The sequence below is a fragment of the Streptomyces sp. NBC_00083 genome (assembly GCF_026343295.1).
Lineage (GTDB): Bacteria > Actinomycetota > Actinomycetes > Streptomycetales > Streptomycetaceae > Streptomyces.
In genome coordinates this window covers 173,015-229,573 of the sequence record NZ_JAPELY010000004.1, presented here as the reverse complement: position 1 = coordinate 229,573, position 56,559 = coordinate 173,015, and the positions used below count along the sequence as shown (strand labels likewise).

The window sequence follows — 56,559 nt, the reverse complement described above, 5'->3', positions numbered from 1 at the left end:
GCGCACCCGGGTGTGGAGAAGGATCTGGCCGACCGCTCGATCCTGTACGCACCCGACTACGTGGTGAACGCGGGCGGCGTGATCCAGGTCGCCGACGAGCTCCACGGCTTCGACTTCGACCGGTGCAGGACCAAGGCGGCGAAGATCTTCGACACCACGTTGGCCATATTCGCTCGTGCGAAGGAAGATGGCATTCCGCCGGCCGCGGCGGCCGACCGGATCGCCGAGCAGCGCATGGCGGAGGCACGTCAACACTGAGCCTTCGAGGGGCCCGTCGGCCGCGCTGAGAGACATGACTCACGCCGGTCGGCGGGTCGGACCCCGAGAAGAGGTTAAAATCGCGGTTGACCAGCGAGGACAGGGCGCTTTGTTGGTTCTGCCAAGTGGCGCGTCATGCGGGCGGCGTACCGTATGGCCGCGGAAGCAGGTACCGTTGAAGCCCTACGGACGCGGTCTCTCCATGGAGAGACCGTTCCGGATCATGAACGCGTGTCAAGACTCTGGGGCCGTCGAGCCCCGTCACCGAGGGGGTCGAGCCATGGGGCGCGGCCGGGCAAAGGCCAAGCAGACGAAGGTCGCCCGCCAGCTGAAGTACAGCAGCGGCGGGACTGACCTGTCGCGTCTGGCCAACGAGCTGGGCGCATCTACTCCGAACCCGACAGTGAGCCAACCGCCGAACGCGGAGCCACTGGAGGACGAGGAGGAGGACGACCCGTACGCCCGCTATGCGGAGCTGTACGGGAATGACGACGAGGACGAGGACGAAGAGTCCGGCCCGTCGTCGCAGCGCCGCGGCGCTTGACTTCGCTGATCCCGCTTTCGCAGCACCTTTTGTTTTCGCTGCTCTGAGCACACCGACCCGGTCGGGGCTTTCGCCCCCGACCGGGTTTCGTGCTGCCTGCGGCGGCCTACTTGGCGTAGTCGCCGGTCAGCTCGGCGCCGTCGCGGTGCTCCCCGCGCTCCACGATCTCTCCGGCGACCCAGGCGTCGACGCCCCGGTCCGAGAGGGTCTGCAGGGCCGCGTCCACCGATGCCCCGGGGACGACCGCCATCATGCCGACGCCCATGTTGAGCGTCTTCTCCAGTTCGAGCCGCTCCACGTTGCCCGCCGTGCCGACGAGGTCGAAGACCGCGCCCGGCGTCCACGTCGAGCGGTCGACCGTGGCGTGCAGGTGGTCGGGGATGACCCGGGCCAGGTTGTTGGCAAGACCGCCGCCGGTGATGTGGCTGAAACCGTGCACCTCGGTGGTGCGGGTCAGCGCCAGGCAGTCCAGCGAGTAGATCTTGGTGGGCTCCAGGAGCTCCTCGCCGAGCGTGCGGCCGAACTCCTCGACGTGCTGCTCCAGGCTCATACCGGCCCGGTCGAAGACCACATGCCGGACGAGTGAGTACCCGTTCGAGTGAAGACCGGAGGACGCCATCGCGATGACGGCGTCGCCCTCGCGAATGCGGTCGGCGCCGAGGAGCCGGTCGTACTCGACCACACCGGTGCCGGCGCCGGCGACGTCGAAGTCGTCGGGGCCGAGCAGGCCCGGGTGCTCGGCGGTCTCGCCGCCGACCAGCGCGCAGCCCGCGAGGACACAGCCCTCGGCGATGCCCTTCACGATGGCCGCGACGCGCTCGGGGTGGACCTTGCCGACGCAGATGTAGTCGGTCATGAACAGCGGCTCGGCGCCGCACACGACCAGGTCGTCGACGACCATGCCGACGAGGTCGTGGCCGATGGTGTCGTACACGCCCATCTTGCGGGCGAGATCGACCTTCGTGCCCACGCCGTCGGTGGCGGAGGCGAGCAGGGGGCGCTCGTAGCGCTTGAGGGCCGAGGCGTCGAAGAGTCCGGCGAATCCGCCGAGGCCGCCGAGGACCTCGGGGCGCTTCGTCTTCTTCACCCACTCCTTCATCAGCTCGACGGCGCGGTCGCCCGCCTCGATGTCGACGCCCGCGGCCGCGTAGCTGGCACCAGTGGCCGGGTGCGAAGCACTCTCATTGGATTCAGCGGATGCCATGGCTCAGAGAACTTTCGTGTCGTACTGCAAGGGTTTTACGGGCGGCGCAGGGCGTCGGCGGCCGCGGTCGCGGCGGGGCCGGAAGCCAGCTCGGACTCCAGGAGCTGCTTGCCGAGCAGCTCGGGGTCGGGGAGCTCCATCGGGTACACGCCGTCGAAGCAGGCGCGGCAGAGGTTGTCCTTGGGGATCGTCGTCGCTTCGATCATCGCGTCGGTCGAGATGTACGAGAGCGAGTCGGCGCCCATGGACGTGGCGATCTCGTCGATGGTCATGCCGTTGGCGATCAGCTCCGCGCGGGTCGCGAAGTCGATGCCGAAGAAGCAGGGCCACTTCACGGGCGGCGACGAGATCCGGATGTGGACCTCGGCGGCGCCCGCCTCGCGGAGCATCTTCACGAGGGCGCGCTGGGTGTTGCCGCGGACGATCGAGTCGTCCACGACCACCAGGCGCTTGCCCCGGATGACTTCCTTCAGCGGGTTCAGCTTGAGCCGGATACCGAGCTGGCGGATGGTCTGCGAGGGCTGGATGAACGTACGGCCCACATAGGCGTTCTTGACCAGGCCGGAGCCGTACGGGATGCCGCTGGCTTCGGCGTATCCGATCGCGGCGGGGGTGCCGGACTCCGGAGTCGCTATCACCAGGTCGGCGTCGACCGGGGCTTCCTTGGCGAGTTTCCGTCCCATCTCCACGCGGGAGAGGTAGACGTTGCGGCCCGCGATGTCGGTGTCCGGGCGCGCCAGGTACACGTACTCGAAGACACAGCCCTTGGGCTTCGCTTCTGCGAATCGAGAGGTGCGCAGGCCGTTCTCGTCGATGGCGACGAGCTCGCCCGGCTCGATCTCGCGGACGAAGGCGGCGCCGCAGATGTCGAGAGCGGCGCTCTCCGACGCGACGACCCAGCCGCGCTCCAGGCGGCCGAGGACCAGCGGGCGGATGCCCTGCGGGTCACGGGCGCAGTAGAGCGTCTGCTCGTCCATGAAGACGAGCGAGAAGGCGCCCTGGACCTGGGGAAGGACCTTGGCGGCCGACTCCTCGATCGTGAGCGGCTTGCCGTCGTCGTCCGTCTGGCCCGCGAGCAGCGCGGTGACCAGGTCGGTGTCGTTGGTGGCCGCGACCTGGGTGGCCCGGCCGTTCTCCTTCGGCAGCTCGGCGACCATCTCCGCGAGCTGCGCGGTGTTCACCAGGTTGCCGTTGTGGCCGAGCGCGATCGAGCCGTGGGCGGTCGCCCTGAAGGTCGGCTGCGCGTTCTCCCACACGGAGGCACCCGTGGTCGAGTAGCGGGCGTGACCGACCGCGATATGACCTTGGAGTGAACCGAGAGAGGTCTCGTCGAAGACCTGGGAGACAAGTCCCATGTCCTTGAAGACGAGGATCTGGGAGCCGTTGCTGACCGCGATGCCCGCGGATTCCTGGCCCCGATGTTGGAGGGCGTAGAGCCCGAAGTAAGTGAGCTTCGCGACCTCTTCACCCGGAGCCCAGACACCGAAGACGCCGCAAGCGTCCTGGGGGCCCTTCTCACCGGGGAGCAGGTCGTGGTTGAGTCGTCCGTCACCACGTGGCACGCCACCGAGTGTAGGCGAGATCGACCACTGGTCCGAATTGGGGATACCGACAGGTGGGCGCGATAGCCCTTTTTGTAGGTTTCGCGCCTCGCCCGCCGCCGGCCCCCCTCCCCCGCCCGCGCCCGGCGTCCACGCAGGTCGGCGCGGGTGTGCGCCGGGCGTTCCCGCGGTTTGCGACTGCGTCGGGGGAGTGGGTGCGGGGCGGGGGAGTGTGACGGAGTTCGCTTCGCGGGGGCCGCTGACTCGACGCCGAGCCCCACGGGGCGGAGCCCCGGCTTCCAGGTACGGCCCGCACCCCCGTCCCGCGCAGTTCCCCGCGCCCCTGGCGGGATTGGCCTTGGCGGCATGCCCAGCATCGGCATCCCCAGCCCGTCCGACTCCTCGACCCCGGCCCCTGCGGGCCACCTCAGCCTGTCCGGCGTTTGAGGACGAGCGCCCTTCAGGCGCGATCGGGGTCTGGGGCGGAGCCCCAGCAACCCCGCTTTCGTCTGCGGACCGTGCTCGCTTCTCGCGCAGTTCCCCGCGCCCCTAGGGGGGTCGGCCTTGGCGGCATGCCCAGCAGAGGCCACCTCAGCCCGTCCGACTGCTCGACTCCGGCCCATGCGGGCCACCTCAGCCTGTCCGGCGATTGAGGACGAGCGCCTTTCGGGCGCGAACGGGGTCTGGGGCGGAGCCCCAGCAACCCCGCTTTCGTCTGCGGACCGTGCTCGCTTCTCGCGCAGTTCCCCGCGCCCCCAGGTGGGCTGAACTTCGCGGCATGCCCAGCATCGGCAACCTCAGCCCGTCCGGCGATTGAGGACGAGCGCCCTCAAGGCGCGAACCGGGGTCTGGGGCGGAGCCCCAGGGGAGCGCGCCTGGCCGGGGCTAGGTCAGGAGGGGGAGGGCGTGGGACACGTCCGCTCGGTCGCCGCTCGCCGCAACCCTCGCCGCATCGAGCGCCCCACCCCACCCCACCCGCCCCGTCGCGAGACGCACCCACGTCAGCGGATCCGTCTCGACCACGTTCGGCGGCGTCCCCCGCGTGTGCTTCGGACCGGCCACGCACTGCACCACCGCGTACGGCGGGATCCGCACCTCCACCGAGCCGCCCGGCGCCTTCAGGGCGAGCGCGTCGGCGAGCAGCCGGGTGCTCGCGGCGAGCGCCTGCCGGTCGTGGGGGACGGCGAGTTCGGGCAGCGCGTCGTTCAAGTCGTCGGTGTGGACGGTGAGTTCGACCAGCCGGGTCACCAGCACGTCACCGAAGGCCATCGCGCCGAACCGGGTCGGCACCAGCCGCTCGTCCGCGGTGGTGCGCAACAGCTCGGCGGCACGGGCCGAACGCTCCGCGTACAGCGCGTCCAGGTCGCCCACCCGGGCCGCCAACTCCCTTGTGTCGTCAGCGATTTGCCCCGCCGCCCCCGCCGTCGCCGAAGGCCAGTCCAGCAGCGCCAGCTCCTGCTTGAGCGGCTCGGGCTCGGCCAGGCGCCGCTCCAGCACGCCGAGCGCCATCGTGAGGTGGACGGCGAGCTCGCGCACCGTCCAGTCGCCGAGCCGGGTCGGCCGGCCCAGCTGCTCGGGCGTGAGCGTGCGCACGGCGTCGGCCACGTGGCCGAACTGGGCGAGGACGGCGGCCCGGGTCTTCGCCGGGTCGTATCTGCGGGTGCGCTTCTTGGCCGGGGGCATGAAAGCGAGCCTACGCCGGGCCGGGGTAGCCCCCGAGACCGTTCTCCACCTGCGCGAACGCCCGCTCGGCGCGCTCCGCCGCATCGGTGGCGACCCACCGCGCGGACTCCCCGCCGAGGATGCGGCGGTGGTGCTCGTTGATCAGCGCGTTACGGGCGCCGGTCAGCTGCGCGGCCGCGACCGCCGCGAGCATCGGGTCGCCGCCCTCCCCCGCGAGCAGCTCGGCCAGCTCCCGCTCCGCCTCGCCGAAGGCGAGCGCGGCGCGCTGGAGCAACACCGGTGTCTTCTGGATGAGTTGGCGTGCTTGGAGCGAGCGCGGGTCGTCGTTGAGGCCGACGGAGGGGTCGCGTACCTCGACCATCGCCAGGAACTGCCGCCGGACCGCGGCCACCGCCGACTCCCCCGGGGCCCGCTCGCGCACGGCCCGTACGACATCGCCGACGTGGTTCATCATCGGCGCGATGACCAGGTCTTCCTTCGTTCCGAAGTAATTGAAGACCGTCATCTTCGAGACGTCCGCGGCAGCCGCGATCTCCGCGACCGAGACATGGTCGAAGCCGCGCTCGGTGAACAGGTCCAGCGCCGTGCGCCAGATCCGCATCCCCGTCTCCCGCTTCTTGCGTTCGCGCAGGCCCTCACCAGCAGTCATACGCATCACTGTACCAGGATGAAATTTAAGCCGAGATGAAACATTGACTCGGTACATTTTCTGGTCCATGGTGGTGCCCATGACGACGACCGTGAACGCCAGGACCCCCGAAGCCGCCCCCTCCGTCACCCCCACCTCCTCCGCCCCCCTCATGACCAAGACCCAGAGCCTCGTCGCCCTCATCGTCTGCATCGCCACGATCCTGCTGGCCGTGCTCGACATGAACATCGTCTCGGCGGCCACCGTGCCCATCGCCCGCGATCTGGATCCCGCCCATGGCGTCGACAAGATCCCCTGGCTGATCAGCGCGTTCGCGCTCGCCTCGGCCGCGGCGCTGCCCCTGTACGGAAAGCTCTGCGACAGCCTCGGCGCGAAGAAGGTCTTCGTCGGCGCGGTCGCCTCGTTCCTGCTCGGCTCGGCGCTGTGCGGCGCCGCCCAGTCCATGACCGAACTCATCGCGGCCCGCGCCCTCCAGGGCCTCGGCGGCGGTGGACTCATGAGCGTCACCCTGGTCGTCCTCGCCCAGCTCAGCACCCCGGGCGGCAAGGGCGGCGGCAAGGCGAGCGGGGTCGGCGGCATCGTCGCCGGCACCGCCATGGCCGTCGGCCCCTGGATCGGCGGCACGCTCGCCGACCACGCCAACTGGCGCTGGATCTTCTACATCAACCTGCCGCTCGGCATCGCCGCCCTCATCGGCGCCCTGCTCGTCCTGAAGCTCCCCGTCTCCCCCGCCCGCCACCGCATCGACTACCTCGGCGCCGCGCTCGCCGCCGCGTTCACCAGCAGCCTGCTCCTCGCGACCAGCTGGGGCGGCAAGCAGTACGCCTGGGCCTCCCCCGAGATCATCGGCCTGCTCGTCGCCTGCGTCCTGTCGCTCGCCCTGTTCCTGCGCCGCCAGACCACCGCGGCCGAGCCGGTCCTGCCGCTGTCGATGTTCAAGGTGCCCCAGCTGCGGTACGGCTTCGCGATCCAGGGGCTGCTCGGCGCCGCGATGATGGGCGCGCTCGTCTACGTGATGATCTATCTCCAGGAAGTGCGCGGCATCGAACCCGCGGCGGCCGGGCTCTACCTCATCCCCATGGCGATCGGCATGACCGCCGTCGGCCTCGGCGCGAGCAGGCTCGCGGCGCGCGGCTGGCGGACGAAGAGCTTCACCGTGACCGGCACCGTGACCGCCGCGCTCGGCCTCGCCCTGCTCGCCACGCTCTCCACCACCACCTCGCTCTGGCTGATCCGCGCCGCGCTCCTGGTCATGGGCTGCGGGTTCGGCCTGCTCATGGGCCAGCTCATCCCGTACGTCCAGAACGCCGCGCCCGCCCACCAGTTGGGCATCGCCACCACCAGCATCCGGTTCTTCCAGACCCTGGGGAACGCGCTGGGCGCCGCCGTCTTCGGCACCCTGCTCAGCCGGGTGTACGAGGCGAAGGTGCCGGGCGGTTCGACCAGCGCCCTCATCCATCTGACCGGCGCCGCCCGCGACAGCGCGGTGCACGGCTTCGTCACCGCGATGGACGTGGTCTTCATGGTCGCGGCCGGCGTCATGGCCGTCGCCGCCGTGCTCGCGGTCCGGCTGCCCGCCGACACCGAGCCGGAGCCCACCCCGGCCGGAAGTGAACCGGTCTCCGCCTGAACGCACGTCGGCCCCGTACCCGGTCAACCGGGGTACGGGGCCGACGTGTTGGGGCCTTACTGGGCCAGGATCGCCGGGATCGTCGCCTCGTGGGCCGCGCGCAGCTCGCCGAGACCGAGGCTGAACTCGCCCTGGACGTCGACGGATTCACCGTCCACGACACCGATCCGGGTGGCCGGAAGAACGCGCGCACCGCACATGTCGGTGAAGCGCAGCTCCTCCGAGCGCGGCACGGACACGACCGCGCGGCCGGCCGACTCGCTGAACAGGAACGTGAACGCGTCGAGCCCGTCCGGCACCACCAGGCGGGCGCCCTTGCCGCCCTTGAGGCAGGACTCGGTCACCGCCTGGATCAGACCGCCGTCGGACAGGTCGTGCGCGGCGTCGATCATGCCGTCGCGCGAACCCGAGATCAGGATCTCGCCGAGCAGCTTCTCGCGGTCCAGGTCCACCCGGGGCGGCAGGCCGCCGAGGTGCTGGTGGACGACCTCGGACCACGCCGAGCCGCCGAACTCCTCACGGGTCTCACCGAGGAGGTAGAGCAGCTGGCCCTCCTCGGCGAACGCGATCGGGGTGCGCCGGTTCACGTCGTCGATCACGCCGAGCACCGCGACCACGGGGGTCGGGTGAATGGCGGTCTCGCCGGTCTGGTTGTAGAGCGAGACGTTGCCGCCGGTCACCGGGGTGCCGAGCTGGAGGCAGCCGTCCGCGAGACCACGGGTGGCCTCCGCGAACTGCCACATCACGTCCGGGTCCTCGGGGGAGCCGAAGTTGAGGCAGTCCGAGATGGCGAGCGGCTTCGCGCCGGAGGCCGCCACATTGCGGTAGGCCTCGGCGAGCGCCAGCTGGGCGCCGGTGTACGGGTCGAGCTTGGCGAACCGGCCGTTGCCGTCGGTCGCCATGGCCACGCCGAGGTTGGTCTCCTCGTCGATGCGGACCATGCCCGCGTCCTCGGGCATCGCGAGCACCGTGTTGCCCTGCACGAAACGGTCGTACTGGTCGGTGATCCACGCCTTGGAGGCCTGGTTCGGGGAGGCGACCAGCTTCAGGACCTGGTCCTTCAGCTCGTCACCCGACTGCGGGCGCGCCAGCTTGCCCGCGTCGTCGGCCTGGAGCGCGTCCTGCCAGGAGGGGCGCGCGAAGGGCCGGTGGTAGACCGGGCCCTCGTGCGCGACGGTGCGCGGCGGCACGTCCACGATCTGCTCGCCGTGCCAGAAGATCTCCAGCTGGGAACCCTCGGTCACCTCACCGATGACGGTGGCGATGACGTCCCACTTCTCGCAGATCTCCATGAAGCGCTCGACGTGCTGCGGCTCGACCACCGCGCACATCCGCTCCTGCGACTCGCTCATGAGGATCTCCTCGGGCGAGAGCGAGGAGTCGCGCAGCGGGACGGTGTCCAGCTCGACGCGCATGCCGCCCGAGCCGGCGCTGGCCAGCTCCGAGGTCGCGCAGGACAGGCCCGCGCCACCCAGGTCCTGGATGCCCGCGACGAGCTTCTCCTTGAAGATCTCCAGGGTGCACTCGATGAGGAGCTTCTCCTGGAACGGGTCGCCGACCTGGACGGCCGGGCGCTTGGCCGGTCCCGTCGACTCGAAGGTCTCCGAGGCGAGCACCGAGACGCCGCCGATGCCGTCGCCGCCGGTGCGGGCGCCGTACAGGATGACCTTGTTGCCGGGGCCGGACGCCTGCGCGAGGTGAATGTCCTCGTGCTTCATCACACCGATGCAGCCGGCGTTGACCAGCGGGTTGCCCTGGTAGCAGGCGTCGAAGACGACCTCGCCGCCGATGTTGGGCAGCCCCAGGCAGTTGCCGTAGCCGCCGATGCCGGCGACGACGCCGGGCAGCACGCGCTTGGTGTCGGGGTGGTCGGCCGCGCCGAAACGCAGCGGGTCCACGACCGCGACCGGACGGGCGCCCATGGCCAGGATGTCGCGGACGATGCCGCCGACGCCGGTGGCCGCGCCCTGGTAGGGCTCGATGTAGCTGGGGTGGTTGTGCGACTCGACCTTGAAGGTGACCGCGTACCCCTGGCCGACGTCGACGACGCCCGCGTTCTCACCGATGCCGACCAGCATGGCGTCGTTCTCGGGGACCTTCTCGCCGAACTGCTTCAGGTGGACCTTGCTGCTCTTGTACGAGCAGTGCTCGGACCACATGACGGAGTACATGGCGAGCTCGGCGCCGGTCGGGCGGCGGCCGAGGATCTCCCGGATGCGCGCGTACTCGTCCTCCTTGAGGCCGAGCTCCTTCCAGGGCTGCTCGACGTCCGGGGTCTCGGCGGCGTGCTTGACGGTGTCGAGGCTCATGCGTTGACCAGCTTCTTCAGGATCGAGGTGAAGAATCCGAGGCCATCGGTACGGCCCGTACCGATCAGCGGCTCCACGGCGTGCTCGGGGTGCGGCATCAGACCCACGACGTTGCCGGCGGCGTTGGTGATGCCGGCGATGTCACGGAGCGAGCCGTTCGGATTGCCGTCGAGGTAGCGGAACGCGACCCGGCCCTCGGCCTCCAGCTCGTCGAGGGTGTGCTCGTCGGCGACGTAGCGGCCGTCCATGTTCTTCAGCGGAACCTGGATCTCCTGGCCGGCCTCGTAGTCGGCGGTCCAGGCGGTCTCCGCGTTCTCCACCCGCAGCTTCTGCTCACGGCAGATGAAGTGCAGGTGGTTGTTGCGGAGCATGGCGCCCGGCAGCAGGTGCGACTCGGTGAGGATCTGGAAACCGTTGCAGATGCCGAGGACCGGGAGACCGGCCTTCGCCTGCTCGATGACGGTCTCCATCACCGGCGAGAACCGGGAGATGGCCCCGGCGCGCAGATAGTCCCCGTAACTGAACCCGCCGGCCAGGACGACCGCGTCGACCTGCTTGAGGTCCTTGTCGCGGTGCCAGAGCGAGACCGGCTCGGCGCCGGCGATGCGCACGGCCCGCAGGCTGTCCCGGTCGTCCAGCGTGCCGGGGAAGGTGACAACGCCGATACGTGCAGTCACTTGGACTGCTCCTCGACCTTGACGGTGAAGTCTTCGATGACGGTGTTGGCGAGGAAGGTCTCGGCCATCTCGTGGATGCGGGCGAGGGCGGCCTCGTCGACCGGTCCCTCGACCTCGAGCTCGAAACGCTTTCCCTGACGTACGTCGCCGATCCCCTCGAAGCCGAGACGGGGCAGTGCGCGCTGCACCGCCTGTCCCTGCGGGTCGAGGATTTCCGGCTTGAGCATGACGTCGACTACGACGCGTGCCACTGGCACTCCCGGTGTGGTGTGGTGCGAAGGCGGTTCCCTCAGAGTACCCGGCCAAAAAATCTACGCGGGTAGATATCCGAAGGGCCTGATCACGTTCCGGTTTCGGCGGCGACAACATGTGGGAAAAATCCCGAGAAAAAGTCGCCGAAGTCATTGCGTGGAGACACGCTGATGCAATTGGCTGGGCTTCACATTGCAATGGGTGCCGCTGTACAAAGGAATCCCAGCGAAAACGACATTGCTCCATAACAGCCGGAAGGCCGGTATCGCAGCACGTCAGGTACGTGCGAGTGGCGACACCGTAGGAAGGATCCGATATCCGTGGCTCAGCGCGTAGTGGTCACACTCTCCGATGACATCGACGGCGGAGAAGCGGCGGAAACGGTCACGTTCGGCCTGGACGGAAAGGTCTACGAGATCGACCTCAATCCCGCCAATGCAAAGAAACTGCGCAAGGCGCTCGCGCCTTACGTGACGGCGGGACGCAAGCAGTCGAAGTCCGGGAAGACCTACCGGCACACCGCCGTCGCCCCCGACCCGGCGGCCGTCCGCGCCTGGGCGCGCTCCAACAAGATGGACGTGCCGGCCCGCGGCCGGATCCCCAAGGCGGTCTACGAGGCCTTCGCGGAGGCGAGCTGACGACCCCCGTCCGGGGCGGCTCTGCGGCCGCCCCGGACACCGGAGTTGCACACCCCCCCTGCTGATCAGCTAGAGTCTGGAGCACGCCGAGGGGCAAGGCCGAAAAGCCAAGTCCACCGGAGCGTGCGGGTGTAGTTCAGTAGTAGAACACCCCCCTTCCAGGGGGGAGGCGCAGTGTGCAATTCCTGTCACCCGCTCTGCACTGCCTGACAGTGGTCCTTTTGGATCAGGTAGAGTAGTGCTCGCGCCGTCCAGTGAAAGCTGGCGGATGCATGCGGACGTGGCTCAGTTGGTAGAGCATCACCTTGCCAAGGTGAGGGTCGCGAGTTCGAATCTCGTCGTCCGCTCAGGAAGCACGTGAGGCCCCGGTTCATCGAACCGGGGCCTTCGTCATGTGCCCCGCCAAGTGCCGCTTCCCTCCTGACATTTGTCATGTGCGGCGATGACACCGCGCACTGCCCCGGCCCCGTCCACGGCGCGACGCTGAAGGCATGGCAGGAACAGGCACAGCAGATGTGATCGAGGTCGAGGAGCTGCGGCGGAGCTACGCCGGGGGCTTCGAGGCCGTCTCCGGAATCTCCTTCTCCGTGGCGCGCGGCGAACTCTTCGCGCTGCTCGGCACCAACGGCGCCGGCAAGACCTCCACCGTCGAACTCCTCGAAGGACTCGCCCCGCCCAGCGGCGGCCGCGTCCGGGTGCTCGGCCACGACCCGTACACCGAGCGGGCCGCCGTGCGTCACCGAACCGGCGTGATGCTCCAGGAGGGCGGCTTCCCCGCCGAACTGACCGTCGCCGAGACCGTACGGATGTGGGCGGGCTGCACCAGCGGGGCCCGGCCCGTGGGCGAGGCGCTCGAACTCGTCGACCTGGCCCGGCGCTCCACCGTGCGGGTCAAGCAGCTGTCCGGCGGCGAGAAGCGCCGGCTCGACCTGGCGCTCGCCCTGCTCGCCCGGCCCGAGGTGCTCTTCCTCGACGAGCCGACGACCGGCCTGGACGCCGAAGGGCGGCGCGACACCTGGGAGTTGGTGCGCGCGCTGCGCGACGGCGGCACCACCGTGCTCCTGACCACCCACTACCTGGAGGAGGCCGAGGCGCTCGCCGAGCGGCTCGCGATCCTGCACGAGGGGCGGATCGCGGCGAGCGGCCGGGTCGACGAGGTCGTCGCCGCGCAGCCCTCGCACATCTCCTTCGACCTGCCCGACGGCTACCACCTGGGCGACCTTCCGCCGCTCGACGGGCTCGGCGTCACCGGCCACGAGACGGCCGGCCGCACGGTGCGCCTGAGGACCGCGCGGCTCCAGCACACCGCCACCGGGCTGCTGTTGTGGGCCAGGGACAGCGACGTCGAGCTGCGGGGGCTCGACGTGCGCTCGGCCTCGCTGGAAGAGGCCTTCCTGAAGATCGCGCAGGAGCAGCGCACCGACCGCGGGGCCGGCACGAAGGAGACCGTTCGATGAGCACCACCGTGCACGCGGTACAGAGCCCGGCCCTGGCGCCCGCGCGGTCCCGCAGGACCGCAGCGGACCGCATGAAGGCGCTCGCGCGCGCCGAACTGACCCTGCTCGGCCGCAACAAGTCCACCCTGTTCACCGTGCTCGTCCTGCCGGGCCTGCTCACCGCCTCCATGTACGGGACGGTCGGCAGCATCGACCTCAAGAAGACCGGCCTGAACGCGGGGACCGTGCTGCTGCCCGGCTCGCTCGGCTTCGCCCTGCTCTTCGCCCTGTACTCGCCGCTGGTCGGCATCTACGTCGTACGCCGTGAGGAACTGGTCCTGAAGCGGCTGCGCACCGGCGAGCTGCGCGACCGGGAGATCCTGGCGGGCGCGGCGCTGCCCGCGGTCCTCATCGCGCTCGCCCAGTCCGTCCTGCTCGTCGCGGGCTGCTCGCTGTGGCTGCACGTGCCGCTGCCCGCATCGGGGTGGCTCGCGGCCCTCGCGCTCCTCCTCGGCATCGGCATGATCTGCGCGCTCGCCGCGGCGACCTCCGCCGTCACCAGGACCGCCGAGGGCGCCCAGATCACGGTGATGCCGCTGATGCTGCTCTCGACGGCGGGCTCCGGCATGGTCGTACCGCTCGACGTGCTGCCCGACAAGCTGGCCGCGGTGTGCGAGGCGCTGCCGCTGACCCCGCTGATCCAGCTGGTCCGGGGCGCCTGGACCGGTGGCGCCGGGGCCGGTGAGGTACTGCGGGAGCTGCTCGTCATGGTTGTCTGGACGTTCATCGCGGTCCTGGTCGTGCGCAAGCGCTTCCGCTGGGAGCCGCGGCGCTGAGACGGGGGGACGCGAGGTGTTCGGCCGGATACGGGAATGGCACCGACGCCACTGGCGGGACCGCAGCAGGGTCGAGAAGGTCGAGTTCCAGAGCCGGCTGATCTGGCGGTGCTCGACGTGGTTCTTCTTCCTCAGCTGGGAGGCGCCGTTCGTGCTGGCGAGCCTGCGCCACCAGCCCCTGCCGCTCGCCCTGGGCGTGGCGGCGCTCGCCCTCGGCGCGGCCCAGGCCCACCAGGGCATCCGGGCGCACCGCGGCGCGCTCGACCAGTACCTGGGGCGCGGGGACGCGCCGCGCGGCCCGCTCCTGGTCTCCCTCGCGCTGTGCCTGGTCTCGCTCGCCCTGGTCGCCGCGCTGTACGCGGCGCACGGCCTCCAGGACACCGACCTCGTCCTGGTCGTGGTCTACCTCGTGCTGCCGTTCGGGATGACGTACAGCACGCTCACCACACCGTGGCGGTTCCTCAACCGGTTCTCGCTGCTCGCGCTGCCCGCCGTGGCGGTGTTCGCGGCGGCCGGCGTGCCCGGCGGGCGGCTGCTGGCGCTGGCCATCGTGGTCGCCCTGTCCGGTACGTGGATCCTGCTGATGGCGCGCTGCGGGGCCTGGACGCTGTCGGTGATGTGGGAGTCCGACCGGGCCCGCGAGACCGAGGCGCGGCTCGCGGTCGCCGAGGAACGGCTGCGGTTCGGGCGGGACATGCACGACGTGCTGGGCCGCAACCTCGCCGTCATCGCGCTCAAGGCCGAACTGGCCGTGCAGCTCGCCGAGCGCGGCCGGCCCGAGGCGGTGGCCCAGATGGTGGAGGTGCAGCGCATCGCCCAGGAATCGCAGAAGGAGGTACGGGAAGTGGTGCGCGGCTATCGCGAGGCGGACCTCGGGGTCGAGATCGAGGGCGCCCGGGGCGTGCTGGAGGCGGCCGGGATCGGCTGTGCGTACAGCGGGCCCGCCGACGGGCTGACCGTCGAGGCGCAGTCGGCGCTCGGCTGGGTGGTGCGCGAGGCCACCACCAATGTGCTGCGGCACGGGGACGCGCGCACTGTGGCGATCAGGCTCGCCGTCACCGAGCACACCGCGACGCTGGTCGTCGAGAACGACGGCGTACCGGAGCGGCCGGGCGGCGCCCCCGGCTCGGGCCTCGCGGGTCTGCGCGAGCGCCTCTCCGCGCTCGGCGGCACCCTGGAGGCCGGCCCGGCGGGTGGCGGGATGTTCCGGCTGACGGCGGAGGTGCCGCGGTGAGCCCGGCCGAGGAGACGGGGACGAGCGGAGTGGACGCGGCGCGGGCCGGCCGGGTGCGGGTGCTGCTCGCCGACGACGAGCATCTGATCCGGGGTGCGCTCGCCGCGCTGCTCGGTCTCGAGGACGATCTGGAGGTCGTCGCGGAGGCCGCGTCGGGACCCGAGGCGCTCGCGATGGCACGGGCCCACCGGCCCGATGTGGCGGTGCTCGACCTGGAGATGCCCGGCGCGGACGGTGTGACGGTGGCCACAAGACTGCGGGCCGAACTGCCCTCCTGCCGGACCATGATCGTGACCAGTCACGGCCGCCCCGGCCATCTCAAGCGGGCCCTTTCGGCGGGGGTGCGCGGGTTCGTTCCGAAGACCGTCAGCGCCCGTCGGCTCGCCGAGATCATCCGCTCCGTGCACGCCGGAAACCGTTACGTGGACCCGGAGTTGGCGGCCGACGCGATCTCCGCCGGGGACTCGCCGCTGACCGTGCGCGAAGCCGAGGTGCTCGGGTTCGCGGCCGACGGGGCGCCCGTCGCGGAGATCGCCGAGCGGGCCGCGCTGTCGCAGGGAACGGTGCGCAACTACCTCTCCTCCGCCGCCGCCAAACTGGGTGCGGAGAACCGTCATACGGCCGTGCGTCTCGCGCGCGAGCGAGGTTGGGTATAGTGGTCTCCGCGCCACGGCGCATGCGAACGTAGCTCAGCTGGTAGAGCACCACCTTGCCAAGGTGGATGTCGCGAGTTCGAACCTCGTCGTTCGCTCCATGCAGGAGAAGCCCCCCGGCCATCGGCCGGGGGGCTTCTTCGTGTTCGTGCCCGGACCGCTCGGATCCGGGACCGCGCTACGCCCAGCTGACGCCGGTGAGCTGCTCGTACGCCTCGATGTACTTGGCGCGCGTCGCGTCCACGACGCGCTGCGGCAGCGCGGGCGGCGGCTGCTCGCTCGTGCGGTCCCAGCCGGACTCCGCGGAGGTCAGCCAGTCACGGACGTACTGCTTGTCGTAGGAGGGCTGGTCGCGGCCCGGCTGCCAGGTGTCGGCCGGCCAGAAGCGCGAGGAGTCCGGGGTGAGCACCTCGTCGGCGATGACGAGCTCCTCGCCCGCGAAGCCGAACTCGAACTTGGTGTCCGCCAGGATGATGCCGCGCTCACGCGCGATGTCGCGGGCCCGGCCGTAGACGGCGAGGGTGGTCTGGCGCAGCTGCGCGGCGGTCTCCGCGCCGACCTGGCGGGCCACCTCCTCGTAGCTCACGTTCTCGTCGTGGTCGCCGACGGCGGCCTTGGTGGCGGGCGTGAAGATCGGCGCGGGCAGCTCGGAGCCGTTGTCCAGCCCCTCGGGCAGCGCGAGGCCGCACACCGTACGGGACCGGTTGTACTCGACGAGGCCGGAGCCGGCGAGGTAGCCGCGGGCCACGCACTCCACCGGGACCATCGCGAGGGACTTGCACACCAGGGTGCGGCCCGCCCAGTCGGCCGGGGCGCCGGCCGGGACCTCGCTGGAGATCACGTGGTGCGGGACGAGATCGGCGAGCAGGTCGAACCACCACAGCGAGAGCCGGGTGAGCACGCGGCCCTTGTCCGGGATCTCGGTGGGCAGCACCCAGTCGTACGCGGACAGCCGGTCACTGGCGACCATGACGAGGTCGCCGGCCTCGTTCTGGTAGAGGTCACGCACCTTGCCCGTGTGCAGGTGGGTCAGGCCCGGAACCTCGATCGGCTCGGGCTTTTCTACGAATCCGGACACGGTTCCTCCGCGTAGGTTGATCCAGGGAGCGGTTCCGATTCTCTCCCATGCGCGGGGCTCCCCCGGTCGCGGGTCCGGCCGGGTCGCCCGGGGGCGTTCAGTCCCGCTTGCAGATGCGGTCGAGGAGGTTGGCCGTGGCGCGCTGGATCCGGGTGTCCACATGGCCGGGCCGGTCGAGCGCCGGGGACCACGCGAAGGTGCCCGCGGCGAAGACGAGCGCGCCCGACGGCGCCCGGTACAGCGACGTCTCCTGGTGCCGGGTGTGCTGCTCGCTGTCCTGGTACGGCGAGTGGGCGAGCAGGATGCGGTCGCGGTGCTCGGGGAGCGCGGTGCGCGGGTAGTAGCGGTCCGCCTCGCCCGCGACCATGCCGTCGATCTCGTCGCCGTCCCCGGCGCCGGTCGCCTCCCACAGCCAGTGGTCCGCGTTGCGTACGACCATGGGGGCGGGCTCGGGGACGCGGCCGGCGTACTGGATGCCGAGGAGCTGCTGCTCGGGCTTGGCGACCTCGCGCCACAGCGCCGGGCGGCCGGGACCGCGGCGCTTGCGGCAGGTCAGCAGCCGGTTGGGCACGCCCGACGGGGAGGGCCCCAACTCGACCTGCCAGTACATGGTGTTGGCGGAGAGGAAGACGAGCGAGGTGCCGCCGTCCCGGGCGAGTTCGACGGCGCGGCGCATCGGGGCCGACCAGTACTCGTCGTGGCCGGGGAAGACGAGGCCGCGGTAGCGGGTGGGGTCCACGCGGCCGGCGTGCAGATCGCGGGCGTCGGCGTAGGCCAGGTCGTAGCCGTAGCGCTCGGCCCAGCGGATGAAGTCGTAGGCGTGGCCGACGTGCAGGGGCAGGCCCGCGCCCGCGTAGGGGCGGTCGAAGGAGACGGTGGTCGCCGCGTCCTCCTCGCCGAGCAGCCCGCCCTCGTCGTCCCAGGCGTGGTAGAGGCTGGCGCCGGTGCGGCCGTCCTCCGGGTAGAGGTTGTAGGCCTGCCAGGTGATGTCGGGCAGCAGCAGGAGCAGATCGGCCGGGTGGTCGTCGCGGACCGTGAACGGGATGTGCGAGCGGTAGCCGTCGGCGGTGGTCAGGACGGCGACATGGGCGCCGACCGAGGCGTGCGCGGGGACCTGGTAGCGCCAGGACTGCCACCAGTGGTGGCAGGAGACCGTCCGGTCCGCGGTCAGCGGGGGCGGCTGGACGATCCCCGAGAGCCGGGGGCTGGTGGCGATCTTCGCGGCGCCGTCGCCACCGTAGTGGCCGATCCGGTAGACGTCGACGGTGAACTGCTGCGGCGGGTCCACGGTGATGTGGAAGTCGATGGCCTCGCCGGGCGCGACGGCCCCGCTGGAGGCGAACCCCTTGATCTGCTGGCGTACGTCGTCGGCGGTGCGCGGGCCGCTGACGTGGGTGCTGCCGCGCGCGGCGCTGCGCGAGGCGCCGCGCGAGGCGCCGCGCTGGACCGGGAGGTGATCGACGTGATCGACGTACCAGGGCACCACGTGGCCGGTGTCGTCGAAGTAGGTCTCGCTGCCGCGCAGCCAGGGCAGCGGGCCCTGCCCGAAGGGGTCCGAGACGGCGTGCGCGAGGGCACCCGACTCCCAGCGCCGGATGTGCTCCGACCGTTCCACCCCCATGCCACTTCCCTCCCTCGTTCCCCCGGAACAACACGGGCGCCGTCGCGGTGCCCGGCCTGTCAGCTACCGGTCCCCAGCACATCACATAACGCACGCACTCCGTCACCGTTCGTCGCGAATTGACGTGAAGGGGAAGTCGGCATTCCGGATGTGTCGGGGCGAACGCGACGCGTAGCCCGTGGCACGGCGCGGGGGCGAAGCCCCGGCACCCCGCGCCCCTGGCGGGGTTGGCCTTGGCGGCATGCCCAGCATCGGCATCCTCAGCCCGTCCGGCGTTTGAGGACGAGCGCCCTTCAGGCGCGAACGGGGTCTGGGGCGGAGCCCCAGGCAACCCCGCTTTCGTCTGCGGACCGTGCCCGCGTCTCGCGCAGTTCCCCGCGCCCCTGGCGGGGGTTGGCCTCGGCGGCATGCCCAGCATCGGCATACCCAGCCTGTCCGGCGATTGAGGACGAGCGGCCTTCAGGCGCGTCCGGGGTCTGGGGCGGAGCCCCAGGGGTCGGGCCAAGGGAGTCCTGCCGCACGGGAGGTGGGTGGGAAACGCGCGAACGGGGTCGGGGGCGGAGCCCCGGGGTGGGTCAGACCAGGCGGACCGGTTTTTCTGGGCGGATGCCCAGGGAGGCGAGCCAGTCGCGCAGCGCATCCGCGTCGCCGTCCTCGATCAGGGTCAGCACCGGGGAGGCCAGATCGGAGCGGCGTACCTCGTCGACGAGAAGCGACGGCCCGTCCAGCCAGTCGAGCCCCGGCGCCGCACCGGCCGTGTCGACCGCGGCACAGCACACCATCGCCGTCACATGGTCCGCGAGCAACTCCCGCCCCGTACGCGGAGGTTGGAGCGGGAAGAGCGGCATCGTATCGAAGCACCAGGTCTCCGGGACCGGCGCGGGCGGCGCCGACGCGGCCTCCTCACCCGCGACCTCCGCCGCGATCCCCGCGGCCAGCCGGTCCGCGACGTCGTCGCCCGACGTGGTCAGGTGGTCGATGACGCGCGTGAGCGTGGGCGCCCCGGGCTGCGAACCGCGCCGCTCACCGAGCCCGTCGAGCACCCGGTGCAGCCGCGCCGCCTCCGTACGCCACTTGCGGTCCACGACCTCCTCCGGATACGCCGCCCAGTCGAGCGGCGCCCAGTCGGGGCCCGGCTCGGCGGGGCCGCCGTGGAACAGCCGGGCGGCGAGCAGCGACGTCGCCTCGTCGGCGATGCCGGGCTCCTCCAGGAGGTCGCAGGCCGGCCGTTCGCCGAGCCGGGAGGCGAAGCCCTCGGCCAGGCGGTCGCGGCGGGACAGCTCGGTCAGCGCCGAGACCACCCCCGCGTCGAGCCGGGAGGGCCAGCGCCCCATCCGCCAGGCGGGCAGCGCGACCCGGGTCAGCAGCCGGTCCCACCCCGCGTAGGCCAGCCCGACCTGCTCCTGGGCGACGATCCGCACGCCGTAGTCCACGGCCTGTGCGCGCTCGGACGCCGCGGCGGCGACCCCGCGCTCCATCTCGCCCGCGTGCACCCGGCAGCCGCGCAGGAGCAGCCGGGCGATCGATCCGGTGAAACCGAGGGCGAGCCGCCGCACCGGGCCGAGGCCCGGCTTCGCGGCCACGCCGACGGCCGCGTCGAGCCCGCGCACGAAGCGGCGGGCGGCGGCTATGTCCGGGTGTGCGGAGGGCCCCGTACCGGCGACGACGGGCGCGAGGATCGCGCGCAGCTCACCGACGCGCATCCACCACATGAACGGCGAGCCGATGACCAGGACCGGCGCGACCGGCACCCGGCGACCGCCGTCGGCCCCGGCATCGGCACGGGCCCCGGCACGGATACCGGCACCCGCCTCGGCGCCGCCCCGCGGCGAGCGTGCGGGCGCCGACCGCCGCACCGCGGCGGCGTGCGCCCGGTGCGTACGGTCCTCCAGCCAGCTGTCGCAGTCCGGCGTGAGGGCTATCGCGGAGGGCGCCGGCACACCGAGGCGCTCCGCCAAGTCCCTGACCAGGCGGTACAGGTCGGGGGCGGCCGACTCCGAGAGGTCCACCGTCGGGGAGAGGGCCGGTCTGGCCCCTACGATCACGGCCGTCACGGCGGCCGCCACCAGCAGCACGAGCACCGCGACCGCGACGACCGCCCAGCACACGGCGGACCAGCCACTGCCTTCGATACGGCCCTGCGCGGCGGCGACGATCAGCACGACGGCGACAGCCGTCGGCAGCAGGGCCACGGCCAGCGCCCTACTGCGGATGCGCAGCACGGCGAGAGCCCGCGAACGCGCGTGCAGCGCGCCCGCCTCTCCACCCATTGCGGTACCGGACACGGCCGGACTTCACCCCCTCTGCCCTGCGGCGACGTTGCTCATGCCCCCACTGTGGCACCCGCCACCGACATCGCAATGCCGGTGGGCCAAGTGCCGGAACGCCTTCGCCGCACCATAGTTGGGCCATGGGCGGGAGTCATCCGGATGGGCCACTCGTCACTCGATGGAATGGCTTTGGGCAGAGGTGCGGTTGTTCAGGTCCGGCCCGTTCCGGGCAATTGCGGGCGCGGGGCGCCGCCGGGCCGCAACGCCGCGGGGCCCCGGCGTGACACCGGGGCCCCGCAGAGGTCGAGGAAGTTCAGCCCTGCGCGCCGGCCGCCTTGCGGGCGATGTCGGTGCGGTGCTGCGAGCCGTCGAGCCGGATCCGGCCGACCGCCGTGTACGCCCGCTCCCGGGCCTGGACGAGGTCCGCGCCGGTCGCGGTGACCGACAGGACCCGGCCGCCCGCGCTCACGACGGCGTCGCCGTCCCTGCGGGTCCCGGCGTGCAGAACGTACGCGGTGGGCTCATCCTGCGCGGCGACCTCGGCGAGCCCCTCGATGGGGTCGCCGGTGCGGGGGGCCTCGGGGTAGTTGTGCGAGGCGATGACCACGGTGACCGCCGCGTCCTCGCGCCAGGCCAGCGGCTCCTGTGCGTCCAGGGTGCCGTTGGCCGAGTGGAACAGGACGCCCGCGAGCGGGGTCCGCAGGCGGGCGAGGACGACCTGGGTCTCGGGGTCGCCGAAACGCGCGTTGAACTCGATGACCCGTACCCCGCGCGAGGTGATCGCGAGGCCCGCGTACAGCAGGCCGGAGAACGGGGTGCCGCGGCGGCGCAGTTCGTCGACGGTGGGCTGGAGCACGCTCTCCATAACCTCGTCGACGAGCTTCGGGTCGGCCCACGGCAGGGGCGAATAGGCGCCCATACCACCGGTGTTGGGGCCCTCGTCGCCGTCGAGCGCGCGCTTGAAGTCCTGCGCGGGCTGGAGCGGCAGGACGGTGACGCCGTCGGTGATCGCGAAGAGCGAGACCTCGGGACCGTCGAGGAACTCCTCGATGACGACGCGTTCGCAGGCCAGCGCGTGGGACCGGGCGGCGGCGAGGTCGTCGGTCACGACGACGCCCTTGCCGGCGGCGAGGCCGTCGTCCTTCACGACGTAGGGAGCGCCGAAGGCGTCGAGCGCCCGGTCGATCTCCTCGGGGGTGGTGCAGAGGTAGGAGCGGGCGGTGGGCACGTTGGCCGCCGCCATGACGTCCTTGGCGAAGGCCTTGGAGCCTTCGAGCCGCGCGGCCTCCTTCGAGGGGCCGAAGCAGGGGATGCCCGCTTCCCGCACGGCGTCGGCGACGCCGGCGACGAGGGGGGCCTCGGGCCCGACCACGACCAGCTCGCTGCCCAGCTCGACGGCGAGACGGGCGACCGCCGCCCCGTCCAGCTGGTCCACGGGGTGGAGTTCGGCGACCTCCGCGATCCCGGCGTTGCCGGGGGCGCAGTGCAGCGCCGTCACGTCGGGGTCGAGGGACAGGGAACGGCACAGGGCGTGCTCGCGGGCACCGCCGCCGATGACAAGGACCTTCACGGCAGTCAGCCTAGCCGCCGCGCCGGTCCGGTCTTTGTGCGGGCCACCAGGCGGACCCTCACCCCTCGTTCGTATATTCCTCCACCACGGTGGCCCCGAGCTCGCGCACGATCAGGTCGTGGCCGGAGAGCGCGTTGTCCACGAGGTCCGGGTCGTCGTCCTCCGGAACGTCGTCCTCCAGGCGCACGGGGGGTGGCGGAGGCTCCTCGTGGCGCTGGGAAGCGGCGCCCTGGGACGACTGCTGCCCGGGGGCGTGGCCCTGGGGCCGGGACTGGGCGCCGGACGCGCCGGGGCCTCCCGACGACCCGGCGGACCCGGCCGATCCAGCCGATCCGGCCGCCCCGGCGGATCCGTAGCCGGAGGCTGCCGGCCCCTGGCCTCCCTGACCTCCCTGCGCACCCTGGCTGCCCTGCTGGGGCCCGGAGTGCTGCGAGGACGACGGGGCCTGCTGATGCTGCTGGTACGGCTGGGGCGAGGCGGGCCTGGATGCGCCGCCTCCGAAGTTGGCCGCGGCGGCCGGGGGCTGGGCGCCGCCCGACGGGTCGATGATCGCCTCGACCTTCCACTGCACGCCGAACCGCTCGGAGAGCACACCGCGCAGCACGTCCTCGCTGCCGCTGCTCGCGAAGTTGTCCCGGGCGCCGGCGTTGATGAAGCCCAGCTGCACGGTGGTGCCGTCGAACCCGGCCACCTGCGCGTTCTGACTGAGCAGGATCCAGGTGAAGCGCCGCTTGTTCTTGACGGCTTCCAGAATGTCCGGCCACATGTTGCGCACTTGCAGGGCGTTGCCCTGGGCGGCGGCGGTCGGGGCGGGAGCGGTGGGGACGGGAGCGGCGGGCTCGGGGGCGGCGGGCGCGCCGGACCCTGCCGGTCCGGCTGACGCGGCGGAGGGCCAGGCGCCCGCCCCGGAACCGGATCCCGTACTCGTACCCGTACCCGACCCCGAACCGGCGGCGGAACCGGAACCGGGGGCCGCCGCACCGGGCCAGGCGCCGGGGCGCTGGCCCCCACTCCCCTGCCCGGCCGCCGCGGCAGCCGGCCAGGCCCCGGCAGCGGGCCCGGCCTGCGCGGGCTGCTGCACGGGCGGCTGTACGGGCTGGGGCTCGGCCTGGGGCTGCGCGGACGGCGCCTGCTGCGGGGCGGGGTGCGGGGCCGGCTGATGCTGCTGGGTCGGCTGGTGCTGCGGGGCCGATTGCGGCGCCTGCGGAGCGGCCGGTGCGGCCGGTGCGCCGGGACCGGCGTGGGCGGGCCCGCCCGTCTGCCCCGGAGCACCGGTCGCCCCCGCACCCCGCACCGCGGCCCGAGCGGCATCGGGCCCGCCGGGGCCACCGGGGCCGCCCTGCATCGGCGCATGCGCCTCGGGCCCCGGCACGTACCCCATGGCGGGACCGCCGCCCGGCGCGGCCTGGAACTGGAGGGCGCCCCGCTCCAGCCGGTCGATGCGGGCCTGGAGCGAACGCTCGTCGTCGTAGGCGGCGGGCAGCAGCACGCGGGCGCAGATCAATTCGAGCTGGAGCCGGGGCGAGGTGGCCCCGCGCATTTCGGTGAGCCCCGCGTTGACGAGGTCGGCGGCCCGGCTCAGCTCGGCCGCGCCGAACACGGAGGCCTGTGCCTGCATGCGCTCGACGACATCGGCCGGAGCGTCGATGAGCCCCTTCTCGCCCGCGTCGGGAACGGCGGCGAGGATGACGAGGTCGCGCAGCCGCTCCAGGAGGTCGGCGACGAAGCGGCGCGGATCGTTGCCGCCCTCGATGACGTGGTCGACGATCTCGAAGGCGGCGGCGCCGTCGCCCGCGGCGAAGGCGTCGACCACGGAGTCGAGCAGCGAGGTGTCCGTGTAGCCGAGCAGGGCGGTGGCCATGGCGTACGTCACACCGTCGTCGGCGGCGCCGGCGAGCAGCTGGTCCATGACGGACATCGAGTCACGCACGGAACCGGCGCCGGCCCGCACCACGAGTGGCAGCACGCCGTCCTCGACGGGGATGCCCTCGCGGCCGCAGACCTCGCCGAGGTACTCCCGCAGGGTGCCGGGCGGGACGAGGCGGAACGGGTAGTGGTGCGTACGCGACCGGATCGTCCCGATGACCTTCTCGGGCTCGGTGGTGGCGAAGATGAACTTGAGGTGCTCCGGCGGCTCCTCGACGACCTTCAGGAGGGCGTTGAAGCCGGCCGAGGTCACCATGTGGGCCTCGTCGATGATGTAGATCTTGTAGCGGCTCGATGCGGGCCCGAAGAAGGCCTTCTCGCGCAGCTCACGGGCGTCGTCCACGCCACCGTGCGACGCCGCGTCGATCTCGATCACGTCGATGGAACCCGGCCCGGTGCGCGCGAGGTCCTGACAGGACTGGCACTCGCCGCACGGCGTGGGCGTGGGGCCCTGCTCGCAGTTCAGACAGCGGGCGAGGATCCGGGCGCTGGTCGTCTTGCCACAGCCCCGCGGCCCGCTGAACAGGTACGCGTGATTGACCCGGTTGTTCCGCAGCGCCTGCTGCAGCGGGTCGGTGACATGCTCCTGCCCGATGACCTCGGCGAACGACTCGGGGCGGTAGCGGCGGTACAGCGCAAGGGACGACACGCATACGAGGTTATCGGGGCCCACTGACAACCGGACCCGCCGACGGATCCCCCGCCGGCCCCGGCCGGACGAAAGGGCGCCCACGCAGGGGGAGTAGACCCGCACCCGCGCAGAAAAATTAAGCGCCCCCCACGCACCCGCCAGAGCCAACCTACCCTTGCTGCCTTCCGGCCCTGGGGGAGTTCAGTCAGATAGCGCCACGTGAGGGGCTCCGCACAGGGTACCTGATCCCTGAGGTGGGAACGAGTTCGCGAGCACCCCTCAACGTCTTGTATTGTTTGCCGCGGAGGATTCGCCTAGTGGCCTAGGGCGCACGCTTGGAAAGCGTGTTGGGGGCAACCCCTCACGAGTTCGAATCTCGTATCCTCCGCCATTGCTCTCACCGGGCAATACGTCGAAGGGCCCCGCAGTTCGCTGCGGGGCCCTTCGTCGTTGGCGGGCTCATCCACGGTCTCGACGTGCTCGGCGACGGGCCGGCGCCCGCCTCAGGGACGCCGCCGACGGATTTCGGGCCTCCGTCCCGCCAGGACCCGGGAGAGCCGGCCGGGGTCTCAGGGGTCGGGGACGGTCAGGGTCGGGTGGGGGGTGGGAGGGGCGGGGCCCGGGGGGTTGGCGTCGTCGGTCAGGGCGGGCGGGATCCGGTCCAGGAGGACGAAGGCCGATTCGAGGTCGGCGAAGCGGAAGAGCCGCATCACGCCGGGGGCTCCCCGGACCACGCGCAGCGTGCCGCCCCGTGCGGCCACGCCGTCCTGGACGGCCACCAGCAGGCGCAGGCCGCCCGCGTCGAGGAAGGTGACCGGCCGCAGGTCGACCACCACCTCCGGCGCCTGGCGGTCGATCAGTTTCTCCACGGCGGGTCCGAGCGCCGTCAGCGCCTCGATGTCGATCTCGCCGAACAGTTCGAGCACGGTGGCCGCTGCCGCCACCCGCTCCCACAGGCCGAACCCGGATGCGTTGGCACGCATGAGGAAACCCCCACGATCCTTTCAGAAGTGGCACAACAGCACGCGTACCGGTCGACTGCTTCCTAGCGCCGGAGCACAGCAGCACCCCCAGGGTTCGAGGCGGCGCCGCTCAGGGTGCGTCCACCATCATGCCCGTCCGGCGCCCGGCCGTATCCGGCGCCGGGCGGAGTCGGTCGAATCCGCTCCCTGGGCAACACGGCATGGGGCGGGCCCACATGGGGAGGTCTCAGCTCTGGGTGTCCTCCGGCCTCCCGGAGACGCGCACCGTGTCCGACGGCCGCAACTGCCTTCGTCGGGGCGGGAGTTGAGCGGAGTCCGCCGGGTGGTTGCGGGGGCCCCGCTGGTGGGGCGGGGCGGCCGCGAGGAGCGCGCTCGCGCGGTACAGGTACTTGACCTTGATGCGCAGGGCCCACGGGTCGAGCGGCTTGATCAGGTAGTCGGCGACACCCAGGCGCAGCGCCTCGTCGGCGGTCGCGCCGTCGTGGCCCATTCCGGTCACCAGGATGACGGGGATCAGCTGCGTCTGGGTCAGACGGCTCAGATAGCGGGCCACGTCGAGCCCGCTGACTCCCGGCATCACCACGTCGAGGACCGCCACCGCTATCCCCCCGTGCAGCGCGGCCTTGAGCGCCGCGTCCCCGCTGGTCACGAGCTCCAGCGGGTAGCCGAGCGGGGCGAGGATGCTCTCCATGGCGAACAGGTTGTCCTCGTGGTCGTCGACCAGTAGCACCTTCATGTCCGCGGACATGGCCCCATCACCTTCACTCGGGAGCGCCGGATAGGCATATGCCCGTTCGCGGCCACTCGTACGCAGTCGGGGAGCACCAGGGTGGTGTGCATGTGGAGAATGCACATGAGCCGTGCATGTGCCGGTGGTCCGCGCACGTGTGCCGGCCGGCTTGGTGGAGCGATTGGTGGAGCGAATTCTCGCACCGGGCGTCCTGGAACATCAGGGTGTCGACCGAGTCGGTTGTCCGCCCCGCCCGCCGGCACCCCGTGCCCGCGCGCACATGCCACTGGCTCATGTCCCGCCCCCATGACACCTACGGGTGAATTGTCGCCCCACCCCCGAAGCGACGGCAGATGCGGAACGAGGGCCGCCGTGACGGTTCCGCAGGTCAAACACCCGGGCCCCCTATTGGTCTGAACCACCACTCGGAGCGCGGCAGTTGGTCCATTCCGGCCGCCAGAATGACCGGATGATGATCCCGTCATCCCCTGTAGAGCGGTACGCGGCCCCGAGTGGCGAGCGATGAGCGCAGCCGCAGCCGCAGCCGCCCCGAACGACCCGTCCGTCCGCACCGGCGCCTTCGGGCCCCACGCCCGCACGCCGTTGGGCGCCCTCGCCTCCACGGCGTACGGCGCCGTACTCGGCCCCGCGGTGATCGGCGTCGCCTTCCTGATCGCCGCCGGCTGGCTGCTGCTCGCCACCGTGCCCGGCGCACTCGACATGGAGCGGGCGTTCACCGCGGCGGCCGACTGCCCGGCCGCCGGGATCTCTACGGAGTGCAGACACACCGTGGGGGCCCCGGTCACCTCTGTCGCCGCCGATCACAAACACCGCTCCACGGACTACTGGCTGGGGCTCGGCCGGCCCGCCCGGCCCCAGCGCCCCGAGCGCCCCGACGTGGTGCCGCCGCGCGTCAAGATGGACGGCCGCGTCCCGGTGTTCGCCGCCGTGCACCCGGGCTCGGCGCTCCAACTCACGTACTGGCGCGGGCAGATCAGGTACGTCGACTACCACGGCCTGCGCCAGTACACCGCGGCGGATCCGCGGGGCGGCTACCGGCTGCCGTTCGCCGCGGCGCTCGTGCTGCTCTCCGTCGGCGGGGCATGCCTGCGCACCGCGTACCGCAGGGCCCGGCGGCACGCCGGTGAGCCGCCGGCCCACGAGCCCTGGCGGCTCACCGTGCCGCTCGCCTCGGTGCTCCTGATCTGCTGCTTCGCCTTCGCCACACCCTGGGTCACCAGCGGTGTGCCGACGGCGCTGCTGCTCGCCGCGGTCGGGGCGGTGCCGGTCCTCGCGGGGGCGGCCTGGCTGACGCGCCGTCGTCACCACCGCACCACCGACACGATCCGGGTGGCCCCCCTGTCCCCGCTCGCCGACGAGTGCTTCCCGGGACGCGTGCTCGGCGAAGTCCCGTACAGCCACGAGGGGTTCGGGTATCTGGTCGCGGGTCCGGGGCTGCTCGCCGCCACCCCGGACCCCTCCGGCCGCATCGCCCGGCGCCCGGTGCCCCGCACGCTCGTGGCCGTACGCGTCCGTCCGCCCTACTGGACCGACCCCGGCCCGCGACCCGCGCCCGGGGCACATGTGGTGGAGTGCCGGGACGGGCCCACCCCGGTGTATGTGGTGACCCACCATGCCTACGTCCCAAGGGTGTTGGGCGCGCTGCGGTGCCCCACGCAGGCACGGCTCCGGCCGTCGCCGCCCGGCTGACACCGGACCCTCCCGCGCCGGACCCACCCGCGCCGGACCCCGTTACGGGCGCGGCTGCTCCTCCAGCCACTGCGCGAACCCGATGGTCCCCCGGGCGTCGGGGGAGGACTCGGTGAGATGGCCGGCGCGGAGGGCGCGGCCGATACGGCCCGGGATCGGGACGGGCAGGAGGACGGCTCCGCGCCCCGTGGTGGCGCGCCAGGCCGTGGCCAGGGCCCGCAGGTCGGTACGGTCCGGGCCCGCCACCTCGACGCGCCCGTTGCGGGGTGCGGAGCCGGCCGCGTCCGCGACGGCGCGGGCGGCTTCGGCGGCGGCGATGGGCTGGAGCGGCACGCTCGCCGACGCGGGCAGGAACCGGGCGCGGGCCGTCGCGGTGAACACGCCCGCCGCCAGCTCGTGGAACTGGGTGGCCCGCACGATCGTCCACGGCACCCGGCCGGCCGCCACCAGGCCCTCCTGGTCGGTCTTGACCTTGTAGTACGGCATCGGCACCCGGTCGCAGCCCACGATCGACACGCACACGTGGTGGCCCACGCCCGCCGCGCGCTCCGCTTCGAGGAGCCGCCGGGTGCCGTCGACGAGGGTGGCGCGCACGGTGCGCGGGGCGGTCGAGTTGGCCGCGTCGACCACCACGTCGCAGCCCGCGAGCGCCGCGGCCAGGCCCTCGCCGGTGGACAGGTCGACGGGGAACTGGGCCGATCCCCGGCTCAGCACCCGCACCCGGTGCCCACGCGCCCGGAGCTGCTCGACGACATGGCGGCCCAGCGTGCCGGTGCCGCCGGCCACCGCGATGTCCAGCACGCCCATTTCCTCGGCGCCCTTCATGGCCGCTTCGTCCATGGCCGCGTCACCTATGGGCGCCTCGTTCATGGCCGCTTCGTCCATGGTCACAGCCGGTTCATTCTCGTTCGCATCACTGGCGATGTTGGCGTTCATACACAAGGGACGGGACAGCGTCGCGATCTGTGACAGCCGGGCCGGGTCAGCGGTGGAGGGAGTCCCCGGCCTCGCTGTGGCCCTCGGGTTCCAGCTGGAGGGTGGAGTGGGCCACGTCGAAGTGGTCCCCCACACAGCTCTGGAGCCGGCTGAGCAGCGCCCCGTACCCGCCGTCCAGGGCGGCCTCCCGCACCACCACATGTGCGGTGAGCACAGGCATCCCCGAGGTCACCGTCCAGCCGTGCAGATCATGTACGTCCACCACACCCGGCTCGGCGAGGAGATGGCGGCGTACCTCGGCAAGGTCCATGTCCTGCGGGGTCGCTTCCATCAGGACGTGCAGGGCGTCGCGCAGCAGTCCGTACGTCCTCGGCACGATCAGCAGGCCGATCACGATGGACGCGATCGGGTCCGCGGCCTGCCAGCCGGTGAGCAGGATGACGAGACCGCCGACGATCACCGCGACCGAGCCGAGCGCGTCGCCCAGGACCTCCAGATAGGCGCCGCGCAGGTTGAGGCTCTTGTCCTTGGCGTCCTTCAGGAGCCACAGGCCCACCAGGTTCGCGACGAGTCCGCCCACCGCGACCACGAACATCAGACCGCCCTTGACCTCGACGGGCTCGCTGAAGCGGCGGATCGCGGACCACAGGACCCAGACGAAGATCGCGGCGAGCAGCAGGGCGTTCAGGACGGCGGAGAAGATCTCCACGCGGTAGAAGCCGAAGGTGCGGCGCGGGGTCGGGGCGCGTTGCGCGAGCGTGATCGCGCCGAGTGCGAGGGCGACCCCGACCGCGTCGGTGAGGCTGTGCGCGGCGTCGGCGAGGAGCGCGAGGCTGCCGGAAAGCAGCGCGCCGACCACCTGGATGAGGGTGATCGACGCGCTGATGCCGATGGTCCACAGGAGTCGCTTGCGGTAGGTGCCGCTGAGCGTCCCGGATGCGCCGGAAGTGCCGGGTGTGCCGGGTGTGCCGGGGGCGGTGGAGGCGGCGGAAGGCACGCCGTGGTTGTGCCCCATGCGCGCCTCCTCGTGCCGGGTGGCCCCCGCACACATCAGAGGATCACGAGGTGTGGCACCCCGCCACCCTGGGGGCGGGAAGGGTGAGCGCCCGCCCGGTCGGTGGCCGCGGGACCACCATCGCGGCCTTCGGCGCCGCGGCCGCCGCCTGCTCCGCCGCGTCCCGCACCGCCTCCCCCACGGCCGCCGGCAGCCGCACGCGGTCCGCGGAGGTACCGGCCCCGGTGGGCCGCATCCACCACGGGGCCGCCCCCGACGCGTCCTGCGGCCCGCCGTCATAGGGCGAACCCACCTGGGGCGAACTCACCTGGGACGGGGCCCCACGGGCTGGGTCCACATGGGCTGGGTCCACATGAGTTGAGCCCCCATGGCTCGGGTCCCCATGGCCCGGGTCTCCCTGAGGGGGGTCCGTATGCGGAGGATCCACTTGCTCCGAGTCCACGTGGGGTGCGAGGCCGTGGGGCAGGGAGTCCGGGAGGTGCGCGTCGCTATAGCGGCGTACCGAGGCGTGCCAGTGCAGGATGCCCGCGATCCAGTCCTGGAGCTCGGCCACATAGGCGGCCAGGGCAGCCCTGCCCTCCTCGTCGAGCTCGAAGTCCTCGTACAGGAGCGGGAGTTCATGGTCGATGACGTGCTGGAATTGGCGCAGCCGCGACCGCATCAGGTCGTCCACGATGCCCAGGGCCGTCGGGTAGTCGCAGTCGAAGAAGTTCTGCACGACGAGGACACCGTTGTGCAGCTCGCCCTCGTACTCGATCTCCTTCTGGTACGAGAAGACGTCGTTGAGCAGACAGCAGTAGTCGGCGGCGGCGTTCTCCAGGTTGCGCAGGGGCCCGCTCTCGTGGATCCCGGTCGGCAGCCGGTCGGCGTGCCGAAGGCGCGACAGGCTCATCGTGAGGTCGGAGCCGAAGGTGAAGCGGCGCATCTCGATGTAGTCGACGGGGTCGGGGATGCGGTTCTGCGCCTGGTTGTGGAGCTCCCAGAGCCAGCTGTCCAGCATGACGTCGAGCGACCGGCGGAAGGCGGCGCGCGCGCCGGGCGACATCGGGCCCGCGGTGCGTTCCCACAGGTCGGCCAGGCTGCGCTCCATCGGGGTACGGGCGGCCAGTGCGCCGTCCCCCGGCCGGTCGACCGGCATGCACGAGCGGAGCCCCTCGGTGGCCGCCCGCGCCCCGGCCAGGTCGCGCGGACGCCCGTACGCCATGGGGTAGTAGTCGTCCCCGTACGTCCCCCAGGTCAGCCACTCGGTGCTGAGTTCCAGCTCCTCCGGTGTCGCGTCGGGGTCGAGCCCGGCCGCGCAGAGCGCGAAGTCGTAGCCCGCCAGTTTCTCGGCGTCCCAGATGTCGTCGAGCAGCCCCATGTGGTCCGCCCACACGATGGACTGTTCACGTGCGCCGGCCACATGAGGGCTCACCGTGAGGGGGTAGGGCACATCGAAGTCGGGCAGCAGCGACGGGCCGACCTTCTGCCCGGGTGCGTGCGTGAAGCTGCGCTTGCGGGCCTCCGCCTGGCGTCCGAACAGGGTCGTGACGTCCAGCGCCGAGGTGCCGAGCACGCCGTCGAGGCTTCCGAAGAAGGGAGAGGTGGGGCGGGCGTCGCCGTTCATGTAGCGGCTGGAGCGCATGTGCCACTCGTGGCCGCCGGACTGCCAGTCCTGGAGCCCCTTGACGTACGCCGCGACGGCCGCGCTCTGGTCCGGCGTGAGGCCCTTCTCCAGGCACAGGCCCGGCACTTCGGTGAGCGCGGTGTTCTCGAACTGGTGCAGCCGTGACGTCAGCAGGTCGTTGACGGCCTCGGCGGCCTCCTGGGTCGTACAGCCGAGGAAGGTCTCAAGGACCAGGACGCCATTGCTCAGCTCGCCCTCGTCCTCCACCTCGCGCTGGTAGGAGAACAGGTCGTTGCGCAGGTGGACGCCGTCGGAGAAGGCGTCGGTGAGGACGCGCAGCGGGCGTGACTCGGCGACCGACGCGGGGAGTTCGGCGTTGGCGGCGTACTCGATGAGCCCCGCCGACCACGGCGCGCCGCCCACCTTGCGGCGCATCTCGATGTACTCGACGGGGTTGGCGACGCGCCCCTCGTTGATGTTGGCGAGCTCCCACAGCGACTCGTTGAGCAGGTTGCGGGTGCTGACGGCGAAGCGTTCGCGCCACTCGGCCGTCATCGACGGCACGGTGCGCGCCCACAGGTCGGCGAGGCCCGCCTCGACCGGGTTGGTCGGCTCCGGGAACCCGTCGGCCAGGTCCATCGGCATGAACGCGGGCAGCCGGTCGAGATAGGCCTTGCCGCCCTTGCGGTCCAGGGTCCGCTTGAACATCTCCAGGAAGTGGTCGTCGAAGAAGAACACCCACACGTACCAGTCGGTCACCAGCGCGAGCTGCTCCGCGTCGCAGTCGGGGTGGGTGTACGAGCAGAGCAGGGCGTAGTCGTGGGCGTCGAGGTCCGCCGACTCCCAGATGCCGGAGCCCTCCAGCATGCCCATCTGCCGGGCCCAGGTACGGGAGTGGGTCCTCGCGGACTCCAGGTGGGGGTTGAGCCGGGCCGGATGCGGCAGATAGAAATCCGGCAGGACAAAAGGCTGGCTCACTGCGGTCGCCCCTCCTGGTGCACACGTGTCGACGGTCGTCCGAGCCGAACTACCCGTGCGGAACTGGCCCATTCGGGATCCGTAGGGCTGTCATACGAAAGCGTGAGCCGGTTCGAACAGGGTGCGGTGGGGCGGGGGGCGGTGTAGCGGGGCGGGAGGACGGGACGGGGGGGTGGGACCGGGATCGGGGCGTGCCGGGGCCGGTGTCGGCGTGCGGGCGGGTGCGGGGGCCGGGATCATTCAGGCATGAACACAACCCTTCGGCTCGCCCAGCAGCCCGAGGCCGACGAGCTGCTCGGCCGCAGCCCGCTGGCCGCGCTCGTCGGCATGCTGCTCGACCAGCAGGTGCCCATGGAATGGGCGTTCTCCGGCCCGTACACGATCGCGCAGCGCATGCGGGTGGACGATCTCGACGCGGGGGCGATCGCGGCGTACGACCCGGAGGCGTTCGCCGAGCTGCTCAAGGAGAAGCCGGCCGTGCACCGCTACCCGGGGTCGATGGCGAAGCGGATCCAGCAGCTGTGCCAGTTCCTCGTCGAGGAGTACGGGGGTGACGCGGCCGGGGTGTGGGAGGGCGCGGGGTCCGGGGCGGAGCTGCTGGGCCGGCTCCGGGCGCTGCCGGGGTTCGGGGAACAGAAGGCGAAGATCTTCCTCGCGCTGTTGGGGAAGCAGCTCGGGGTCCGGCCCCGGGGGTGGCGGGAGGCGGCCGGGGCGTATGGGGAGGCGGGGTGTTTTCGCTCCGTCGCGGACATCACCGGGCCGGAGTCGTTGACGAAGGTACGGGCGTACAAGCAGGAGGCGAAGGCTGCGGCCAAGCGGGGCGGGTGAGGCGGGCGGGGTCGCGACCCCGTTCCCCCTCAGGGCCGCCCCCCCCGTGCGGCGGGGTTGGGGCCCCGGGCCCCTGGGGCCGCCCACCCGTGCGGCGGGGTTGAGGCCCGGCTCCCTGGGGCTCCGCCCCAGACCCCGGGGGTCTGCCCACCCACCCGCCCGTAACCCGGTGTTGGATCAGCCGAGCCCTGGGGCTGCGCCCCAGACCCCCCGAGGGGCTCCGCCCCTCGAACCCCGGCGGGGGCTCCGCCCCCTGCACCCCCGTTCGCGCCTGAAGGGCGCTCGTCCTCAAGCGCCGGACGGGCTGAGGATGCCCATGCCGCCCGGCATCGAGCAGCCAGGCACGCGGACGGCACGCCCAGCCCGGCACCCCGGCCCACCCGAACCCCCCAGGGGCGCGGGGAACTGCGCAAAACCTGCGCCCCACCCCCCGCGCCACCGGCACCGGCACCGGCACCGGATGCGTTATCTCCGGCGCGTTCCGAAGAGGGAGCGGGAGATCTCACGGCCCAGCTGCGTGCCCACCGACCGCGCCAGCGACCGGAAGATCCCGCTCCCCACCACCTGCTCCGCCAGCGACTCGTCCTGCTTCTTGGGCCGGCCGGCCGCGGAGCCCGGTGCGGGGGACGGTGGGTTCAGGGCGGCCGTCACCGCCGCCGCCTCCCTCGCCTGCTCCGCCGCCGACAGCTTCTCGAACGCCGACTCGCGGTCGACGGGCTCCGCGTAACGCCCGTACAGGGAGGAGGACTTGACCGCCCCGTCCAGCGCCGCCGCGTCGATGGGGCGCATCAGGGACTGCGGGGCCCGCAGGCGCGTCGCCGCGACCGGGGTGGGGGCGCCCTGCTCGCTCAGGACGGTGATGACGGCCTCGCCCGTGCCGAGCCCCGTCAGGAGTTCCTCCAGGTCGTACGGCGACTTCGGGAACGTCCGTACCGTCGCCTTCAGCGCCTTCGCGTCGTCCGGCGTGAAGGCGCGCAGCGCGTGCTGGACTCGGTTGCCGAGCTGGGCCAGGACGTCGCCGGGCACGTCCTTCGGGGTCTGGGTTACGAAGAAGATGCCGACGCCCTTGGAGCGGATCAGCCGCACCGTCTGCGTGATCGACTCCAGGAACGCCTTGGACGCGCCGGTGAAGAGCAGATGCGCCTCGTCGAAGAAGAAGACCAGTTTGGGCCGGTCCACGTCGCCGACCTCGGGGAGCTTCTGGAAGAGGTCGGCCAGGAGCCACATGAGGAAGGTGGAGAAGAGCTGGGGTTTGTCCTGGACGGCGGGGAGTTCGAGGACCGAGACCAGGCCCCGGCCACTGCCGTCCGGCGCGAGCCGCAGCAGCTCGCTCGTGTCGAACTCCGGCTCCCCGAAGAAGGATTCCGCTCCCTGCTGCTCAAATGCGGTCAGGGACCGCAGGATCACGCCCGCCGTCGCGGTGGACAGGCCGCCGATCCCCTTCAGCTCCGCCTTGCCGACGTCCGACACCAGGAAGCCGACGACCGCCCTGAGGTCTTTCAGGTCGTACAGCTCAAGGCCCTTGGAGTCGGCGTAGTGAAAGATCAGGCCCAGCGACTGCTCCTGGGTCTGGTTGAGCTGGAGCACCTTCGACAGGAGTACGGGGCCGAAGCTGGTGACGGTGGCGCGCAGCGGGATGCCGGGGCCGTTGCCGCCGAGGCCGTAGAACTCGCAGGGGAAGCCCTCCGCCCGCCACTCCTGGCCGACCTGTGCGGACCGTTCGGCGACCCGGTCGCCCGGCTCGCCCGGCGCGGAGATCCCCGACACGTCGCCCTTCACGTCGGCGAGGAAGACCGGCACGCCGTTGGCGGAGAGCTGTTCGGCGATGAGCTGGAGGGTCTTGGTCTTGCCGGTGCCGGTGGCCCCGGCGACCAGGCCGTGCCGGTTGAGCATGGACAGCGGGATGCGGACGGGGGCGTCCGGCAGGCACGCCCCGTCCCAGAGGAGCGCGCCCAGTTCGAGTGCGGGGCCGGTGAAGCCGTACCCGGCGGCGATCGAGGCGGCTTCCGGCGGCAGCCGGCGAGTCCCCGCGCCGGGCGTGTCCCGGGGAGCGGGGGGCGCGGAATCCGCGGCGGGCGCCGGGGCGGTACCGTGCGCTCCGCTTTCGTCCGGCTGCTCGCCGCCGGTGGGCTCGGGCGCCGCCGCCGTCCGGTCGCTGTCGGTCATGACGAGCCCCCTGCGTCGGGTTTCATGCGTTTTGCCCAGGATTGCACTCGTCCACCATGGCTGCGCCCGGAGCCGCTCGCCCGGTAGGCTTTCCGTGTGATCTTCAAGCGCATCGGAAGCGGGCGGCCGTACCCCGACCACGGCCGGGAAAGCACCCGGCAGTGGGCGGACGTCGCGCCGCGCCCGGTCCGGCTCGATCAGCTCGTGACCACCAAGGGCCAGCTCGACCTGGAGACCCTCCTCGCCGAGGACTCCACGTTCTACGGTGACCTCTTCGCGCACGTCGTGAAGTGGCAGGGCGACCTCTACCTGGAGGACGGGCTGCACCGGGCGGTACGGGCGGCGCTCCAGCAGCGCCAGGTTCTGCACGCACGCGTACTCGAAATGGACTGAGTCCGACAGCCGGGTGAGCCTTTCGGACCCTTTGCGGCGCATACGGGCGCACACGCGCGCCCAGCGTTGATCATTTAGTAGGCATCGCCACGGGTCGGCACTACCCTGCGCCTATGAGCATGCTCACTCCCCCCGGCATGGGCGGAAAGTACCGCATCAAGGGTGACGCGTACCCGCGGATGCGCCGTCCCCGAAAGCGCGGCCGGCTGGTCCTCGCGCTGGTCGGCGCGGTCGTGGCCCTCGGCCTGATCGGCTGGGGAACAGTCCAGCTCATCGACGTGTTCGGCGGCGGCAAGGCCAAGGCCGCCGCCCACAAGAAGGACTGCCCCACGCCGGCCGCGTCGGCCTCTCCGGCCGCCGCGCCGCAGGCCCTGCCGAAACCCGGCCAGATCACGGTCAACGTCTACAACGCGACCCCGCGCGGCGGCCTCGCCAAGTCGGTCGCCGACGAGCTGAAGAAGCGCGGCTTCGCGATCGGCAAGGTCGGCAACGCGCCCGAGGAGTACGACAAGAAGGTCCCCGGCAACGGGGTGCTGCTCGGCGCGCCCACGGCGACCCGCGGCTCCTTCTCGGTCCTCGGTACGCAGCTCAAGGGCGCGGCGCAGAAGACCGACACGCGCGACACGCAGGACGTCGACCTGATCATCGGCACCACGTTCGGCGCGCTGAACACGCCGAAGGACGCGAACGCCGCCCTGGCCGCCCTGGCCAGGCCCGCACCCGCGCCCTCCGGGAAGTGCTGAGGGGGCTTCCGTCGGCCGAGGCGCGCCCCGCCACGGGGAGCGCCTCACCGCCGGGAGCCCGGGGCCCGTCGACCCGCTAGTCGGCGGTCCCGTACATCCGGTCGCCCGCGTCGCCCAGGCCCGGCACGATGTAGCCGTGCTCGTTGAGGCGCTCGTCGACCGAGGCGGTCACGACCGTCACCGGCGTGCCCGCGAGCTCGCGCTCCATGACCTCGACGCCCTCGGGCGCGGCGAGCAGCACCACGGCCGTCACGTCGTCGGCACCCCGCTTGATCAGCTCGCGGATCGCCGCGACGAGCGTGCCGCCGGTCGCCAGCATCGGGTCGAGCACGTACACCTGACGGCCGGAGAGGTCCTCGGGCATCCGGCTCGCGTACGTGGAGGCCTCCAGGGTCTCCTCGTTGCGGATCATGCCGAGGAAGCCCACCTCGGCGGTGGGGAGCAGCCGCACCATGCCGTCGAGCATGCCGAGGCCGGCCCGCAGGATCGGGACCACCAGCGGGCGCGGGTACGAGAGCTTCACGCCCGTCGTCGGCGTCACCGGGGTCTCGATGTCCACCTGCTCGGTGCGCACGTCCCGGGTGGCCTCGTAGGCGAGCAGGGTGACCAGCTCGTCGGCGAGCCGCCGGAAGGTCGGGGAGTCGGTGCGCTTGTCGCGCAGCGTGGTGAGCTTGTGTGCCACGAGAGGGTGGTCGACGACATGGATCCGCATGACGTCCACAGTAGCCGGGGCCCAGGGGCGCCGCGGCCCATCCGTCCTCGGCGGGGGCTGGCGTCAATCGGCCGAACGGGGGGAAGGTGGGAAGGCAGGAACCGAACCCGGGCGGTGTGACCCAATGCCGGACGAGCACGACCCCCAGCAACGACGCGAGCGTCAGCCACAGCCGGAGAGCGACGCGGACCGCAGGCGGCGACGCGCCCAGTTCCTGCGCGAACTCCACGAGGCGAAGGCGCTGCGCGACCGGGTCCAGCCCCGCCGCGCCCGCGCGGCCCGTATGCGCCAGGCCATGCGCATGCGAACCTTCCGCTGGTGACCCGCGATACCGGCGCCCCGGCGGCTCCGTGACCACGGCCACCGGGCGCCCCGTGCGGGGTGGCCGGAACCCGTGATCACGACGTGCCGGAACCCGTGATCGCGACGACCGGGAAAACCCAACCGCGGAAGAACTCTCGCAACCGCGGTGTTTTCTGCCACGATTCCGGAGGAAGCCACAGCCGGGGGGACCCCCAACCGGCATGCCTATGACCAGTGGGAGAGTCACGGTGTACTTCGCCGCACTGCTCGCGCGCACCGAAGACGGGTGGGAAGCGAGCGACACAGAGCTCGACGATGTGGAGACGCTGTCGGACCTGGCCGACCTGGCCCGGGAAGCAGCAGCCGACGGGGCCGACGACACGGTGCTCGTCTTCATCGAGCAGGAGGACGCCTGGTTCGGCGTCGTCCGCGTCGACGGCGAGGAGGACCCCCGTGTCTTCGTCTCCAACGCCGCCGTCGCCGCCCGCTCCTCGTACGGGGCCATGCTCACCGACGAACTGCTCGGCCACGACCAGGACGACGAGGAGGACGAGCTGGACACCCTTGACCTCGACGGCACGGAGGACGGATACGACGACGAAGCGGCCGAAGCGGCCGGGGCCGCGGACGAGCCGGACGGCGGTGACGGTCCGTCCGACGGCGCCGCCCCGGCAGGACCGCTCGGCGAGAGCGCGATCCTCGCCGACCTCGGAGTGAGCGAGCGCCGCCTCCTGGCGCTCGACGGCGACGCCCTCGTGACGATCGCGGACGCGCTGGGCGCGGCCGAGGTCCTGGAGGCCGTCCGCTAGTGCCCGACCCGCACGACCCCGTACGCGAACGGTGGGCGGAGCCGATGCGCTCCGCCCTGGCCGGGGCAGCACGGGCCGAGTCGGCCGGCGACGTGCCGGTCGGCGCGGTCGTGCTCGCGCCGGACGGCACGTTCCTCGCTGCGGGGCACAACGAACGCGAGGCGACGGGCGATCCGACCGCGCACGCCGAAGTCCTCGCCATCCGGCGCGCGGCCCTGAAGTGGGGCGAGTGGCGGCTGACCGGCTGCACGCTCGTCGTCACCCTGGAGCCGTGTGTGATGTGCGCGGGCGCCATCGTGCAGTCCCGGCTCGACCGGGTCGTGTACGGCGCCCGCGACGACAAGGCCGGCGCGGCCGGCTCCTTGTGGGACCTCGTACGCGACCAACGCCTCAACCACCGCCCGGAGGTCGTGCCCGGGGTCCTGGAAAACGAGTGCTCGGCGCAGCTCACGGCCTTTTTCCGGCAACGGTGATCCACCTCTCGCGGAACCGATTTCAAACCACGGCCCACCTTGGGCTAAGCTCTCTCTCGGTAGCGTGTCCGAGCGGCCGAAGGAGCTCGCCTCGAAAGCGAGTGTGGGGAAACTCACCGAGGGTTCAAATCCCTCCGCTACCGCGGTAGACGAAGGGCCCAGTTCATCGAACTGGGCCCTTCGCGCTGTTCAGGGGCGTGCGCGCGTGACGGCCCAGGGAGCACCGGGGCCCGTGCGGGACACGACGCGAAGAAGCCCCGGCCGCTGGGCGGCCGGGGCTTCGACGACTGGACGGGGGGAGCGGCATCGGGGGGACAAGCCGCTCCCCCCGATGAGAACAGGACCTGCAAGCCCGCGCCGCAGTCAGGGGGGAAGCTTGCGGCGCGGACCCCGCAGTGAGGTCCTGTTCCTCGCCCACCGCATTCCTGCCAGATGTGGGGGGCGCAAGAACCATCCTGCTCTCCCGTCACGTCGGTACCGTCGGGCAAAGGGCCCCGATCGCGGGGTCCTTGGTCCTTAAAGGCCGGGTGAGTACGGGCGGAGCTGCAGTTAGACTCACCCGACCGCACAGGGGCGGCGCCGGGGAGGGGCTGGGCACAGTGGACATCAAGAAGGTCCTGCTCTACATAGCCGTGGTCTTCGTGCTCTACACGATCATCACGTCGCCCGTGCAGGCCGCCGGGATGGTCCAGACCGGGTTCGAGGGCATTTCGAGCGCGGCCAAGGGCGTCGGAGAGTTCATGACGAACCTGATCCGCTGAGCCGCTGATCCCGTTGAGCCACTGATCCCGCTGAGCCGCTGGGCCGGCGGAGCCCCTGCGCCGGTGTGGTCCGCTGTAGGCGCAGACCACATGACCCCATGCCGTACGGCGTGAGCCGTATGCCCCGAGTCGGAGGAGAGAGACGCATGATCCGCCACCTGGTCCTGTTCAAGCTCAACGAAGGTGTGGCGCGCGACGACGAACGCGTGGTCGCCGGTGTGAAGGCCTTCCAGGAGCTCGACGGGCTCGTTCCCGAGATCGAGTTCTGGGAGTGCGCCTGGAACATCACCGACCGGCCGATCGCGTACGACTTCGCCATCAACTCCGCCGTGGCGGACGCGGACGCCCTCAAGCGCTACATCGAGCACCCCGCGCACCAGGCCGCGGCCGGCCAGTGGCGCGCGTTCGCCACCTGGGTGATCGCCGACTACCCGTTCTGATCCGTCGGCGGCGTTCTCACGTCGCTACCGCGAGCCTCGCGGCGGCCCCGCTAGCGGGGTCTTCGTACGGAGAACTCGCTGCCGTCGGGGTCGAGCAGCAGGGCCCGTCCGCCCTCGCTCCCGGCCGCGCCCGCCCTCTCGCCGCCGCCCACCCCCTCGCCGCCGCCCGCGCGCCTCGCGCCGAGCGAGACGAGACGTCCGATCTCCCTGTCCCAGGCGGCCTCGTCGGCCCCGGCGGGGAGCGCCAGCTCGAAGTACAGCCGGTTCGGGCCCGTCTGCGGCGCCACCGGCGGGCCGCCCCAAGTGATCTTCGTGCCGCCGTGCGGTGACTGGATCGCGGTCTCCTGATCCTGGTCCCACACCAGCGGCCACCCCAGCGCCCCGCTCCAGAAGCAGCCGACCTCCCGCGTGCCGTCGCACGCCAGGGCTCCGACGGAGCCGGTGCCGGCGAGGAAGCGGTTGCCGGCCTCGATGACGCAGAACTCGTTGCCGTCCGGGTCGGCCAGCACTATGTGGCCCTCTTCCGGGAGTTGACCGACGTCTATGTGGCGCGCACCCAGCGCGAGAGCCCTCGCCACCGTCTGACGCTGATGCTCCGGCGAGGCGCTCGTCAGATCGAAGTGGCCTCGGTTGGGGCCGGTCCTCGGCTCGTGGCCCGGCACGAAGCGGAGGCGGAAGCCCGCGCCGTCGGGAGGCCCGACCGTGATGTCGCCGTCGGATCCCGGGACCGCCGCACGGTCGAAGAGCGCGGACCAGAACCCGGCCGGCCGCGACGGCTCGGCCGTGCGGAAGCAGATCGCGTACAGCTCGCTGGTCATGCCCGTCCTCTCCGGCCCTCTGACGGTGGGTCGGCTCGGTCCCTTTCGGGCGGTCGGTACGGCGTCACGGCCTCGGCATCCCGGCCCCCGCCGCGAGCGCAGCCTAGGGCGGCCGTACGTCACCCGCACCCGAGTTTCCGCCCTCGCGCACGGCATGCGCGGGGCGGGCGCGAGGCCACCCGTTCGGCACAGCGGGACGAGGAACCGGCGGGGCCATCTGCCCCAACTTGCCCCCAACACGTGGTTATACGGTGCTTGCACACAGTGGACATGTCTTGTGATGCTATGACCGCTTTTGACGGATGAGTTGACCAAGGACCAAGACCAAGGACTAAGGGGTGGCGTGACCGTGCCGGCCAGTACTACGCCTCAAGTGCCGCCCCAGAACGAGCCCCAGGACGCCCCCGACGTGCCCGCCCAGGACTCGGAGGGCCCCAGGGGCCCCGTCAGAACCTCCACCAGGGGCGCGGACACCCGCGCCCTCACCCAGGTGCTGTTCGGCCAGCTGAAGAACCTCGAACCGGGCACGCCCGAGCACGGCCGGGTGCGCGGGGCGCTGATCGAGGCGAACCTGCCGCTCGTCCGGTACGCCGCCGCCCGCTTCCGCTCGCGCAACGAGCCCATGGAGGACGTCGTCCAGGTCGGCACGATCGGCCTGATCAACGCGATCGACCGGTTCGACCCGGACCGCGGCGTGCAGTTCCCCACCTTCGCGATGCCCACCGTCGTCGGCGAGATCAAGCGGTACTTCCGCGACAACGTCCGCACGGTGCACGTACCGCGCCGGCTGCACGAGCTGTGGGTGCAGGTGAACGGCGCCACCGAGGACCTGACGACCCTGCACGGCCGCTCGCCGACGACCGGGGAGATCGCCGAGCGGCTCCGGATCGGCGAGGACGAGGTGCTCGCCTGCATCGAGGCGGGCCGCTCGTACCACGCGACCTCCCTGGAGGCCGCCCAGGAGGGCGATGGGCTGCCCGGACTGCTCGACCGGCTCGGCTACGAGGACCCCGCGCTCGCCGGCGTCGAACACCGCGACCTGGTCCGCCACCTCCTCGTGCAGCTGCCCGAACGCGAGCAGCGGATCCTCATGCTCCGCTACTACAGCAACCTGACGCAGTCCCAGATCAGTCAGGAACTGGGAGTCTCCCAGATGCATGTGTCAAGGCTCCTGGCCAGGAGCTTCGCCCGACTGCGATCCGCAAATCGAATCGAGGCGTGACCGGATCGAGTGATCCGGCTCCCTGACACCTCCAGGGAAAAATCTTCGCCAGGAAATCGCCGCACCCCCTGCATGCTGCGGGTACTCCCAAGCGTCTTGTCGACATGTCACTACAGCGTGTTGCCGACATGTGACATTCTGCTGAAACCGCGTTTGCCGCAGCCCCCCGTCCGGTATTCAGGTGGAGGCTGCTTCCTCCGATGGTCGTGGCCCAACGCGACCGTCCGCGACCGCCGCAACTTCCAGGGGGTTGGCATGTCCGCAGAACAGGGCAGCTCGAAGGTGCTCACGCTCACCAAGAGCGCACCGGCACCCGCCGTGCACCGACACGCCGCAAACACCGCAGCCATCGACACCCGCACGCTGTCCCGCTCCCTGTTCCTGCGCCTGGCCACGCTGGATACCGACAGTCCGGAGCGGACCTACGTACGCGACACACTGATCGAGCTCAACCTGCCGCTCGTGCGGTACGCGGCCGCCAGGTTCCGCAGCCGCAACGAGCCGATGGAGGACATCGTCCAGGTCGGCACGATCGGCCTGATCAAGGCGATCGACCGGTTCGACTGCGAACGGGGCGTGGAATTCCCCACGTTCGCGATGCCCACCGTCGTCGGCGAGATCAAGCGGTTCTTCCGCGACACCTCGTGGTCGGTGCGGGTGCCGCGCAGGCTCCAGGAGCTGCGGCTCGCCCTCACCAAGGCCAGCGACGAACTGGCCCAGAAGCTCGACCGCTCGCCCACCGTGCCCGAACTGGCCGCGGTGCTCGGGGTGTCCGAGGAGGACGTGGTCGACGGGCTCGCGGTGGGCAACGCCTACACCGCCTCCTCGCTCGACTCGCCCGCCACCGAGGACGACGGCGGCGAGGGCTCGCTCGCGGACCGCCTCGGGTACGAGGACACGGCGCTCGAAGGCGTCGAGTACCGCGAGTCGCTCAAGCCGCTGCTCGCCAAACTCCCGCCCAGGGAGCGGCAGATCATCATGCTCCGCTTCTTCGCGAACATGACGCAGTCGCAGATCGGCGAGGAGGTCGGCATCTCGCAGATGCACGTCTCGCGCCTCCTGACGCGTACGCTCGCCCAGCTCCGCGAGGGCCTGATCTCCGACTGACGCCCCCTACCGGGCATCCCCTGGCGCGCCTCAACCCGAGGCGCGCTCTGGTTAATTGACGCATCGTCAGCCACACTGGCGCGATGCGACGACGTGCTGTGCTGATCGGCGTCTCCGCGACAGTGGTACTGGGCCTGGGCGGCACGCTCGCGGCCTGCGCGGGCGGCGGATCCGGGACGGGTTACGTGGCGGTGGGCGCGGCCGGCACCGGCCTCACCGCACCGGACCACGCGGTGCCGCCCAGCGGCAGGGTGACGCTTGAGCCGCTGGACGGAGCGGGAGGTTCCGGCGGCGGTCAGAGGGTCCCGGGTACGCCCCGGGCACCCGGTACGCCCGGCGCTCCGGGTGCGCCGTCCGGCCCGGCCCCGTCCCTCGCACCGGGTGCGTCCGGTACGCCGTCGGATGCGGCGGAGGCGCCGGGCGGCGGGACGCCGTCACATGCCGCCAACTCGCCATCCGGACCAGGGAGTTCACCGCCCTCCGGCCCTGCGCCGGGAAGCACCCCCTCCGCTCCGGGCAGGCCAGCGCCGCCCACCCCTCCCGCGCCGCCCGCCGGTCCCGCGGTGCTCGACGTAGGGGCGCCGAGCCGCTCGACGGGGGCGCACCGGTGGTGCGAGAACGTCACGGTGCAGTTCCACAACACCGGGGGTACGGCGGTGAAGTCGGGCAGCGCGGTGTTCGAGACACACATCATCGGGCTGCTCGGGGTGGACTGGGCAACCATCACCTCCCGCCAGGCTCTGCCGGCTCCGATCGCGGCGGGGGCGGTGGTGTCACGGACGTACGGGGTGTGTGTGGACGCGTGGCGCGTGCCGCTCGGCATGCGCGTGGAGACCCGCGCCGTCACGGCGACGTGGCAGTAGCCCTGCCAGGCCGAGGATGCCCGCGCGGGGCGTGCCGCCAAGGTCAGCCCACCCAGGGGCGCGGGGAACTGCGCGAGACGCGACCACGATCCGCAGCCGAAAGCGGGGTCGCCCGGGGCTCCGCCCCAGACCCCGTTCGCGCCTTAAGGGCGCTCGTCCTCAAACGCCGGACAGGCTGAGGCGACCCATACGGGCCGGCACCGAGCAGCCGAGGTAGCCCGCGCGAGGCATGCCGCCAAGGTCAGCCCACCCAGGGGCGCGGGGAACTGCGCGAGACGCCAGCACGGTCCGCAGACATAGGCGGGGTCTCCTGGGGCTCCGCAGACCCCATTTCGCGCCCGAAAGGCGCTCGTCCTCAAACGCCGGACGGGCAGAGGGGGCCCATACGGGCCGGCATCACGCAGCTGAGATAGCCCGCGCTGGGCACCCTGCCAAGGGCAACCGCCGGGCGGGCTGAGGGGGCCCCATACGGGCCGGCACCGAGCAGCTCGGGCGGCCGGCGCCAGGCATGCCGCCAAGGGCACCCCACCCCGGGGCGCGGGGAACTGCGCGGGTGGGGCCCGGTATGACCCCTACCCGCACCCGCTACGCGGACCCCGCTCAGCCCAGCGCCAGCCACCCCACCGCCGCGAGGATCACGATCACGGCCACCACGCCGACGATCAGGCCGACCCGCGGCTTCGCGGGGGCCGCCGCCGGGGTGGCCGGCTGGCGGCCCTGGGGTGCGCCCTCGTCGACGAAGGCGCGGAACATCTGCGTGGAGCCCGCGGGGTCGTAGTTGCCCTCGGGACCCTGGGGTGCGTGGGGGTTGTGTGCCATGGGGCAGGACCCTAGCGAAGTTGGGGGTCGGGCCCAACCCCCGCCCCCGCGCGAACGCCCCCGCGAGGGCGGCTCCGGCGCCCGCCACGCACACCCCCGCACCACCCCCGCACCGTTCCCACCCCACACCCCCCACCGGCACACCCCTCTCTCGTCACACCCGCCCCCGGGACCCACGCCGCCTCCGCACCTCCCCCACACCACCCACGCGCGATCACCTCACATCCGCATCCGCAAGGCCCCGACCTGCGCCTTGGGTTTTCAGTTGCGAAGCCTTTGCGCTTCCTTTGCCGCCAACCCCGTCATTTAGTTTGCCTTCGGCAACCAACAATCTTATGGTTGCCCGAAGCAACAAGATTTCGGGAGGTGTCCATGGCCGCGCAGAGCCTCTATGAGGAGCTGGGGCGACAGCTCAGCGCGATCGGCGCGGTCAAGCGCGGGCTCGCGCGGATCCTGCCGCCCGAGTGCCCCTCCGGCTCGGCCGCCGTGCTGACCCTCCTGGAGCGCCACGGCGAGATAAGGATCAGCAGGCTCGCCGAACTCCTCGCGGTGGACATGTCGGTGACGAGCCGTCATGTCGCGCACGTCGCCGAGCGCGGCTGGATCGAACGGTCCGCCGACCCCGCCGACAAGCGCTCGCGGATCCTGCGGCTCACCCCCGCGGGCCGGGCCATGGTCGACGATCTCGGGCTGCGCACCACGGAGATGTTCGCGCACACCCTGGGCGACTGGACCGACGAAGAGGTCGGCCGGCTCAACGCGATGCTGGCCCGCCTGCGCGACTCCTTCGGAGACTGCCGGGCACCCCACGTCCGGGCCCCCGAGACCCGCCCGCCCACCCGAACATCCGCCTAGCAGCAACGCCCGATGTCGCCCGACGGCGCCCGACGGCGCTCCGCGACAGACCCGTACACCCGCCAACAGACGTACAAGACAAGGAATTTCATGGCTACGACCACACCAGCCGGTGTGCGGGGCGGCCACGCCAAGCACGGAGGGCACGCGCCCTCCGAGAGCGGCGCGCCGATGACTCACCGGCAGATCATGGAGGCGCTGTCCGGACTGCTGCTCGGCATGTTCGTCGCGATCCTGTCCTCGACGATCGTCTCCAACGCGCTGCCACACATCATCAACGACCTGGGCGGCGGCCAGTCCGCGTACACCTGGGTCGTGACGGCCTCGCTGCTCGCGATGACCGCGACCACCCCGCTGTGGGGCAAGCTCTCCGACCTGTTCAGCAAGAAGCTGCTGGTCCAGATAGCCCTGGTCATCTACGTGTCCGGCTCGATCGTGGCCGGTCTGTCCCAGAGCTCGGGCATGCTCATCGCCTGCCGCGTGTTCCAGGGCATCGGCGTGGGCGGTCTCTCCGCGCTCGCCCAGATCATCATGGCCGCCATGATCTCGCCGCGTGAGCGCGGTCGTTACAGCGGCTACCTCGGCGCCACGTTCGCGGTCGCGACGGTCGGCGGCCCGCTCCTCGGCGGCCTGATCACCGACACCAGCTGGCTCGGCTGGCGCTGGTGCTTCTACGTCGGCGTGCCCTTCGCGGTCATCGCGCTCATCGTGCTCCAGAAGACCCTGAAGCTCCCCGTCGTCAAGCGGGACGTCAAGGTCGACTGGACCGGCGCCGTCCTGATCAGCGCCGCGGTCTCGCTGCTCCTCGTCTGGGTGACCTTCGCGGGCAACAAGTACGACTGGATCTCGGGTCAGACCTACGCGATGGTCGGCGGCTCGATCGTGCTCGGCGCACTGTTCGTGTTCGTCGAGTCGAAGGCCAGCGAGCCGATCATCCCGCTGCGCCTCTTCCGCAACCGCACCATCACCCTCGCCTCGCTCGCCTCGCTCTTCGTGGGTGTCGCGATGTTCGCGGGCACGGTCTTCTTCTCCCAGTACTTCCAGCTGGCGCGCGGCAAGACGCCGACGATGTCCGGTGTCATGACGATCCCGATGATCGGCGGACTGTTCATCGCGTCCACGGTCTCGGGCCAGGTCATCACCAAGACGGGCAAGTGGAAGGCGTGGCTGGTCAGCGGCGGTGTGCTGGTGACGGCGGGCCTCGGTCTGCTCGGCACGATGCGCTACGACACCCCGTACTGGCACCTCGCGATCTTCATGGCGCTGATGGGTCTCGGCATCGGCATGATGATGCAGAACCTCGTCCTGTGCACCCAGAACCAGGTCTCCCCCGCCGACCTCGGCTCGGCCTCCTCCGTCGTCGTCTTCTTCCGCTCCCTCGGTGGTGCGGTCGGCGTCTCGGCGCTCGGCGCGGTCATGGCCAACCGGGTCACCCACTACGTCACCGACGGCCTCACCGCGCTCGGCCCGCAGGGCGCCGCGGCCGCCAAGAGCGGAAGCGGCGGCTCCGGGGCCATCCCGGACCTGGCCACGCTGCCCGCCCCGATCCGCACCGTCATCGAGAGCGCGTACGGACACGGTGTCGGCGACGTGTTCCTGTACGCGGCGCCGTGCGCGCTGCTCGCGTTCCTGATCACGCTGTTCATCAAGGAGATCCCGTTGCGTACCCGTGCGGTGGGCGGCGCCGAGTCCGCGGAGGCACCCGCCGCCGCCCCGGCCCCCGCCCAGGTTCCGGCCCAGGTGTCCGCCCAGGCGCCGGTCGAGGCTCCCGTGGCCGACACCGTGGCCGCCCCCGTGTTCGACGGCATCCCGGTACGCGGCACCGTCCGCGGCGCCGAGGGGGCGCCCGTCGCCTCCGCCGCCGTCACGCTGATCTCGCTCGGCGGCAGCCAGCTGGGCCGCGCGGTGGCCGGGGCCGACGGCGGGTACCTGCTCGCCGCCCCCGGCGCCGGGAGTTACGTCCTGATCGCCGCGGCCGACGGCTTCCAGCCGCAGGCCTCGACCATCGTCGTGGGCACCGAGGCGCTCGCGTACGACATCCTCCTGTCCGGCACCAGCGGCCTGGTCGGCGCGGTGAAGGCGGCGGAGAGCGGGGCGCCCGTCGAGGGCGCGATGGTGATCGTGACCGATGTGCGCGGCGATCTACTCGCCACCGGCAAGTCGGGCGCGACGGGCGACTTCACCTTCGGTGAGCTCGTCCCCGGGCAGGTCACCGTCGCGGTCAACGCGGACGGCTTCCGTCCGCTGGCGCTGCCGGTGGAGATCTCCGGACACGGCGTGACCCGCATCGAGGCCGCGCTCCAGTCCGGCGCGCTGGTCCAGGGCACGATCCGCGGCGGCGGCGACCGCCGTCCGCTGGCCGACGCCCGCGTGACGCTGCTCGACGCGGCGGGCAACGTGGTCGCCAACGCCACCACCGGCGACGACGGCGCGTACGCCTTCGCCGACCTGAACTCCGGCGAGTACACGGTCATCGCGACCGGCTACCCGCCGGTGGCCGGCTCGCTGACCGTGGCCGGCCGCGGTGTCGACGGCCACGACATCGAACTCGCCCACCCCGGCGAGTAGCTGAGACCCCCGGGCGCGCTTCCGCTTCGAGCGGAGGCGGGGCGCGCCCGGCGTGGAAATGGGCCCCGGGGAAGGGGCGGCGGGCAGGGGACGGCCGGCCGTCCCGCCCCCGGGGCCCGGCCTTTCGCACCTGGCCTGCGCACGCTTGGCCTTTCGCACTTGAGGAGAGAAAACGGGATGGGACTGCGGGCACAGGTACGCACGCGCGACGGCTGGGCGATCTCGCACGCCGTGGTGACGATGACCGACATGACGGGCACGCAGGTGCTGCGCGTCGGCGCGGCGGAGGACGGCTCGGTGTCGGCGGACGTGGCCCTCACGCCCGGCCCGTACACGGTGATCGTGACGGCCGTCGGGTACGCCCCGGCCGCCTCCACGGCGCTGGTGACGGCGAGCGGGCGGGCCGCGGTCGGCACGGTGGTACTGGCCCGGCAGGGCGGTGTGGAGCTGCCGCCGCCGGGGCCCTGGACGATCGACCCGGCGCACTCGTCGGTCGGCGCGGTCGCCCAGCACCTGGGGATCTCCAGCGTGCACGGGCGGTTCGGGGAGTTCGGCGGGCGCATCGAGATCGCGGAGGACCTGGAGAAGTCGCGGGTCGAGGCGGTCATCGGGGCGGCGTCCATCGACACGGGGAACGCGATGCGGGACGGGCACCTGAAGTCCGCCGACTTCCTCGACGTCGAGCGCTTCCCGCAGATCACCTACCGCAGCACCGACCTGGCCCCGGCCGGGCCCGACCGCTGGACGGTACGGGGTGAACTCGCCCTGCACGGCGTGGTCCGCGAGGTGGACCTCGACCTGTCGTACCTCGGTACGGGGCCGGACCCGTGGGGCGGGGTGCGGGCGGCGTACCGGGCGACGGCGGAGCTGCGGCGGGAGGACTTCGCGATGTCGTACAACCAGGTGGTGCAGGCGGGGATCTCTGCGATCGGCACGACGCTGCGGATCGAACTGGACATCCAGACGGTCCAGGGCGACACCCTCCCCATGGTGTGACCTCGGCGCTGCGCGCCCGTGGCTGTGCCGGTGCCGGGCTTTCGGACGCGAACGGGGCCTGGGGCGAAGCCCCGGCTACCCCGCCTACGTCTGCGGACCGTGCGCGGCTGGTCGCGCAGTTCCCCGCGCCCCCAGGTGGGCCGGCCTTGGCAGCATGCCCATCCCGGGCAACCTCAGCCCGTCCGGCGATTGAGGACGAGCGCCTTTCGGGCGCGACACGGGGCCTGGGGCGAAGCCCCGGCAACCCCGCCTACGTCTGCGGACCGTGCCCGCGTCTCACGCAGTTCCCCGCGCCCCCAGGTGGGTCGGCCTGGGCGGCATGCCCACCCCGGGCCACCTCAGCCCGTCCGGCGATTGAGGACGAGCGCCTTTCGGGCGCGAACGGGGTCCGGGGCGGAGCCCCAGGACACCCCGCTTACGTCTGCGGACCGTGCCCGCGTCTCGCGCAGTTCCCCGCGCCCCTGTAGGGCACCCGGCACCGAGCCCACCGCGGCGGAGTCTCGGGGGTCAGGGGGTGCTCAGGGATTCGATGCCGGCTATCAGGACGGACAGGGCGAAGTCGAAGTCGCGCTGGCGCATCTCCTGCACCGTCTCCCCACCCCGCGCCGCCATCAGCGACGCCGCATCCGCGAACTGGTCCCGGTACTCCGGCTGAGAGGCCAACGCCCCCATCGCCTCCGCGAAGAACTCGTCCTGCGTACGCCCCGCGTCCGCGCACCGCTGCACGAACGTGCCCTCGATCGTGCCGAACCCATACACGAACTGGAACACCGCCGCGAGCCCGCCCATCTGCCCGTGCGCCGGCAGCCCCGTGCGGGCGATGATCCGCTGGGCCGTGCGCGAGAACGCCATCGAGTGCGGCCCGATGTTGAGGTAGCGGCCGATCAGCCCCGACGCCCAGGAATGCCGGACGAAGACCGCGCGGTAGCCCACCACCACCGTGCGGAGCTCATCGCGCCAGTCCGCCGACTTGTCCTCCATGGCGGGCAGTTCGATCTCCGCGAACACCGCGTCGAGGGCGAGTTCGAGGAGGTCGTCCTTGTTGTCGACGTACCAGTACAGGGACATCGCGGTGACCCCCAGCTCCGCCGCGAGGCGCCGCATGGAGAACTTCACCGCGCCCTCGGCGTCGAGCAGCCGTACGGCCTCCGCGGTGATGCGGTCCCGGTCGAGCGCCGGCCCGCCCTCGCCCGGCTCCGCCCGCCGCACCCGGCGGCCCGCCTTGCTCCCGAGCCACACGCTGGTACGCGCCGCGTCCTTCGTACGGTCCGCCGCCGACACCATCGCTGCCCTCCTCGGTCCTCGGTTCCGCCGACCCGTCGGGTCCCGTCCCCTCGGGTCATGTCCGGAATTCGGGGCTCCCACCCCTGACGATGCTATGCCGCGGGAGCCGCCCCGGCGGGCGCGGGCGCGGAACGTTCCGCCCGGTGGAGCAGGACCGCCGCGAGGAGCCCGCCCGCGAGCACCGCGACCGCCCCGACCAGCTGGCTCGTCTCCAGCCCCGAGGCGAACGCGTCGGCGATCCGGCCCCGCTCGGCGTCGTCGCCCGCCGCCGCGAGGGCCGCGGGCAGCGAGGCCGCCGCGACCGGCACCAGCGCGGCGAACCGCGCGTTGAGGACCGCGCCGAGGACCGCCACGCCGAGCCCGTTGCCGAACTCGCCCAGCGTGCCGTTGACGCCCGCGCCCACGCCCGCCTTCTCCGGCGGGATCGCGCTCATGATCGCGTTGGCCATGGCCGGCATGGACAGCGCGATGCCCGCGCCCATCACGACGAGGCCGAGCAGCGTGCCGCCGTAGCTGTGCCCGCCGAGCAGCGCGATCGCGGCGAGCCCGGCCGCGGTGGCGCTCATGCCGATCGCGATGGCCCGCGGGGTGCCCGCCTTCGTCACCAGCTTGGCGCCGACGCCCGACATGTTGAGCACGATGACGCTGACCGCGAGCGGCGCGGTGCGCAGCCCCGCCTCCAACGGCCCGTATCCGAGCACGAATTGGAGGTGCTGCGTGAGCAGGAACAGCGAGCCGCCCATGCCGAACGCGACCAGGATCGACCCGGCCACCGCGCCGACGAACCTCTGGTTCCCAAAGAAGTGCATGTCCAGCATCGGATGTTCGACGGTCAGCTCCCAGCGTGCGAACGCCGCGAGGAAGACCACGCCGACGGCGGCCGGGGCCAGCACCTGCGCGGAGAGCCAGCCGTGGCCGGGCCCGGAGATGATCGCGTAGACGACGCCGGTCATGCCGACCGTGGAGAGCAGCGCCCCGAGCAGGTCGGGCCGGTCGCCCAGCGGATTCTTGGATTCCGGTACGAGGGCGAGTACGGCGACCAGGCCGAGGACGGCGACCGGGATGTTCACCAGGAAGATCGCGCCCCACCAGAAGTGGTCGAGCAGGACGCCGCCGATGAGCGGGCCCACGGCGAAGCCGAGCGAGCTGACCGTGGCCCAGATGCCGATGGCCTTCACGCGGGACTCGTCGTCGAAGATCTGCACGACCACGGCGAGCGTGGTGGTCATGAGCAGCGCCCCGCCGATGCCCATGCCCGCACGGGCCGCGATGAGCTGCCCGGCGTTCTGCGCGAAGCCGGCGGCCAGCGAGCCGACGCCGAAGAGGGCGAGTCCCGCCGCGAGCATCTTCTTGCGTCCGTAGCGGTCGGCCGCGCTGCCCGCCGTGAGCAGCAGGCCCGACTGGACCAGCGAGTACGCGTTGATCATCCACTGGATGTCGGCGGTGGACGCGGCGAGCGAGGTGGTGAGCGAGGGGATGGCGACGTTCAGGACGGTGTTGTCGAGCAGGACGGTGAGCTGGGCCAGGCAGATGACTCCGAGGATGAGCCAGCGCTGTGGATGCCCCCCGGTGGGTGCGGTCGGTTTCTCGGCTGTCGTCGCCGTCATGGCGTCCCCCTGACTTCTTATACGGTGTATGGCACTGCTCTGTTGTACACCGTATAGCGACTCCTCTACGCCGTAAAGTCCTTAATCCGCGCGCTCGTGCGCCGCGCCTCCGGACGACGACGGGGCGGTGGCCCGAGACGCGCGTCTCGGGCCACCGCCCCGTCGTCGTGGACCGCCCAGCCGCTCAGCCGCTCAGCCGCTCACCGGCGAGGTCAGGTCGTAGAAGGTGGCGGTCCCGGCCGTCACCTTCGTGAACGACTTCTCCACCCAGCTGCTGATCGAGCCGCCACTGGCCTGGCCGCCGCCCATCATCCCGCCGCCGCTCGCGATGAAGTAGTGGATTTTCCCCTCGGCGACGTACGCCTTGAACTGGGCCAGGGTCGGCGACGGGTCGCTGCCGTTGAAGCCGCCGATCGCCATCACCGGCTTCTCGGTGGCGAGTTGGTAGCTCGCCGCGTTCTGGGAGCCGATGGCCGCGGCGGCCCAGGTGTACTGGCCCGCGTTCTCCTTCAGGACCGCCTGGGCCTGCGCGCCCACCTTGGCGCCGTCGAGCAGGCCGCCCATGCCGCCACCGCCCATACCGCCGCCCATGGCCCCGCCGCCCCGGCCCGCCTGGCCGGTCTGGCCGGTCTGGCCGGTCTGGCCGGGTGCGGTGGGCGGTTGGCCCATCGTGCCGCCGGCCGGCACGCCCCCTCCGCCGGTGCCCGCGCCCTGCCCCGGGCCTGCCCCGGCCTGTTGGCCGGTACCCCCACCCGTCTGACCGGTCCCCGCCCGGCCCCCACCCGGGCCGCCGCCGAACCGCATGCCGCCGCGGCCGCCGCCTCCCCCGGGCCCGCCGCCCATGCTCGCCCCCGCGGGGCCGGCCGTGACGATCGAGCCGGTGTGTCCGGTGCCGAGCGTGCTCAGCGTGTACGCGGCGGGGCCCGCGAGGGACGCCACGAGCCCGGCCGCCGCGACACCGAGCGCGAGGCCCCGGTTCAGCCGGCCCACGAGCGCGAGGCCGAGCGCCGCCGCGAGGCCGCCGATCAGCACCGCCCAGCGCAGCCAGGGCACGTAGTCCGGGGTGCGCGCGAGCAGCACGTACGACCAGACGGCCGTGACCGCGACCGTGACCGCGAGCCCCAGCGCGGCCCGGAAGCGCGAGCGCTCCTCCCACAGGACCGTCGCGCCCATGCCGATGAGCGCCGCGATGTAGGGGGCGAGGGCCACCGTGTAGTACTGGTGGAAGATCCCCGCCATGAAGCTGAAGATGACGGCGGTCATCAGGAGCGCCCCGCCCCAGGCGAGGAACGCGGCCCGCGCGGTGTCGGTGCGCCTGGCCTTCCAGGTGATGGCGAGACCCGCGACCAGCAGGAGCAGGGCCGCCGGAAGCAGCCAGGAGATCTGGGAGCCGATCTCCGAGTTGAACATGCGGCCGACGCCGGTCGCACCCCAGCCGCCACCGCCACCACCGCCGCCTCCCGGACGCATGCCCGCCGGGAGTTCCATGCCGCCGGGCATGCCGCCGGTGCGGGCGCCTCCGCCGCCGACGCTTCCCGTCTCGTCGCCACTGAGGCGGCCGAGGCCGTTGTAGCCGAAGGTGAGCTCAAGGAAGGAGTTGTGCTGCGAGCCGCCGATGTACGGGCGGGACGACTTGGGCCACAGCTCGACGGCGGCCACCCACCAGCCGCCCGACACCAGCAACACACCTGCGGCAAGGGCGAGTTGGCCGAGACGGCGACGCACGGACGTGGGCGCGCACACCGCGTAGAGGAGCGCGAGCGGCGGCAGGATCAGGAAGGCCTGGAGGGTCTTGGTCAGGAACGCGAAGCCGATCGCGACCCCCGCCCACACCAGCCACTTGGTCCGGGCGTCCTCCAGGGCGCGCAGGACGCAGTAGACGGTGACCGTCATCAGGAGCGCGAGCAGCGCGTCGGGGTTGTTGAAGCGGAACATCAGCGCCGCGACCGGGGTCAGAGCGAGCACCGCCCCCGCGATGAGCCCCGCCGCCGGGCTGAACCGGCGCCGCACCGCCGCGTACAGGACGGCGACCGTGCCCACGCCCATCAGGACCTCGGGCAGCAGGATCTGCCAGGAGCCGAGGCCGAGCAGGCGTACGGACAGGGCCATCGGCCACAGCGCGGCCGGGGGCTTGTCCACGGTGATCGCGTTGGCGGCGTCGAGCGAGCCGAAGAAGAACGCCTTCCAGCTCTGGCTGCCCGCCTGCACGGCCGCCGAGTAGAAGGAGTTGGCGTACCCGGAGGCGCTCAGGTTCCACAGGTAGGCGCCGAAGGCGACGGCGAGCAGCGCGAACAGCGCGGGCCGCGCCCAGGCGGGATCCTCGGGCCTGCCGCGCCACAGCCGGGCCGGTGCGGACCGGCGCTGCCCGGTCGACGCGGCCCCCGCGCGCGGTTCGGCCTGGGGGGTGGTCGTGGTCATCGTGCGTCGCCCTTCGGTTCGGCGGGGTGGAGCGGGGTGCGGTCGGCCGGTGCGGCCGTGCGGTCCGGGAAGACCCAGGCGCGGAACAGCAGGAAGCGCAGGACGGTCGCCGCGAGGTTCGCCGCGACGAGGACCGCCACCTCGGTGGAGTGCGCGGCGCCCGCGTGGGCGGCGCCGAGCGCCGCGAGCGAGCCGCTGGTCAGGGCGAGTCCGATGGCGAACACGGCGAGGCCCTGCGCCTGGTGGCGTACGGCACGGTCCCGGCCGCGCACCCCGAACGTGAGCCGCCGGTTGGCGGCGGTGTTGGCGACCGTCGACACCAACAGGGCTGCCGCGTTGGCCAGTTGGGGCCCCGCCCCGGTGCGCGCGAGGGCGTACAGGGCGAGGTAGAGGAGCGTGGAGAGCGCGCCCACCACGCAGAACCCGACGAGCTGGCGGGCGAGGCCGCCCGGCACGCCGGGGAGCCGGCGGTCGCGGGGGTCGTCGCCGAACGGCCGCGCGAGCCGGTCCAGGGGCAGCGCCCCCACCGCGAGCGCCCGGCCGACCCGCCACACCCCCAGGAGGTCGTCCTTGGCGGTGCTGACGAGGTGCACGGTGCTCGCGGGGTCGTCGACCCAGTCCACCGGCACCTCGTGGATCCGCAGCCCGGCCCGCTCGGCGAGCACCAGCATCTCGGTGTCGAAGAACCACCCGGTGTCCTCGACCATCGGCAGCAGCCGCTGGGCGACATCGCGCCGGATCGCCTTGAACCCGCACTGCGCGTCGGAGAACCGCGCCGACAGCGAGCCGCGCAGGATCAGGTTGTACGTACGCGAGATGAACTCCCGCTTGGCGCCGCGCACCACCCGCGAGGAGCGGGCGAGCCGGGAGCCGATGGCGAGGTCGGAGTGGCCGGAGATGAGCGGCGCGACCAGCGGGAGCAGGGCGTTGAGGTCGGTGGAGAGGTCCACGTCCATGTAGGCGAGGACCGGCGCGTCGGACGCCGACCACACCGTGCGCAGCGCCCGCCCGCGCCCCTTCTCCTCCAGGCGGAAGGCCCGCACCTCGGGGATCTCGCGCTCAAGTCGCGCCGATATCAGGGGAGTCGCATCGGTGCTCGCGTTGTCCGCGACGGTGATCCGGAAGGCGTACGGGAAGGTGTCCGCGAGATGCGCGTGCAGCCTGCGCACACACCGCTCCAGGTCCCGCTCCTCGTTGTAGACGGGGACCGTCACATCGAGGACGGCGGTGCCGGCCGGCGACACCGGCAGGTGGCGGCGGGCCGGGAGGGTCATCGGATGCGCCGGGCTCACCGCATGCGGCGCGGTCGTGGCGCTCGTGGCAGAAGGGTCGGTTCGCATACGACGACCCTCGCGAGGGCCGCTGTCACACCTGTGTGGTCAGGCTGTGCCGGGCCTGTGAGACGTCCGCGGGGGGTGGCGGGGGCCGTCGTGACCGTCGTGTCGCGAGCGACGGTCGTGTTGGAAGTGAGTGCCGTGTCGGAGGTGAGTGCCATGTCGGGGGTGACCGTCGTGTCGGGAGTGCCGGCGGTCGGCAGGAGGACGGTGAACACCGTCCGGCCCGGGGTGCTGCGCACGCTCACCCGGCCGCCGTGCGCGGCGACGACGGCCTGCACGATGGCGAGGCCGAGCCCGGTGGAGCCGGCGTTGCGCGAGCGGGAGGCGTCACCGCGCGCGAACCGTTCGAAGACGTGCGGGAGCAGCTCGGCCGGGATCCCGGGCCCGGTGTCGTCGATCTCGACGAGGACCCAGGACCCGCGCGGCTCGACCCGTGCGG

49 protein-coding genes, 5 tRNA genes and 1 other RNA gene (2 of these 55 only partly in view) are annotated in these 56,559 nt (G+C 72.1%); 28 read left to right on the top strand and 27 right to left on the bottom strand.

Annotated elements, in window-relative coordinates; all coding sequences use genetic code 11:
- Both OOJ98_RS31155 and OOJ98_RS31150 read left to right on the top strand, forming a co-directional pair.
- A protein-coding gene (locus OOJ98_RS31155; RefSeq protein WP_267058463.1) for a Glu/Leu/Phe/Val dehydrogenase dimerization domain-containing protein crosses the window boundary here: on the top strand, nt 1–258 show its end. 831 nt of this gene lie to the left of the window's left edge; the window shows 258 of its 1,089 coding nt (coding positions 832–1,089); its start codon lies off the left edge, out of view; it ends in the stop codon at nt 256–258.
- 280 nt (nt 259–538) lie between these two features.
- Nucleotides 539–802 carry a DUF3073 domain-containing protein gene (locus OOJ98_RS31150; protein WP_267058462.1) on the top strand — a complete coding sequence of 88 codons (264 nt, stop codon included), beginning with the start codon at nt 539–541 and terminating at the stop codon, nt 800–802.
- Between the two features lie 106 nt (nt 803–908).
- On the opposite strand, the gene purM is transcribed toward OOJ98_RS31150, so the two are convergent.
- The 4 genes from purM to OOJ98_RS31130 all read right to left on the bottom strand — a co-directional run bounded on the left by purM (nt 909) and on the right by OOJ98_RS31130 (nt 5,879).
- On the bottom strand, nt 909–2,006 hold the full coding sequence (gene purM, locus OOJ98_RS31145; RefSeq protein WP_267058461.1) for a phosphoribosylformylglycinamidine cyclo-ligase: 1,098 nt from the start codon (nt 2,004–2,006) through the stop codon (nt 909–911).
- A gap of 35 nt (nt 2,007–2,041) precedes the next feature.
- A complete protein-coding gene (gene purF, locus OOJ98_RS31140; RefSeq protein ID WP_267058460.1) occupies nt 2,042–3,568 on the bottom strand; it encodes an amidophosphoribosyltransferase in 1,527 nt (508 codons plus the stop codon).
- Nucleotides 3,569–4,432: 864 nt separating this feature from the next.
- Nucleotides 4,433–5,230, bottom strand: a complete 798-nt coding sequence (locus tag OOJ98_RS31135; protein ID WP_267058459.1) for a maleylpyruvate isomerase family mycothiol-dependent enzyme — start codon at nt 5,228–5,230, stop codon at nt 4,433–4,435.
- 10 nt (nt 5,231–5,240) lie between these two features.
- Nucleotides 5,241–5,879 carry a TetR/AcrR family transcriptional regulator gene (locus OOJ98_RS31130; RefSeq protein WP_267058458.1) on the bottom strand — a complete coding sequence of 213 codons (639 nt, stop codon included), beginning with the start codon at nt 5,877–5,879 and terminating at the stop codon, nt 5,241–5,243.
- Nucleotides 5,880–6,030: 151 nt separating this feature from the next.
- Between OOJ98_RS31130 and OOJ98_RS31125 the strand changes: the two genes are divergently transcribed.
- The gene (locus OOJ98_RS31125) at nt 6,031–7,509 is read left to right on the top strand and encodes an MFS transporter (RefSeq protein WP_267058731.1); all 1,479 of its coding nucleotides are present in this window, start codon (nt 6,031–6,033) and stop codon (nt 7,507–7,509) included.
- A gap of 56 nt (nt 7,510–7,565) precedes the next feature.
- Here OOJ98_RS31125 and purL read toward each other — a convergent pair whose 3' ends face one another.
- From purL to purS, 3 genes are read right to left on the bottom strand one after another with little or no spacing between them, the layout of a single operon-like run.
- The gene (gene purL / locus OOJ98_RS31120) at nt 7,566–9,818 is read right to left on the bottom strand and encodes a phosphoribosylformylglycinamidine synthase subunit PurL (protein WP_267058457.1); all 2,253 of its coding nucleotides are present in this window, start codon (nt 9,816–9,818) and stop codon (nt 7,566–7,568) included.
- Nucleotides 9,815–10,495, bottom strand: coding sequence for a phosphoribosylformylglycinamidine synthase subunit PurQ (gene purQ / locus OOJ98_RS31115; protein WP_267058456.1), 681 nt, complete (start codon nt 10,493–10,495; stop codon nt 9,815–9,817). The genes purL and purQ overlap by 4 nt, the downstream gene beginning before the upstream one ends.
- On the bottom strand, nt 10,492–10,752 hold the full coding sequence (purS, locus tag OOJ98_RS31110; protein ID WP_078966365.1) for a phosphoribosylformylglycinamidine synthase subunit PurS: 261 nt from the start codon (nt 10,750–10,752) through the stop codon (nt 10,492–10,494). The genes purQ and purS overlap by 4 nt, the downstream gene beginning before the upstream one ends.
- Before the next feature lie 315 nt (nt 10,753–11,067).
- Between purS and OOJ98_RS31105 the strand changes: the two genes are divergently transcribed.
- The 8 genes from OOJ98_RS31105 (at nt 11,068) to OOJ98_RS31070 (ending at nt 15,645) form a co-directional block, all read left to right on the top strand.
- Nucleotides 11,068–11,385 carry an Lsr2 family protein gene (locus OOJ98_RS31105; protein WP_267058455.1) on the top strand — a complete coding sequence of 106 codons (318 nt, stop codon included), beginning with the start codon at nt 11,068–11,070 and terminating at the stop codon, nt 11,383–11,385.
- 125 nt (nt 11,386–11,510) lie between these two features.
- Nucleotides 11,511–11,582 (top strand) — tRNA-Gly (locus OOJ98_RS31100).
- A 77-nt stretch (nt 11,583–11,659) separates the two neighbouring features.
- Nucleotides 11,660–11,732 (top strand) — tRNA-Gly (locus tag OOJ98_RS31095).
- Between the two features lie 144 nt (nt 11,733–11,876).
- Nucleotides 11,877–12,842, top strand: a complete 966-nt coding sequence (locus tag OOJ98_RS31090; protein ID WP_267058454.1) for an ABC transporter ATP-binding protein — start codon at nt 11,877–11,879, stop codon at nt 12,840–12,842.
- Nucleotides 12,839–13,657, top strand: coding sequence for an ABC transporter permease (locus OOJ98_RS31085; RefSeq protein ID WP_267058453.1), 819 nt, complete (start codon nt 12,839–12,841; stop codon nt 13,655–13,657). Before OOJ98_RS31090 ends, OOJ98_RS31085 begins: the two co-directional genes overlap by 4 nt.
- A 16-nt stretch (nt 13,658–13,673) precedes the next feature.
- On the top strand, nt 13,674–14,891 hold the full coding sequence (locus tag OOJ98_RS31080) for a sensor histidine kinase (protein ID WP_267058452.1): 1,218 nt from the start codon (nt 13,674–13,676) through the stop codon (nt 14,889–14,891).
- Nucleotides 14,892–14,944: 53 nt separating this feature from the next.
- On the top strand, nt 14,945–15,547 hold the full coding sequence (locus OOJ98_RS31075; protein WP_267058730.1) for a response regulator transcription factor: 603 nt from the start codon (nt 14,945–14,947) through the stop codon (nt 15,545–15,547).
- A gap of 22 nt (nt 15,548–15,569) precedes the next feature.
- A tRNA-Gly gene (locus tag OOJ98_RS31070) sits at nt 15,570–15,645 on the top strand.
- Nucleotides 15,646–15,722: 77 nt separating this feature from the next.
- Here the strand turns inward: OOJ98_RS31070 and OOJ98_RS31065 are convergent.
- From OOJ98_RS31065 to ffs, 6 genes are all read right to left on the bottom strand, one after another.
- A complete protein-coding gene (locus OOJ98_RS31065) occupies nt 15,723–16,622 on the bottom strand; it encodes a phosphoribosylaminoimidazolesuccinocarboxamide synthase (RefSeq protein ID WP_267058451.1) in 900 nt (299 codons plus the stop codon).
- A 97-nt stretch (nt 16,623–16,719) separates the two neighbouring features.
- A complete protein-coding gene (locus tag OOJ98_RS31060) occupies nt 16,720–18,243 on the bottom strand; it encodes a N,N-dimethylformamidase beta subunit family domain-containing protein (RefSeq protein WP_267058450.1) in 1,524 nt (507 codons plus the stop codon).
- A 575-nt stretch (nt 18,244–18,818) separates the two neighbouring features.
- A complete protein-coding gene (locus OOJ98_RS31055; protein WP_267058729.1) occupies nt 18,819–20,513 on the bottom strand; it encodes a hypothetical protein in 1,695 nt (564 codons plus the stop codon).
- Between the two features lie 313 nt (nt 20,514–20,826).
- Nucleotides 20,827–22,083 (bottom strand): phosphoribosylamine--glycine ligase, encoded by a 1,257-nt coding sequence (gene purD / locus OOJ98_RS31050; RefSeq protein ID WP_267058449.1) that lies wholly within the window; start codon nt 22,081–22,083, stop codon nt 20,827–20,829.
- 58 nt (nt 22,084–22,141) lie between these two features.
- The gene (locus tag OOJ98_RS31045) at nt 22,142–24,658 is read right to left on the bottom strand and encodes a DNA polymerase III subunit gamma and tau (protein ID WP_267058448.1); all 2,517 of its coding nucleotides are present in this window, start codon (nt 24,656–24,658) and stop codon (nt 22,142–22,144) included.
- 115 nt (nt 24,659–24,773) lie between these two features.
- Nucleotides 24,774–24,872, bottom strand: an RNA gene (gene ffs / locus OOJ98_RS31040) — signal recognition particle sRNA small type.
- Nucleotides 24,873–24,943: 71 nt separating this feature from the next.
- On the opposite strand from ffs, the gene OOJ98_RS31035 reads away from it, so the two are divergent.
- A tRNA-Ser gene (locus OOJ98_RS31035) sits at nt 24,944–25,031 on the top strand.
- A gap of 178 nt (nt 25,032–25,209) precedes the next feature.
- Here the strand turns inward: OOJ98_RS31035 and OOJ98_RS31030 are convergent.
- Nucleotides 25,210–25,623: an STAS domain-containing protein gene (locus OOJ98_RS31030; protein WP_267058447.1), complete on the bottom strand. Its 414-nt coding sequence runs from the start codon at nt 25,621–25,623 to the stop codon at nt 25,210–25,212.
- 226 nt (nt 25,624–25,849) lie between these two features.
- Complete coding sequence (locus tag OOJ98_RS31025; protein ID WP_267058446.1) at nt 25,850–26,371, bottom strand: two-component system response regulator; 522 nt, start codon at nt 26,369–26,371, stop codon at nt 25,850–25,852.
- A 504-nt stretch (nt 26,372–26,875) separates the two neighbouring features.
- Here OOJ98_RS31025 and OOJ98_RS31020 point away from each other — a divergent pair.
- Nucleotides 26,876–28,063, top strand: a complete 1,188-nt coding sequence (locus OOJ98_RS31020) for a hypothetical protein (protein WP_267058445.1) — start codon at nt 26,876–26,878, stop codon at nt 28,061–28,063.
- A 42-nt stretch (nt 28,064–28,105) separates the two neighbouring features.
- Here OOJ98_RS31020 and OOJ98_RS31015 read toward each other — a convergent pair whose 3' ends face one another.
- The 3 genes from OOJ98_RS31015 to OOJ98_RS31005 all read right to left on the bottom strand — a co-directional run bounded on the left by OOJ98_RS31015 (nt 28,106) and on the right by OOJ98_RS31005 (nt 32,598).
- A complete protein-coding gene (locus tag OOJ98_RS31015; protein ID WP_267058728.1) occupies nt 28,106–28,948 on the bottom strand; it encodes an SDR family oxidoreductase in 843 nt (280 codons plus the stop codon).
- A gap of 97 nt (nt 28,949–29,045) precedes the next feature.
- Nucleotides 29,046–30,014, bottom strand: a complete 969-nt coding sequence (locus OOJ98_RS31010) for a cation diffusion facilitator family transporter (RefSeq protein ID WP_267058444.1) — start codon at nt 30,012–30,014, stop codon at nt 29,046–29,048.
- Nucleotides 30,015–30,057: 43 nt separating this feature from the next.
- Nucleotides 30,058–32,598, bottom strand: coding sequence for a germacradienol/geosmin synthase (locus OOJ98_RS31005; protein WP_267058443.1), 2,541 nt, complete (start codon nt 32,596–32,598; stop codon nt 30,058–30,060).
- A gap of 246 nt (nt 32,599–32,844) precedes the next feature.
- Here OOJ98_RS31005 and OOJ98_RS31000 point away from each other — a divergent pair, with 246 nt between their 5' ends.
- Nucleotides 32,845–33,426 (top strand): HhH-GPD-type base excision DNA repair protein, encoded by a 582-nt coding sequence (locus OOJ98_RS31000; protein WP_267058442.1) that lies wholly within the window; start codon nt 32,845–32,847, stop codon nt 33,424–33,426.
- Nucleotides 33,427–33,891: 465 nt separating this feature from the next.
- Here the strand turns inward: OOJ98_RS31000 and OOJ98_RS30995 are convergent, their stop codons facing one another.
- Entirely contained in the window at nt 33,892–35,592 is a 1,701-nt protein-coding gene (locus OOJ98_RS30995; RefSeq protein WP_267058441.1) for a helicase HerA-like domain-containing protein, read from the bottom strand.
- A gap of 96 nt (nt 35,593–35,688) precedes the next feature.
- On the opposite strand from OOJ98_RS30995, the gene OOJ98_RS30990 reads away from it, so the two are divergent.
- Both OOJ98_RS30990 and OOJ98_RS30985 read left to right on the top strand, forming a co-directional pair.
- Entirely contained in the window at nt 35,689–35,985 is a 297-nt protein-coding gene (locus OOJ98_RS30990) for a type II toxin-antitoxin system VapB family antitoxin (RefSeq protein ID WP_053725882.1), read from the top strand.
- 113 nt (nt 35,986–36,098) lie between these two features.
- Nucleotides 36,099–36,728 (top strand): LytR C-terminal domain-containing protein, encoded by a 630-nt coding sequence (locus OOJ98_RS30985; RefSeq protein WP_267058440.1) that lies wholly within the window; start codon nt 36,099–36,101, stop codon nt 36,726–36,728.
- A gap of 76 nt (nt 36,729–36,804) precedes the next feature.
- Here OOJ98_RS30985 and upp read toward each other — a convergent pair whose 3' ends face one another.
- Nucleotides 36,805–37,440, bottom strand: a complete 636-nt coding sequence (gene upp / locus OOJ98_RS30980) for a uracil phosphoribosyltransferase (protein WP_267058439.1) — start codon at nt 37,438–37,440, stop codon at nt 36,805–36,807.
- Nucleotides 37,441–37,564: 124 nt separating this feature from the next.
- Between upp and OOJ98_RS30975 the strand changes: the two genes are divergently transcribed.
- The 6 genes from OOJ98_RS30975 to OOJ98_RS30950 all read left to right on the top strand — a co-directional run bounded on the left by OOJ98_RS30975 (nt 37,565) and on the right by OOJ98_RS30950 (nt 40,226).
- A complete protein-coding gene (locus OOJ98_RS30975) occupies nt 37,565–37,762 on the top strand; it encodes a hypothetical protein (RefSeq protein WP_267058438.1) in 198 nt (65 codons plus the stop codon).
- Nucleotides 37,763–37,991: 229 nt separating this feature from the next.
- Entirely contained in the window at nt 37,992–38,552 is a 561-nt protein-coding gene (locus OOJ98_RS30970; protein WP_267058727.1) for a hypothetical protein, read from the top strand.
- 44 nt (nt 38,553–38,596) lie between these two features.
- The gene (tadA, locus tag OOJ98_RS30965) at nt 38,597–39,025 is read left to right on the top strand and encodes a tRNA adenosine(34) deaminase TadA (RefSeq protein ID WP_267058726.1); all 429 of its coding nucleotides are present in this window, start codon (nt 38,597–38,599) and stop codon (nt 39,023–39,025) included.
- A gap of 58 nt (nt 39,026–39,083) precedes the next feature.
- Nucleotides 39,084–39,168, top strand: a tRNA-Ser gene (locus tag OOJ98_RS30960).
- 456 nt (nt 39,169–39,624) lie between these two features.
- Nucleotides 39,625–39,786 carry a hypothetical protein gene (locus OOJ98_RS30955; RefSeq protein ID WP_167158291.1) on the top strand — a complete coding sequence of 54 codons (162 nt, stop codon included), beginning with the start codon at nt 39,625–39,627 and terminating at the stop codon, nt 39,784–39,786.
- 146 nt (nt 39,787–39,932) lie between these two features.
- Nucleotides 39,933–40,226, top strand: coding sequence for a Dabb family protein (locus OOJ98_RS30950; RefSeq protein WP_267058437.1), 294 nt, complete (start codon nt 39,933–39,935; stop codon nt 40,224–40,226).
- Between the two features lie 50 nt (nt 40,227–40,276).
- On the opposite strand, the gene OOJ98_RS30945 is transcribed toward OOJ98_RS30950, so the two are convergent.
- Nucleotides 40,277–41,044, bottom strand: coding sequence for a VOC family protein (locus OOJ98_RS30945; RefSeq protein ID WP_267058436.1), 768 nt, complete (start codon nt 41,042–41,044; stop codon nt 40,277–40,279).
- Between the two features lie 349 nt (nt 41,045–41,393).
- On the opposite strand from OOJ98_RS30945, the gene OOJ98_RS30940 reads away from it, so the two are divergent.
- From OOJ98_RS30940 to OOJ98_RS30930, 3 genes are all read left to right on the top strand, one after another.
- Nucleotides 41,394–42,266, top strand: a complete 873-nt coding sequence (locus tag OOJ98_RS30940) for an RNA polymerase sigma factor SigF (RefSeq protein ID WP_267058435.1) — start codon at nt 41,394–41,396, stop codon at nt 42,264–42,266.
- A 255-nt stretch (nt 42,267–42,521) separates the two neighbouring features.
- On the top strand, nt 42,522–43,373 hold the full coding sequence (locus tag OOJ98_RS30935) for an RNA polymerase sigma factor SigF (protein ID WP_267058434.1): 852 nt from the start codon (nt 42,522–42,524) through the stop codon (nt 43,371–43,373).
- A gap of 563 nt (nt 43,374–43,936) precedes the next feature.
- Nucleotides 43,937–44,236: a hypothetical protein gene (locus OOJ98_RS30930; protein WP_267058433.1), complete on the top strand. Its 300-nt coding sequence runs from the start codon at nt 43,937–43,939 to the stop codon at nt 44,234–44,236.
- A 600-nt stretch (nt 44,237–44,836) separates the two neighbouring features.
- Here OOJ98_RS30930 and OOJ98_RS30925 read toward each other — a convergent pair.
- Nucleotides 44,837–45,055: a hypothetical protein gene (locus OOJ98_RS30925; protein ID WP_267058432.1), complete on the bottom strand. Its 219-nt coding sequence runs from the start codon at nt 45,053–45,055 to the stop codon at nt 44,837–44,839.
- 372 nt (nt 45,056–45,427) lie between these two features.
- Between OOJ98_RS30925 and OOJ98_RS30920 the strand changes: the two genes are divergently transcribed.
- The 3 genes from OOJ98_RS30920 (at nt 45,428) to OOJ98_RS30910 (ending at nt 49,474) form a co-directional block, all read left to right on the top strand.
- The gene (locus tag OOJ98_RS30920; protein ID WP_267058431.1) at nt 45,428–45,910 is read left to right on the top strand and encodes a MarR family winged helix-turn-helix transcriptional regulator; all 483 of its coding nucleotides are present in this window, start codon (nt 45,428–45,430) and stop codon (nt 45,908–45,910) included.
- 90 nt (nt 45,911–46,000) lie between these two features.
- On the top strand, nt 46,001–48,478 hold the full coding sequence (locus tag OOJ98_RS30915) for an MFS transporter (RefSeq protein WP_267058430.1): 2,478 nt from the start codon (nt 46,001–46,003) through the stop codon (nt 48,476–48,478).
- 177 nt (nt 48,479–48,655) lie between these two features.
- Nucleotides 48,656–49,474 carry a YceI family protein gene (locus OOJ98_RS30910; protein WP_267058429.1) on the top strand — a complete coding sequence of 273 codons (819 nt, stop codon included), beginning with the start codon at nt 48,656–48,658 and terminating at the stop codon, nt 49,472–49,474.
- Nucleotides 49,475–49,981: 507 nt separating this feature from the next.
- On the opposite strand, the gene OOJ98_RS30905 is transcribed toward OOJ98_RS30910, so the two are convergent.
- The 5 genes from OOJ98_RS30905 to OOJ98_RS30885 form a co-directional block, all read right to left on the bottom strand.
- Nucleotides 49,982–50,758 (bottom strand): TetR/AcrR family transcriptional regulator, encoded by a 777-nt coding sequence (locus OOJ98_RS30905; protein WP_267058428.1) that lies wholly within the window; start codon nt 50,756–50,758, stop codon nt 49,982–49,984.
- 92 nt (nt 50,759–50,850) lie between these two features.
- Complete coding sequence (locus tag OOJ98_RS30900) at nt 50,851–52,365, bottom strand: MFS transporter (protein WP_267058427.1); 1,515 nt, start codon at nt 52,363–52,365, stop codon at nt 50,851–50,853.
- Between the two features lie 192 nt (nt 52,366–52,557).
- The gene (locus OOJ98_RS30895) at nt 52,558–54,783 is read right to left on the bottom strand and encodes a glycosyltransferase family 39 protein (protein WP_267058426.1); all 2,226 of its coding nucleotides are present in this window, start codon (nt 54,781–54,783) and stop codon (nt 52,558–52,560) included.
- Nucleotides 54,780–56,057 carry a glycosyltransferase gene (locus OOJ98_RS30890; RefSeq protein WP_267058425.1) on the bottom strand — a complete coding sequence of 426 codons (1,278 nt, stop codon included), beginning with the start codon at nt 56,055–56,057 and terminating at the stop codon, nt 54,780–54,782. The genes OOJ98_RS30895 and OOJ98_RS30890 overlap by 4 nt, the downstream gene beginning before the upstream one ends.
- A 14-nt stretch (nt 56,058–56,071) precedes the next feature.
- Nucleotides 56,072–56,559, bottom strand: the final stretch of a protein-coding gene (locus OOJ98_RS30885) for a cell wall metabolism sensor histidine kinase WalK (RefSeq protein WP_267058424.1). It continues 1,228 nt past the right edge of the window; only the last 488 of its 1,716 coding nucleotides appear in the window; its start codon lies beyond the right edge, outside the window; its stop codon occupies nt 56,072–56,074.

Bases quoted from the DNA above. Each gene is read 5' to 3' on its own strand.
- OOJ98_RS31150 (WP_267058462.1), top strand. From the start codon at position 539: ATGGGGCGCGGCCGGGCAAAGGCCAAGCAGACGAAGGTCGCCCGCCAG.
- purM (WP_267058461.1), bottom strand. From the start codon at position 2,006: ATGGCATCCGCTGAATCCAATGAGAGTGCTTCGCACCCGGCCACTGGT.
- OOJ98_RS31135 (WP_267058459.1), bottom strand. From the start codon at position 5,230: ATGCCCCCGGCCAAGAAGCGCACCCGCAGATACGACCCGGCGAAGACC.
- OOJ98_RS31130 (WP_267058458.1), bottom strand. From the start codon at position 5,879: ATGACTGCTGGTGAGGGCCTGCGCGAACGCAAGAAGCGGGAGACGGGG.
- OOJ98_RS31125 (WP_267058731.1), top strand. From the start codon at position 6,031: ATGACCAAGACCCAGAGCCTCGTCGCCCTCATCGTCTGCATCGCCACG.
- purL (WP_267058457.1), bottom strand. From the start codon at position 9,818: ATGAGCCTCGACACCGTCAAGCACGCCGCCGAGACCCCGGACGTCGAG.
- OOJ98_RS31090 (WP_267058454.1), top strand. From the start codon at position 11,877: ATGGCAGGAACAGGCACAGCAGATGTGATCGAGGTCGAGGAGCTGCGG.
- OOJ98_RS31085 (WP_267058453.1), top strand. From the start codon at position 12,839: ATGAGCACCACCGTGCACGCGGTACAGAGCCCGGCCCTGGCGCCCGCG.
- OOJ98_RS31060 (WP_267058450.1), bottom strand. From the start codon at position 18,243: ATGGGGGTGGAACGGTCGGAGCACATCCGGCGCTGGGAGTCGGGTGCC.
- OOJ98_RS31055 (WP_267058729.1), bottom strand. From the start codon at position 20,513: ATGGGTGGAGAGGCGGGCGCGCTGCACGCGCGTTCGCGGGCTCTCGCC.
- OOJ98_RS31030 (WP_267058447.1), bottom strand. From the start codon at position 25,623: ATGCGTGCCAACGCATCCGGGTTCGGCCTGTGGGAGCGGGTGGCGGCA.
- OOJ98_RS31025 (WP_267058446.1), bottom strand. From the start codon at position 26,371: ATGTCCGCGGACATGAAGGTGCTACTGGTCGACGACCACGAGGACAAC.
- OOJ98_RS31020 (WP_267058445.1), top strand. From the start codon at position 26,876: ATGAGCGCAGCCGCAGCCGCAGCCGCCCCGAACGACCCGTCCGTCCGC.
- OOJ98_RS31015 (WP_267058728.1), bottom strand. From the start codon at position 28,948: ATGGACGAAGCGGCCATGAACGAGGCGCCCATAGGTGACGCGGCCATG.
- OOJ98_RS31010 (WP_267058444.1), bottom strand. From the start codon at position 30,014: ATGGGGCACAACCACGGCGTGCCTTCCGCCGCCTCCACCGCCCCCGGC.
- OOJ98_RS31000 (WP_267058442.1), top strand. From the start codon at position 32,845: ATGAACACAACCCTTCGGCTCGCCCAGCAGCCCGAGGCCGACGAGCTG.
- OOJ98_RS30995 (WP_267058441.1), bottom strand. From the start codon at position 35,592: ATGACCGACAGCGACCGGACGGCGGCGGCGCCCGAGCCCACCGGCGGC.
- OOJ98_RS30985 (WP_267058440.1), top strand. From the start codon at position 36,099: ATGAGCATGCTCACTCCCCCCGGCATGGGCGGAAAGTACCGCATCAAG.
- upp (WP_267058439.1), bottom strand. From the start codon at position 37,440: ATGCGGATCCATGTCGTCGACCACCCTCTCGTGGCACACAAGCTCACC.
- OOJ98_RS30975 (WP_267058438.1), top strand. From the start codon at position 37,565: ATGCCGGACGAGCACGACCCCCAGCAACGACGCGAGCGTCAGCCACAG.
- tadA (WP_267058726.1), top strand. From the start codon at position 38,597: ATGCGCTCCGCCCTGGCCGGGGCAGCACGGGCCGAGTCGGCCGGCGAC.
- OOJ98_RS30950 (WP_267058437.1), top strand. From the start codon at position 39,933: ATGATCCGCCACCTGGTCCTGTTCAAGCTCAACGAAGGTGTGGCGCGC.
- OOJ98_RS30945 (WP_267058436.1), bottom strand. From the start codon at position 41,044: ATGACCAGCGAGCTGTACGCGATCTGCTTCCGCACGGCCGAGCCGTCG.
- OOJ98_RS30935 (WP_267058434.1), top strand. From the start codon at position 42,522: ATGTCCGCAGAACAGGGCAGCTCGAAGGTGCTCACGCTCACCAAGAGC.
- OOJ98_RS30925 (WP_267058432.1), bottom strand. From the start codon at position 45,055: ATGGCACACAACCCCCACGCACCCCAGGGTCCCGAGGGCAACTACGAC.
- OOJ98_RS30920 (WP_267058431.1), top strand. From the start codon at position 45,428: ATGGCCGCGCAGAGCCTCTATGAGGAGCTGGGGCGACAGCTCAGCGCG.
- OOJ98_RS30915 (WP_267058430.1), top strand. From the start codon at position 46,001: ATGGCTACGACCACACCAGCCGGTGTGCGGGGCGGCCACGCCAAGCAC.
- OOJ98_RS30910 (WP_267058429.1), top strand. From the start codon at position 48,656: ATGGGACTGCGGGCACAGGTACGCACGCGCGACGGCTGGGCGATCTCG.
- OOJ98_RS30905 (WP_267058428.1), bottom strand. From the start codon at position 50,758: ATGGTGTCGGCGGCGGACCGTACGAAGGACGCGGCGCGTACCAGCGTG.
- OOJ98_RS30900 (WP_267058427.1), bottom strand. From the start codon at position 52,365: ATGACGGCGACGACAGCCGAGAAACCGACCGCACCCACCGGGGGGCAT.
- OOJ98_RS30895 (WP_267058426.1), bottom strand. From the start codon at position 54,783: ATGACCACGACCACCCCCCAGGCCGAACCGCGCGCGGGGGCCGCGTCG.
- OOJ98_RS30890 (WP_267058425.1), bottom strand. From the start codon at position 56,057: ATGACCCTCCCGGCCCGCCGCCACCTGCCGGTGTCGCCGGCCGGCACC.